Origin of the sequence: Pseudomonas syringae group sp. 243L2, assembly GCF_032587875.1 — a bacterium.
GTDB classification, from domain to species: domain Bacteria; phylum Pseudomonadota; class Gammaproteobacteria; order Pseudomonadales; family Pseudomonadaceae; genus Aquipseudomonas; species Aquipseudomonas amygdali.
Genome location: NZ_JAWHPL010000010.1, coordinates 344,678 through 401,965 on the forward strand (window position 1 = coordinate 344,678; position 57,288 = coordinate 401,965).

A 57,288-nucleotide genomic window follows, 5' to 3' on the forward strand; every position below is an offset into this window, starting at 1 on the left:
ACCGGCATAATCGCCGCGATCATACTTGGCGTGGACCTCGGCAAGCATGCGCGAGTAGGCCTCGCGGCGTTTTTCAAAAAGCGCAAAACTGTCGCGGTCTGCGTTATCGAAAATGGACTTTTTGTAGCCGTCCATCTGCGCCTGCAGGTTCTCGTCAAAAGCCTGAAACTGGTCTTTTTCCTGCTTGGTCATCGCACGCGCTTCGCCTTCGGCAATCAGCTCCAGCGTACGGATATAACTTTCCCCCCACGCGCTACGCACCAGAGTGCTGTAGTAGACGCCAGGCAGCGCATCGAGACGGACCTCTTCCTCACTGGACTCGATGGACAACAGCCGTGAATAAGATACAACGACCATCAGCAGCATGATTGCGATGATGACGGCGAAACTCGCCAGAATCCGTTGGCGCAAAGTCCAGTTCTTCACAGTCAGCCCTCAAGAGTTCAACGACGGCATCGGGCCGTGTTCAAGAAGCGGACCGACGAGCGGTCCAAGCGGCGTGAGTATAGCCCAGCCGTCAACGGGTACACGGGGAATGAAAAACCAAATCATCGCACCTGCTCATTAACCCGCTTTCCTGCCTTCTTGTCGGCACTTGTCACCACTACTTGAACACAACACGTCAGGAACCTGTGCAGCCGATAAATAGTTAGCACTTGCCGGCCTGACCTCAAACGTAAGCTTTGTCGCCTGCTCACTCACGACAAGGCACTTCAATGCTGGACCAAACTTCGCCGGGCAAGGCACCTGCCGCCCCGCATGTGCAACTTATAAAAGATAAATCACCCCGATGGCTGCTTGACGCAGAACCGTCAACCCATGCAACTCTGCGCAAAACCTCCGGACGCCCCTTGCAATGGCTGACGAGCGCGCGCACGTCCAGCCTGGAGCAAGTCGATAAACTTCAGCAGCTCTATGCCGAGCATCGCCAGAATGAACAAAAGGTTCGTCCGACGCTTGATCGCCTCTCGACACTGGAAGACTTCGCGACCCCTCTTCTGACGGCGGCGATCAAGGACCGCTTCGGTCTGGACGTCGACGTCGCCCGGACCTGGCTGTTTCACGCCAGCCGGGCCAGGGTCGACCAGTCGTTCCAGGCGGCATCCCGAGACCCCATCACTCAAGCCAACATTGCCTTGAGGGCCGCCTGTCAGAGCCTGCTCAAGGCTGCGCTGCAGAATTTCGAAAAGTGGGAAACCGCGCCTGGCGCGATGGATTCGGACTCGGGCATAGAGGCTCAGGTGTTTTCCGCCTTTGAAATCATCGGTCAACAGATCGCCGGCCAGTCCTTGCCGATATCTGCGACCGGGTTCGCAGCGATGTGCCGCGAGCTGGACCTGGGCGGTAAATACCAGACCCACCTGGAGTCCGTCTTCAATGCACCTTCGACACCGGAAGAAACGGCGGACGCTGCGGCATCCAGGCTGCGCAAGGACTTCCTGAAACTTCAGTCATCGTCCATCCGGCTTCAACTGCAGATTGCCTCCCTGCAGGAACTTGTCAGCCCGCCATTGCAGGGCGCGTTACTGGACATTCTCGACGGCAAGCAAAACGTCCGACTTGATAACAGGCCGGTCAACTGCAGCGTGCTGTGCCTGGGGGATGTCGAACTTGACGGCCCGTTCGTTATTGGCAAAGACCGCGACATGGCAACTCAGGCAGAAAAAATTGTCGTCTACATTCCAGACGATCCGGTTGCGCCATTGAAGGAATACGACTCGGTCGAGGCGTTTATAAACTCGTTGCGCGACCGGATGTTCATCGATGGATATCTGAATTTTTTCATGCGTTTCATACCGGCGCGCCATCGAAGCGCCTTGTTTGAAAAGCTGTCCGAGCGTCTGCACCCCAAAATCAAGAAAGGGGGGTTCTTCGAGCGCCAGTGGCTGGAACGTGAAGCGGACCGAAACGCCCGGCTGGACCTGAGAGAGACTCCTCTGCAAGGCCCCTTGCCGGAGGCCCTGTACGATCGCAAACGGGCAGCGTTGAAGGACAATGCGCTGTTTCATGGCGTGCCAACGGCGGCGCAGGACCAGAAAACTGTCGACGAGCGTGTGCAGTATTTTAAGGACAAAGCCTTCGACGTCTTGAACATCGCCGCTTTTGTCGTTCCGGTATTGGGCGAAGTGATGATGGCCGTCACAGCCATTCAGTTGGCCCATGAAGTCTATGAGGGCATAGAAAGCTGGGCCAAGGACGAAAAACAGCAGGCGCTCGCCTACCTGTTCGACGTGGTGGAGAATATTGCCCTGATGTCGGCCCTTGGCGCTGCGGCGACGGGCTCAGCAGGCATACCTGCGATACAGGTGCCCGAGTTCGTAAACGGCCTCAAACCCGTGGAATTACCGGGTGGAATGACTCGTCTCTGGAAACCGGACCTGACACCCTTTAGCCATGACATCGTGCTGCCAAAGGGTCTGCTACCCAACGCCACAGGCCTGTATACATGGCAAGGCAAGCAGTGGCTGCCACTTGAAGGACGCACCTATTCGGTGAGCCCTGCCCCGACCGGCGATGGTTATTTGATGGAGCACCCGAGCCGTCCGGACAGCTACCAGCCCGCCTTGCGCCACAACGGTGCTGGGGCCTGGTTGCATGAGCTTGATCGCCCGCTGGAGATGGAAGGCCTGACGCTGTTCCGACGGCTGGGATATTCCAGCGAAGCGTTCCCCGACAGCGCAGCCAGACGCATCATAAAAGTCAGCAACACACCTGAATCCGTGATGCGCCAGGCACTGGCCGAGCAGCGCCGCCCACCCGCATTGCTCGAAGACACAGCGCACCGCTTCAGGCTGGACCAGGAAATCGATCGTTTCATAGAGCAGATGGAAGCCAACGATGCAGACGCAGCAGCGCCTCTTCAACTTGAACTGCTGAGCCAAGACTCTGGCTGGCCGAACAATCGCGCGCTGGTGCTGGTGGATGCCCAAGGCAATACACTCCAGAAATTCGTCGCGGCGCAGCAGTCTGGCGCTGCTGCCCCCCTCGACATCCATATTCGTGCCGATCAGCCAGATGCCCTGCGCCAGGTCCTAGAAAAACTGAACAACATCGAAATCCGGACTCTGCTCAACGAAGAGTTCGGTGCGGGTCAGCCGGGCACCGCACCGCGGCTGATCGCTTTACGCGCGCAATTGGTGGCGCGTGCCCGGACAACCAGAGCCTGGTTGTTCGAATCACGTTACCGCGCCCTGAAAGTCGCTGATACCGACGGCGCGCAAACCCTCCAGCAGGCGTTTTCCGGCCTGCCGCCGCTGGTTGTCGAGGAATTGGCCAGCCACGCCTCGCCAGCCGAGCGGATACAACTCACTACAGAGCGCCGCGTACCCTTACGCATGGCCGAAGAAGCCAGTGCCTATTTGCAGCAAGTACGGCTGGCACGAGCCTATGAGGGCCTTTACCTGACCTCGGTATCCAGCGCAGATACCGATTGCCTTGCCCTGCACAGCCTTGAAGCCCTTGCGCAATGGCCTTCTCAGGTCAGGCTGGAGGTGCACAATCGCTTCTTTGGCGGCCAACTGCTCGACAGTATCGGGGCTCAGGAGGCTCCCGTTCGCAAGGTGCTGATCAAAGATGGCAATCGTTATGAGACCCGTGACGCTGACGATCAGCACCTGCACGGGCTGGACGATCTGTATTCATCCGTACTTCACGCCCTGCCCGATGCCGAGCGCAGCCAATTGGGTTTTGCCCATACCGGCCAGGGGCAGGCGCTGGAGGCTCTGATTCAGGAAACCCCTCTGCCTCGCCAGACTCTCGCGCCACTGCTGAAAATGCAGGCGCTCAAACCCGGCTCCAAGTCCCCCATGCGTCTGGCCGATGGCCGCCTTGGTTATCCCTTGAGCGGTAACGGCAGAACCGACTGGCATATGACCGATGAAAGTCTGCTGGACAAGATCCGTTTGCTGGAACTGGAAGACGCGTTCCCCGAAGACATTCTCAGCCGCCTGCGCCACACAGGCAGGGATAATCGGGCTATCGATGAACGACTCAACAGCCTGCTGGGCGAGCAAATGATGCTGCGGGAAAGTCTTGACGCCTGGACCTTTGAAGTCGTGGCAATGCCCCCCATGAGTCAGACGCATATCGATAGCCGGGCGCGTATTAGCGAGGCGATCTGGAACCACTGGCGCATCAATAACCTGCCTGAAATCGGGCGAACGCTTGAGCCACTGTATCTGCAGCAGGTATCCCTGACTGACTTCCCACGGCATCTGCCAGATTTTGTATACGCGCGGGTGAGCGGACTCTATCTGGAGAATATCTCGATCGAACCTCGAGTTCGCCCGGGCGCAGAGCTTTCAACACCGGTAGCCACGGATCTGCCCAGACAGTTGACCAACAGCTTCGAACTTGGACACTTTCTGCAACGCTTCCCCCACACGCGCTCACTCATTCTGGTCGGCGAACCCGGCACCGGTGCGGATCCGCAGATATCGGCCTTCCTCAACCTGCCCCAGCAAGTGTCCAGTGTGCTGCCGCAACTTACTGAACTGGGACTGATAAACCAGAGCATTTTTCTGGATCAGGCGCAGATGGACAACTTGCGCGATATGCCTGATCTCAGGTCGCTGAACCTCAGCGGCAACCGGCTGGTCAGCTTGCTGCCTATGGACCTTGGCTGGCTGCATCTTGACCGGTTGATACTGGAACGAGTCGGCATGCACCGCTGGCCTTCCTGGCTGACGGACATAATCCCGAACAATATTCGTGAGCTGTCGGTGGCTCATAACAACCTGACCGAACTGCCGGACTGGATCCTCGACAATCCCCTCAACCCCGAGCATCAGACCCTGATCGATTTGCGCGGCAACAGCCTGTCCAGGCATACGGTGATGCACGCACGCATCAACGAGGCTGTACCCGACTGTTCGTTTCGCTTCCTGATGGACACGCCGCTCGCTGTGCAAGCCGCTATAAACATGCAATTGCGCGAAGGTGCCGAATTATCTGCCGCGCTTGATCAGTGGACACATGCCTCAAATTCGCTGGCCATTACGAGTGAACGGACCATCGAAGCCCGCCGCGAGATCGGCAGGATACTGACCGATCACTGGCGAGCGTTCAGCCTGGGGCAAATCCACCGTCCACTGCGCCTGGAAAACCTTTCGCTGGCCGACTTTCCCCGCCAGCTGCCGGAGTTTTTCTATCGTCAGATACGCTATCTGCACCTGAGCAGAGTCACGGCCACGGGATCTGATCTGGACCAGCTGCTGCGCCGTATGACTGATCTGAGCTCACTGGTAATGAACGGGCATGTCGCACCGCTGCTGCAACTGCCTCCGGCGCTGCTTGAGCTTCCATCACTTCGTTCGCTATTGCTGATTGACCAGGGAATGGTGATCGAGCAAAAGCACATCGATTTCTTCAGCCGTATTCCGACGCTTGCAAGGCTGGAACTGGATGGCAACCGGATAGGTGTGATCAGCGATCTGTCTGCCCTTAACAATACCGCGCTCAACTGGCTATCACTCAATAACGTCGGATTAACCGAATGGCCGACCTGGGTGGATGACATGATTCCAGCACATCTGGGGACGCTCCTGCTGGAGGGCAATCTGATTACTGACTTGCCGGAGCATATTCTAGCCAATCCCGGCAGCGAATCTGCGCACACGGAAATAAGCTTGCTGAACAACCCGCTTTCCGAAGACAGCATGCGTCGAGCACATTTTTCAGAACGTTATGGACGCTCTTTCACCTTTGACATGGACCTGCCACCCGAACTCGCAGCGATGGACTGGACGGAGCAGCATGATTCGGACTCATCAATATCAGACTACGAGTCAGAAGACAGTCGGGCATCGACTCCAGAGCCAGTGACTGCCGAACCCTGGCTGGACGACAGCAACCCGCTCAGCGCCACGCGGCGTGCGCTCTGGGAGCAACTGGAGGCCAGCGACTACAACCGAAGGCTATTGGACCTGATCGGTTCGCTGCGCCACAGTGCCGACTATCGCAATATCGCCAACCGGGCAGCACTGCAGGAGCGCGTCTGGCGAGTACTCGGCGCGGTGAGTCAGGACCCTCAACTGGGAATGACCCTGAGTGCTATCGCCGAAGAACCACTCAGGCTGTTCCGTGACAACAACACTTGCCCGGACGGCATCCTGCTGGAGTTCAACCAGATGGAGGTGATGGTGTTCATTCGTCAGTCACTGCACGATGTTGTGCCGGAGCAGCGAGGTGCATTGCTGTACAGGCTGACAACCCGGCTTTATCGCCTGTCCGAACTGGATGCTGCTGCCCGAGAGCAGACCGGGGGCCGCGATGAAGCTGAAGTTCGTCTGGCGTATCGCATACACTGGGCAAGCGCGCTGGACCTGCCCGTACCACCAGAAGGCATGTTGTATCAGGCCCACGCCGCCATCAGGCCGGGTGAGTTCGAGGCAGCCCTGCTTCGCGTGCAGTCCGGAGAACAAGGCGAACCATTCCTGCGCTTCGCCGAGCAGCAGGATTACTGGATCAACTATCTGCGCGAAACCCATGCCGGACGGTTCGATGCACTCGAACATCTTTACAGGACTGACCTGACCCGACTCACCGACGAATTCGAACAGCGCAACATCAGCCTGGACAATCCGGAATACGAAAGACGCATTCGGGAATTTGAAGCCAGCTTCAAGGCACAGCAAACAGTGCTGATAAGGGAGCTGACCAACGCCGAGGGGCTGGAGCATCATTGATGGCATGGGCCGCCTGACGCACAGTGCGCCATGCGGCCCGGCAGCGGACGTGGCAGCTTACTCGGCGCCCCGCACCTGTGCTTCCAGTTCGGACTTGAGACCGGGCTCCAGTTTCAACTGGCGCGCCAGCTCATCGAGATAGGCGCGCTCCATGAAGTGCTCTTCATCCACCAGCATGACACTGGCGATATACATTTCTGCTGCCATTTCAGGCGTGGTCGCAGCGCGAGCCACTTCTACCGGGTCCAGCGGTTTGTTCAGCTCGGCCTGAAGCCATTGCTGAAGCGCCTGATCGCTGTTCAATTTGCTGAACTCGCCCTCGATCAGTTCTCGCTCACGCTCATCCACATGACCATCGGCTTTTGCAGCGGCGACCAATGCACGCAGGATAGCCTGGCTGTGCTGCTCGGCTTCAGCCTCGGGCAAACGATCAATGGTTTGCGGCTCACGCTGACCGACGAGGCCCTGACTGGACTGCCAGTTGTTATAGGCCTTATAGGCCAGTACGCCCAATGCCGCCAAGCCTCCGTAAGTCAGCACCTTACCGCCCATACCGCGCGAGCGTTTGCCGCGCAGAAGGCTCATGGCACCTGCAGCCAGCGCACCGCCACCGGCGCCGGACAGCAGGCCGCCAAGACCGCTCTGGGAGGTCCCTTGGCCTTTGCCGCCGCCGAGCAGGCTGCCCAGACCATTGATCAATGAGTCGCTGCCCGAAGACTGCTTGGCGGATTTGCCGTTAGCCTTGTCCTGCAACATGCTTTGTCCGGATTTGAGCAACTGATCGAGTAAGCCACGCGTATTCACAGAAAGCCTCCTACAAGGTTTGTCAGATGAGTCATTGACCAACAAGTTGACAGGAAGTCACTGACTCAAGATTACCGGTGTGCTTCCGAATGTTACGATTCCCGGCCAGCCCCATTCATCCAATCATTCCCGATATCAGCGAAACACGTGCAACGCGCGGCTCTGATAAAGGGTCAATATCAGGGCAGCCGGTACGAAAAGCAGTTAAAAAGACTGCTCGTCCAGATCGATCAACCTTAAGTACACCCCTATGAACGCAAGACGCATGCCGTCAGGAGCTTGCCTGAAGTGATATCGCCCACTGGTTTCCCGACAGCTAACGGCACGGCTGCCGGGATTATCCGATCAAAGGACTGGAGCCAGACACCACTCGGCCCCATCGAGCATTGGCCGGTATCGCTGAAAAACACCCTGAATCTGATTCTGAATTCGCCGGAATCGATGTATCTGCTCTGGGGACCGGAGCTGGTGTTTTTCCATAATGATGCTTATACCCCCATCCTCGGCCCGCGTAAGGATAACGCCATCGGCGCACTTATTCCGGACCTCTGGGCTGATGTGTGGGATCAGGTCGCGCCACTGGTCATTGATGCATACGCCGGCAAGCCCTGCCATTACAAGGACATGCCACTGAGCATGGCGCGCTATGGTGAGGTCGAGCAGACATGGTGGTCATTCTCCTTCTCGCCGGTGATCGACGAGCAAGGGATGATCGTTGGCATGTTTTGCATCACCAACGAAACCACCGAGCATGTTCTCAGTCAGCAAGCGTTGCAGGACAGTGAGCGCGAACGCCTGAAACTGATCGAGGATCTGGTAAATCTGGAACGGCGGCAGACCGCCAGGCTGGCACAGCGGACCCTGGAGCTGGATACATTCTGGGAGATTTCCCCGGATCCGCTGGCGATACTCGATTTCAACGGCATTTTCCTGCGGGTGAACCCGGCCTGGACAGTACTGCTGGGCCACACTGAACAAGAGCTGCTGGGCAGCTCGATCATGAGCCTGCTGCATCCCGATGATGTGCGTAATACCGAGGATGCCCTGAAACACACCATCAATCATGTTTTGCCGCTGTTCGAGAATCGCTACCGGCATGTGGACGGGACCTATCAATGGTTCGGCTGGACCGCTGCGCCAGGCAATGGAATCATTTTTGCGCTGGGCAAGCACCTGACCCACGAGAAAGATCGCATCGAAGCATTGCGTATTGCCGAAGAAGCACTGATTCAAGCGCAGAAAATGGAAGCGGTCGGGCAGTTGACCGGCGGTTTGGCACATGACTTCAACAACCTGCTGATGGGCGTGACCGGCAACATGGAGTTGCTCCTGTCGAGGATCAGACAGGAGCGCTTCACGGAGCTGGATCGCTATATCAATGCAGCACTGGAGGGCTCGAGACGCGCAGCCTCCCTGACGCACCGCCTGCTGGCATTCTCGCGCCGTCAGACACTGGCCCCCAAGGCGACGGATATCGACCTTCTGGTGGCGGGCATGGATGAACTGATCCGGCGTACCGTGGGCCCTGCCATCGATATGCAGGTCATTGCTTCACGAGGGCTGTGGTCGACCCTGGTGGACCCGCATCAGTTGGAAAACTCGCTGCTCAATTTATGTATCAACGCCAAGGACGCCATGCCCGACGGCGGGCAGCTGCTGATTCAGACCGGTAACCGTCATCTGAATGCAGCCGCAGCGGCGAGGTATCAGTTGCCCGCAGGTCGTTACGTGGAGTTATGCGTCAGCGATACAGGCACGGGCATGGACAAAGATGTCATGGCACGGGCCTTCGATCCGTTCTTCACCACCAAACCGTTAGGCATGGGGACGGGCTTGGGGCTGTCGATGATTTACGGCTTTGCACGGCAGTCCGGAGGCGGCGTCAACATCACCTCAAACGTTGGAGAGGGCTCGAGAGTCTGCATCCTGCTGCCGATGCATGAAGGTGAGCCTGAAGCGGTGGCACTTGAGGACAGCCCTTTACAAGTACCCGCACCTGGCATCAGCGATGAAACCATTCTGGTCGTTGATGACGAGCCCGCTGTGCGCCAGTTGATTGTCGAGTTGCTTGAAGACCTTGGCTATACCATTTTGCAGGCCGAGCGAGGTGCCGATGCTCTGACCATTCTGCAGTCCAAAGCGGCTATCGACCTGTTGATTACCGACGTCGGTCTGCCCGGCGGCATGAACGGTCGTCAGGTCGCAGACGCCGCCCGGGATGTTCGGCCCGACCTGAAAATACTGTTTGTGACCGGCTATGCTGAAAACGCGGCGCTGGCCCACGATACGCTTGAACCTGGCATGCATGTACTGCCCAAGCCTTTTGCCATTGCCGAACTGATCGGACGCGTCACCGAACTGCTGGAAGGCGAATAAAAATGAGCGCCCTGCGGCGCTCACTTATTGGCTGCTTCCTTTCGTAAACCGAACGGGCATCAATCCCGCAGATCAGACTCATGAATCGGCTGATCCCGGTGTGTGGCGCGTTGGTACTGTGCAGGCCAGGTCGCCAGACGCCCGCCCAGGTCTTCATCGGCACGCAGCGGCCAGTACGGATCACGCAGCAGCTCACGCGCAAGCAGAATGATATCGGCCTGCCCGGTACGCAGAATATGCTCTGCCTGGGCCGGATCAGTAATCATGCCTACCGTCCCTGTAGCGATTTCGGACTCTTTGCGAACCCGTTCGGCAAAACGCGTCTGGTAGCCGGGGCCAACCGGAATTTCTGCGTTGGCTGACGTGCCGCCCGACGACACATCGATCAGGTCTGTACCCAGCGCCTTCAGACGGCGCGCCAACTCTACCGTTTCATCGGCGTTCCAGCCGTCTTCCACCCAGTCGGTGGCGGACACGCGAACGAACAACGGCAGCTCTTCAGGCCACACTGCGCGCACCGCTTCGGTGACTTGCAGCGTCAGGCGAATGCGGTTCTCGAATGAACCACCGTATTGGTCAGTACGCTGGTTGCTCAATGGCGACAGGAACTGATGCAGCAGATAACCGTGGGCCGCGTGAATTTCTACCACCTTGAAGCCTGCGGTCAGGGCGCGCCGTGCGGAATCGACAAACGCCTTGATCAGTTCCTGAATCTGCGTTTCGCTCAGTTGCACAGGCGCCGTGTGCTGCGGATCAAAAGCAATTGCCGAAGGCCCGACCGGAGTCCAGCCGCCTTCATTGAGGGAAATGCTGCCGTGCTTGCCAAGCCACGGGCGCCAGGTGCTGGCCTTGCGACCGGCGTGCGCCAGCTGGATGCCAGCCACCGCACCCTGAGCATTGATAAAGCGGGTAATGCGTTGCAGCGGCTCGATCTGTTCATCATTCCACAGCCCCAGGTCTTCGGGGGTTATGCGGCCGTCCGGCGTCACAGCCATCGCTTCAGTGATGACCAGGCCGGCGCCGCCAACTGCTCGGCTTCCCAGATGAACCAGATGCCAGTCGTTGGCCAGGCCGTCGACACTGGAATACTGGCACATCGGCGAGACTGCGATACGGTTGCGAAGGGTCAATTGGCGCAGGGTGTAGGGTTCAAGCAGCAGGCTCATGGCAACCTCTCGTAATGAAAATTCAGGTGTCCAAGCTCCGTTCATTCAATGAACAGGTTTTGCAGACAGTCTGTTGTCGACAACCCGGTAGCGAGAGGGGTTCCTGCTGATTGTCAGCGTGGCGCGATGTGCACCACCATCAACTGCACGGTTTCGTTGCCACGAAACTCGTTGAGGTCCAGTTTGTAGGCCAGTTCGACCCAGCGAATGTTGGGGTTGGGCCAGATGTCGCGGTCGACGCCGAACGCAATGCCATCGAGCTTGACGCTGCCGCACTCGGTCTTGAGCACCATCTTCAAGTGACGCTCGCCCACCACCCGCTGTTCAACAAGCTGGAATACGCCGTGGAACAAGGGCTCGGGGAAGTGCTGTCCCCAGGGACCGGCGTTGCGCAGTGCGCGGGCCAGTTCCAGATGAAATTCCTCGACGGCCAGCGAACCGTCAGACAGCAGACGTCCGGTCAGGTCCTGCTCATCGAGTTGACGACGCACTTCCAGATCGAACGCTTCGGCAAACGCCGGGAAGTTCTCTTCAGGCAGCGAGAGACCTGCCGCCATGGCGTGGCCGCCGAACTTGCTGATCAGATGCGGATGACTGGCCGCCACAGCGTCCAGCGCATCGCGAATGTGAAACCCCGGCACCGAGCGAGCCGAGCCTTTGAGCACGCCCTCCCCGGCACTGGCGAACGCGATGGTAGGTCGGTGGTAGCGCTCCTTGAGGCGCGAGGCCAGGATACCGATGACACCCTGATGCCATTCGGCATCGAACAGGCACAGGCCGAACGGCATGGACTCCAGCGGCAGGTCCTTGAGCTGCGCGAGCGCTTCACGCTGCATGCCCTGCTCAATGGATTTGCGATCCTGGTTCAATTCGTCCAGTTGCACGGCCATTTCTCGCGCCAGTGTCGGGTCGTCGCAGAGCAGGCATTCAATGCCCAGGCTCATATCGTCCAGGCGCCCCGCCGCGTTCAAGCGTGGTCCGATAATAAACCCCAGATCAGTAGAGGTGATGCGCGAAGACTCACGCCGTGCAACCTCAAGAATCGCGCGCAGCCCGGGGCGGGCACGGCCAGCACGAATACGCATCAGGCCTTGGTGCACCAGAATGCGGTTGTTGGCGTCGAGCGGCACGACATCGGCCACGCTGCCCAGCGCGACCAGGTCCAGAAGCTCACCCAGGTTGGGCTGGGCACGCTGGTTGCTCTCGAACCAGCCGGTGTCACGCAAACGCGCACGCAAGGCCATCAACACATAGAAAATAACCCCGACACCGGCCAGCGATTTGCTGGGAAAGGTACAGCCTGGCTGGTTGGGGTTGACGATGGCGTCTGCCGCCGGAAGCTCGTGACCCGGCAAATGGTGGTCGGTGACCAGTACCTGCAAGCCTGCCGCCTTGGCAGCGGCCACACCCTCGACGCTCGAAATGCCGTTATCCACGGTGATCAATAGCTGAGGCTCGCGCTGCAACGCCACTTCGACGATTTCCGGCGTCAGGCCATAACCGTACTCAAAACGGTTGGGCACCAGATAATCGACGTGCGCCGCGCCCAGCAGGCGCAGCCCCAGAACACCCACGGTGCTGGCAGTCGCACCGTCGGCATCGAAATCACCGACAATCAGCATGCGCTGGCCTTCGCGCAGCGCCGTTACCAGCAGATCTACCGCAGCATCGATTCCCTTGAGTTGCTGATAAGGGATCAACCGCGCCAGGCTTTTGTCCAGCTCGGCCTCGCAGGCCACGCCCCTTGCAGCATAAAGACGAGTGAGCAAGGGCGGCAGGTCGCCGAGAAACGGCAAGGTATCGGGCAATAGACGGGGTTCGATGCGCATGCGGGTCAGCTGATTCTCTTTGCAGTGTCGATGGATGTTTTTTCGATCGGAACCGGCGGCTGTCAGCCGCGTTCGCCCGCAAGCCATTGCAACTGGACTTCATGCTGGCCACGGTCGTCGGTGACGAATACCGTTCCTTCACTGATCATCACATCCCACTTGATGACCCGCGGCATATCCTTGGCCAGCACTTCCAGCACGTCCTGCGGGACGGCGGCAATATTGACGTTTTTCAGGTTCTTGATCGCCGGGATGACCTTGCCTTCCCAAACGCGCAAGCTGCCGTAGGCAAGCAGGCTGGTGCGTTCGGTGCGACGCGAGCACCAGGTCAGGCGGTCGGCATCCGGCTGTCCGACTTCAATCCAGTGCAGAACCCGATCATCCAGGCTTTTTTCCCACAGTGCGGGTTCGTCCACATCAGACAGGCCGCGACCGAACGACAATTGTTCGTTGTACCAGAAGGCATAGGCCAGCAGGCGCACGGTCATGCGTTCTTCAGTTTCCGAAGGATGGCGGGCAATGGTCTGTTTGACGCTCTCATACACTCCGCGATCGAGGTCGGTGAGGTTGAGTTCGAATTTGTAGGTCGTGGACGGCTGGGCCATGAACGGGCTTCTAGAGTCTGGAGGTAAGACGGCAAGTCTAACCGATGCCGGGCCTGTGAACGAACTTGCTCGCGCAGGGGATGCAATTGCTCCTGCTTGCGGGCTATAAAAAATCGATAGCCTGAAACAAAATTCTGATACAGATTGGCTTTATAGACGATCTGCTCCGAGTACCTGGATCCCGGCAAGGGACTGCCGAAGCACCTGAATGTGACGCCACAGGCGCAGCGCCACTCAAAGAGCTGCCACTCTACTCCAGTTTGCTGAATCTTTTTCGAGGATGAAACCAGCGAATGTCCCTTCCTGCCTCGTACTGCACAACGGCTCGATTGATGCTCGCCCTGTCGCTGGCTGCCCTGTCATGCGCCAGCCAGGCAAGGGAGACATTGACCTGGTTGATGCGCGACATACCACCTTCGACGATTTTTTCCGGGGTCATGCGCGGGCAAGGTGCCATTGATCAGCTCATGCCTTTGTTAACTGCGCGAATGCCCGAATACGATCACATGCTGATGCGCGTCAATCGTGCCAGGGGCCTGCAGATGCTTAACGACGCCACGTCTCTGAGTTGTGATCCCACCATGCTGTGGACTGAGGAGCGAGCCAGAACCCTGCTCTTCTCCATACCGATCGGCGCCATATTCAGCAGCGGCCTGATTGTACGCAAGGAAGACATGTCGACGTTCGAGCCGTATGTCGAGGACGGAAAAATCGACTTCGCGGCGCTTATGGCCAGCCGGGCGATCAAATTGGGCATAGTCGCCGAACGCAGCTATGGCGAACTGATCGACCATACGCTGCAAGGCGTCGACGAAGATGCGCTGGTGCTCCATTACGGTAACGATGCCACCGGCAGCCTTCTGCAAATGGAACGCCTGGGGCGCCTGCAAGCCTTTATCAGTTTCTGGCCGGAAGCACGCTATCAGGCCATGCAACAAGGTATCAGACCGGATGAACTGGCCTTCTTGCCGATCAGGGGCAACCCCGCCTACCAATTCGTCTATATCAGTTGCAGCAACTCACCTGAAGGCAAAAAAGCCCTCGCACAGATCAACCGCGAGATGCGTACGTTGCGCGAAAGCAGCCTGATGGGCTTTTACGCGCAGTGGCTGGACCCCGAGCAACGGGCAAGCTACCTGGAAGACGTCAAAGCGCTGTTCGAGAAGAACTGAGCACCTAAAAGAAACCCCGGGCAGAGGGGGACCTGCCCGGGGTAAACATGACCATGATGGTCAGTACGCCAACCTTCGATCACCGGAGCACAATGATCAAACCTGACGTAATGGATAGGAGTGCAACGAGCGCGTCAGGTTCCGACCTTGTTGACGCAAGCCAGACGACTGTTTAGCAACTGTTAAGCAAAAGACGGAGTGCGGATAAACGTTCGGCTGATTGCAGCATTACGCATCGCGGCAATGACGCAGGGTTCGATTCGACCTTCGGCGACCATCAAATCCCGGCGCAGGCCGTCTACCACGTCGGTGAGCTGACGTTTGTCGCTCAGTTGATCAGCGCCGAATGTACGCTCGATCACACAGACGCCCGCTTTATCCTTAAGCGTCACCAGACGTTCGCCCCGAGTACCCGCCGGGCCAATACTGGCCTGATAAGGAGCCAGCGCTTCGCTTAGCAGTAAGCTGATATTTTCCATCCGGATCACCACTCAACAGTTTGAATGCAAAGGTGCTAACCAATGACCGTCGGCGACAGCAGAAAGTTCTTTCTATCGCCTGATCACAGCACCGGTCTGTCATTTCGAGCATGCCTGTTGAATGTGACAAGGAAAAAACCGGAGGCCAATGGCGACAGGAAGTGGGCTTGTAGGAAAACTCAACATAATTACGCTACGCCTCCTACAAGGTGCCTATGCTATTGATCACTGCGTTAAACAACCCTGTCGTCTGTAATACCAGTCAGCCTTTTTGATGGAGCCACACCTTGAGCGATTCCACTGATCGCCCGTTGCGCGTCATCGTGGCTGATGACCACCCTATTTTTCTCATCGGCCTGCGTGTCGTACTGGAACAGGACAATCTGGCTACCGTTGTCGCCGAAGCCTGTAATCCGGATGAACTGCTACAGGTACTCGCGCGCCATCCCTGCGATGTGCTGGTGACTGATTTCATGATGCCGGTCGAACTGCAGAACGATGGCTTGCGTCTTTTGCAGCGCATACACCGGGATTTTCCGGCATTGCCGGTGATCGTTGTAACGACACTGAGCAATGCCGGACTTTTCCAGTCCATGCTGGGCCTTAACGTGCGCGGCCTGTTGAGCAAGGCCAGCCTTACCGGAGAACTGCCTGCGGCCATCAGGGGCGTTCAGCGCGGTGAGTTTTTTGTCGCTGATTCCGTGCGCAGGGTGCTGAGGGAAGCCCGTCAGTACGGCCCTGACGCGCTGTTGCCGGCAGAAAAATTGTCGCCAAGAGAGCTGGAGGTGCTACGCCTGCTCTCGGCCGGTCATACCGTCGGCCAGATCGCTGCGCAGCTCAATCGCAGCAAACAGACTGTCAGCGCACAGAAAGTCGCGGCCATGCGCAAGCTCGGTCTGGCCAACGACGCGGCACTGTTCATTTATTTGCAGGAAAGCGGCATGTCCTGAGGCCGGCCGTCTGTCAGCATGGCCTGCAGATGAGACTCGCGCTCGGCGGCCCAGCGCACCAACTCTGATGAAGGCATCGGACGCGCAATGAAATAACCCTGAATGGCCGGGTTGCCCAATGCCAGCAGGCTGTGAAAGTCGTCAATCGTTTCGACCCCCTCCACCACTACCGACATGGACAGCCGCTGTGCCATGAGCATGGCTCCAGCCACCACTGCAGACTTGCGCGCATCGTCGGCCATGCCACGTACAAACTCGGTCGGTATCTTCAACTCGCTGAAGGGCAACTGCAGGAGCCTGTCGATGTTCGAAGCGCCCATCCCAAAGTCATCAATAGACAATTTGCAGCCCTGCATGCATAACCTCAACAGGCCCTCCATCTGCCAGGTTTCCGGGCGGGCGGCATCCTGTTCGAGAATCTCCAGGGTCAGCGCAGTTGCCGGCACGCTGTGACGGGTGAGCGCCTGCATGATCTGCCCGGCGAAATCCGCCTGTTGCAGCACTTGCGGGTCGATATTGACCGCAACCGAGAGTACTTCGCCCTGCTCGCGCATGAACTGTGCAGAGAACTGCAGGGCCTGATCCAGCATACGCCAGGTCAACGCAACGGTCAGTTCCTCAGCTTCGATGGCGTCCATGAATCGTCCGGGAGCCAGCAAGCCATGTGTGGGGTGCTGCCAGCGGACCAGCGCCTCGACACCCAGCAACTTGCCCTGCAGATTCACCTTGGGTTGAAAATAGGCAATCCACTGTTCGGCAACAGACGCAACGTCTATGGGCATATTGTCTTTCGGATCAAACAACTCCACGGCAGACAGTGCCCCGAACGCACGCTTTACCGGTGACTGTGGTGCACTCCCGGCACGGCCTGGCCCGTACGCCTCAAGCATGTCATGGAGTACAGCGGCCGAAGCAGGTTTTTGCACATACCCCAACACTTCCAAACCTTGGCTGAGCGCCAGCTGCGCAACACCTTCCAGCACGCAGGCAGCTGAACTGCTGACGATGATCAGCGCCCTCGCCAACCCGTTTTCGGCCATAAAGCGGATCAGCTCAAGGCCGTCGGGGCCGTCCATCTGCAAGTCACAGATAGCAATGTCGACAGGACCACGGCTTTGCAGGGAAAGCCTGGCAACCTCAACGCTCTCGGCAGCCAGCACATCGAACACCTGATTGGCGTTGAGCATCTGGTGCAGAGCCATCAGCTGGAAAGGATGGTCTTCGAGAATCAGAACCTTGAGTGAGTGCACGGTCACGCCTACGGGAGTCAGAGCCAGCGGCTCAGGGGAACACTTACTGTAGCTCCTCCCGCACGCATGCCCCATAGGACATGTCCTAAACCCGGTAGCGATTAACGTTTTTTTTCAGCACGCATCAATCGCAAGCCGGTGCAATGTCGGGCACTGCCACCAATTGCAACTCGATATCAGCGCGCAGGCCGGTCATCGCAGCCTCCAGCGCCAGCCAGCGCTCAGGCACACTGGCCACACACTCAAGCCGCACACTTTCATCGAGCGCCGCGCACGCCTTGGCCAACGGCACTGCGTCAACCAGACTCGCCGCGCCCTTGAGCCGATGCAGGCAAGCGCTCAAGGCGTTCCAGTCATTTGCCAGCACCGCAGGCTCCAGCAAGGCGTGTTCATGCCTGAGGTTCTTCCACAACTCGCCCAACAACCGTTGCATCTGTTCCGGGTTGGCCCGGGTCATGTTTTGCAGCGTGCTGATGTCGAACGTCGGCTCACGTACCCGATCCGCCAGCTCCTGGGCCAGACGCGCCAGGGAAAGCGGTTTGATCAGCAGACCGTCCATCCCCGCCTGCTCACACCGTGCAGCCTCGTCACTCATTGCGTTAGCGGTACAGCCAATGACCGGGCAGCGCCGGCGCTGCTCTTTCTCTTCGATCTGTCGAATGGCTTCGGTCAATGCATAACCGCTGATACCCGGCATGTTGCAGTCGGTGATGACCGCATCGAACGGCTCTTCGCACCACCTCGACAGCGCAGTCTTGCCATCTTCGACAGCCACCACCTGATGGCCAAGAAACTCCAGCTGGCGGGTCAACACCAGCCGGTTGGCCGACATGTCATCGACCACCAGCAAGCGAAGGCTGCGCGTATCCACAGGTGCATCCGGGACATCGCTGGAGGGCGAAACCGGCTCGCTCACCCTGACCAGCGGCAAATCGATGTTGACCAGCGTACCCTCGCCCGGCGAGCTGTGCAGGCTGATATCGCCCTTCATCAACTGCACCAGTTGCCGGGTGATACTCAGTCCCAGCCCACTCCCGCCGTAATGGGCGGCAGTGTCATCGCTGGCCTGAATGAAGGGCTGGAATATCTGCTGTTGACGCTCTGGCTCGATACCTTCGCCACTGTCCTGGATAGCGATGCGTACGCGAGATGAGTCATCCAGCGCCGCCACCCTCAAGACGACCGACCCTTGCCGGGTGAATTTCAGGGCGTTGCCCAGGACGTTGTGCAGCACCTGACGCAGCCTCAGCGGGTCAAGCCAGTAATCGCCCTGAGCCTGTTCGGAGAATTCCAGCCGCAGTTCCAGGTCCTTTTCCCGGGCCTGCGCTGAAAAAAGCTCGATTACGCCCTCGAAAAGAGCCTGCAAGGATGTGACTGTCAATGATAACTGCATGCCGCCCGCTTCGATTCTGGCCAGATCAAGACTTTCGCCAATCAATGCCACCAGCTCCGTAGCCGAGCGATGGGCGACCTGCAAGCCTTGCGACGGTGTATGCCCCTTGCGTAAAGCGTGTACGCATTCCAGCTCCAGCAAACCGATGATTGCACCCATTGGGGTACGAATTTCATGACTCATGCTGGCCAGAAAGACACTCTTCGCCTCGTTGGCCTGAGCGGCCAGACGCATTGCTTCCTGGAGCTGCTGCTCAAGCTGCTTGCGCTCGGTGATATCGACCCAGCCGCCCAGCAACCCCTGCAGCTGTCCGTCGGCGGCGAAGAAAGGGACCGTCCATTGCCAGACGTCCATGCGTTTTCCGGACAGTTCGATGGTGCGGTCGGAAAAGACTGGCTGGTGATTTTCCAGCAAATTGAGGTAGTCGGTATGCATCTGCTCAGCCAATGCACGCGGTATCAGATTGACATCCGTAAGGCGTCGACCATTCATCTGCTCGAAACTGATGCCAAGGCTCTGCTCGTAGCTACGGTTGCAGGAAATCAGTCGTCCCTTGAGATCGCGAACATAAATCGGATTGGGGATACCATCGAACAAGGCGTGTTTGAAGGCCAGTTGGTCATTGAGCTGCCTTTCAGCCTTGAGGCGCTGGCGAATCTGCACCTTGAGGCGACTGCTCCAGACCAGTGACACCAGCCCGGTCAGTAAGGCCAGGGCCAGTACCCAGAATACCCACTGCGGTATCCGCCCCCAGAGCGAAGGCTGAGGCAGTGCCGAGCCCAGCCACTTCAAGCGGATAGAGCGCAACTCGGCCACCGGGAACTCTTCCAGCGCCTTATTCAGAATGCCCAGCAGTTCGGGCTGGGTCTTGATCACCGAAAACCTGTCGGGTGACCATTGGCCATCGACACTGCGGGCGACCTTCAGTTGCCCGGCCGGGAACAGGTAGGCACCTACTTCATTCTGAATGGTCGCGTCGGCAACACCGCTTTCCACCAGGGCGCGGGCCTGGTCGTAGGTGTCCACCAGACGCAGCTGGATCAAGGGGTGCTCGCGCCTGATCAGGTCCTCGAGCGCATGCCGGGCAGGCAGTGCCAGCACTTTACCGGCCAGACTGTCGAGCGATACTCGGGATGAGCGCTCGGAGCGCACCACGAACATCCAGCTGTTGCCTCCGAACGAATAGGTAAAGTCCAGAAACCGCCGACGCTCGGCATTTTCTGCAAGCGAGGTGTTCATCTCGGCAAGACCGGCACGCAGCACTTCAATGCTCTGCTGCGTGGAAGGCACTTCCTGATGGACAAACTGCAACCCGGTCATGCGTGAGATACGGGACAGCACATCTGCGTTCAGCCCCACCCATTGGCCATTCTTGTCTTTGTAGATGTACGGCGGATGCTGTGTGGTGGCGATGGTCACGCTCGGGTGCTTGAGCAGCCAGCGCCGCTCGGCACCGGTAAGGCGAATGCGTTGTCCCTCCACGTCAGCGCCCAGCCCCATCGTCCAGCGGCCGAGCACTTCACGACCGATCGACGGTTCAATACTGTCCAGCGCACGATTTATGAAGGTCAGCAAGCGCTGCTCATCGTCACGCACTGCAAAAGAAAACCCTACCGGAGGCAACCGGCTTTCGAACTTGATCTGCAATCCGAGATAAGGACGCAGGGCGGTGTAGGCCCGGACAATGACTTCGTTGCCGATAAAAGCGTCGACCTCGCCTTGGCTCAAGGCCTCCAGAGCACTGTAGAGGTTAGGCGCGATAATCAGCTCGCTGTCAGGATAAACGCGGTGAGCGACGTCCGAGTCGGCATAGCCATCAAGCAGCACAACCTTCTTGCCGGCCAGGCTTGGCGGCGGGCTCAGATCGTTGCCACGACCGACGACAACAGATCGGTCAGGCATGTATTCGGTTGAGAACGACAGCCCTTTCACGCCCCGCTCAAAGCCATTGGCGCTGGTCAGCAGGTCTATCTTGCCGTCGTGCAATGCCTCGATGGCCTCGTCACGCCTGGCAAACCCGGTCACCTGCACCGGAATGTTCAACTGGTCGCTGACCAACCCCAGATAGTCGGCACTGATGCCCTGATAACGGTTGCGGTCACTGGTGATATCAATCGGCTCGTAGTCGGCAATCGCAATGCCGACCCGAAGTACCTTGCGCTGATCTAGCCATGCACGATCCTGATCTGTGAGGGCCAGATCCGCTGAAGCCACGAAAGGGGCTGTCAGGGTAAACGGCAAGCTTTGCGCCGCATCGGCTGGCCCGACAAAAACCAGCGCCAACAACATGCATGCCATGCGCCATGCGCGGCCTCTCAATGTGCTGTCTGCCTCCCTGACTACGCTTTGCATGCTTGCCTGCTTCACTACAAATGACCCAACTCTATGGTTCGAAAACCAGCGAAGTTTGGCACGTAGAAACAGAAAGGCCCGCCAAGTGGCGGGCCTAAAGTTGTTACACGACGCTTCTGTCAGAGTGGTTTGCCGCGATTGCCATGCTGGCTGACAAATGCCTGTATGGCTTTCAGGTCATTTGGCAGCACAGTGCAGCGCTCGTCACGCTCGAACAAATCAGACAAATGTGCAGGTAGCTCAAGCGCTTTTCCTACACCGGCCTTCTCCACTGCCTCCGGAAACTTGACCGGATGCGCCGTACCCAGAATCACCATCGGCGTGTCCAGGCTGCGACGGCATTCGCGAGCAGCCTTCACCCCGATAGCGGTATGCGGATCAAGCAGTTCGCCGGTGCTGGCAAACACTTCAGCAATGGTCGTGCAGGTGTCCTCGTCGCTGACTGCCAGCGAATCGAACAGTTTGCGGGTTTCGGTCCAGCGCTCTTCTTCGACACTGAAACCGCCGCCCTGCCTGAACGTGCTCATCAACTCGGCAATGGCAGAACCGTTGCGACCGTGCATATCGAACAACAGGCGTTCGAAGTTCGACGACACCATGATGTCCATGGAAGGCGACAACGTAGCGTGCAGGGTTTCCTTGACGTACTGATTGCCGCTCATGAAACGGTGCAGAATATCGTTGCGGTTGGTGGCGACGATCAGTTGATTGACCGGCAGCCCCATGTTGCGTGCCAGGTAACCGGCAAAGATATCGCCGAAGTTGCCGGTCGGAACCGAGAACGATACCGAGCGCGCGGGACCGCCCAACTGCAGCGATGCATGGAAGTAGTAGACGATCTGGGCCATGATTCGCGCCCAGTTGATCGAGTTGACGGCGACCAGACGCGTGCCCTTCAGGAAGCCCTGATCGGCGAAGCTGGCCTTGACCATTTCCTGGCAGTCGTCGAAGTTGCCTTCTACTGCAATGTTGTGGATGTTGTCGCCAAAGATGGTGGTCATCTGCCGGCGCTGGACATCAGATACCCGATTGTTCGGGTGCAGAATGAAAATGTCGACGTTGTCACAGCGACGGCAGCCTTCGATGGCTGCAGAGCCGGTGTCACCCGAGGTAGCGCCGATGATCACCACACGCTCGCCACGCTTGGCCAGCACGTAGTCCAGCAAGCGGCCGAGCAATTGCAGCGCAAAGTCCTTGAACGCCAGGGTAGGACCGTGGAACAGCTCAAGTATCCACTCGTTGCCATTCAACTGACGCAACGGTGCTACCGCACTGTGGGCGAAGACACCGTAGGTCTCTTCAAGAATTTTCTTGAAATCGGCATCCGGGATGCTGCCAGCTACAAAGGGGCGCATCACCCGGAAGGCAAGTTCGTGATACGGCAAACCGGCCCAGGAAGCGATCTCTTCCTGAGTGAAGCGTGGCAGGTTTTCCGGCACATACAGACCGCCGTCGCTGGCCAGACCAGTCAACAGCACATCTTCGAAGTTCAGGGCCGGCGCCTGGCCGCGAGTACTGATATAGCGCATGGGATCAAACCTTTGGTTTGAGCTGAAAGCCTCAAGCTTCAAGCTCAAAACGACTGGCGTCTGACTTTGAGCTTGCAGCTGACGGCTCGCAGCTGATGTTAATTAAGATGTTCTACGCGAATACGAACCACCGGGCCAACCACGTCCTGAAGAGCTTCCAGGGCCTGAATGGCGTCATTGATGCGCTGCTCCACAACACGGTGTGTCAACAGGATCATCGGCACCAGACCATCGTGCTCCTCGACTTCCTTTTGCATGATCGACTCTATATTGATGCCGCGCTCGGACAGGATGCTCGCCACCTGGGCCAGCACGCCTGGGTGATCCTTTGCCTGGATGCGCAGGTAGTAGGCACTTTCACAGGCTTCGATCGGCAGAATCGGGTGCGCGGACAGCGAATCGGGCTGAAAGGCCAGATGCGGCACACGGTTTTCCGGATCGGATGTCATCGCCCGCACCACGTCCACCAGATCGGCCACCACGGAGGACGCCGTAGGCTCCATACCGGCACCGGCACCGTAGAACAGCGTCGAGCCGGACGCATCGCCATTGACCATCACCGCATTCATCACGCCGTTGACGTTGGCAATCAGGCGATCGGCCGGGATCAGCGTCGGGTGTACGCGTAGCTCGATGCCCTGGGCCGTGCTGCGTGCAACGCCCAGGTGCTTGATGCGATAGCCCAGCGCTTCAGCGTAGTTCACGTCGGCGGTGGTCAGTTTGGTGATGCCTTCGGTGTAGGCCTTGTCGAACTGCAACGGGATGCCGAAGGCAATGGAGGCCAGAATGGTCAGCTTGTGCGCTGCATCGATACCCTCAACGTCGAAGGTCGGATCGGCCTCGGCATAACCCAGCGCCTGGGCTTCGGCCAGAACATCCGGGAAGGTACGGCCCTTCTCGCGCATTTCGGTGAGGATGAAGTTTCCAGTGCCGTTGATAATGCCGGCCACCCAATTGATACGGTTTGCCGACAGCCCTTCGCGAATGGCTTTGATGACCGGGATGCCGCCAGCGACAGCTGCTTCAAAAGCAACGATTACGCCCTTTTCACGCGCTTTGGCGAAAATTTCGTTGCCGTGAACCGCGATCAGCGCCTTGTTGGCAGTCACTACGTGCTTGCCATGCTCGATGGCCTTGAGCACCAGATCACGGGCGATGCTGTAGCCACCGATCAATTCAACGACGATGTCGATTTCAGGGTTGGTCGCAACGGCAAACACATCACTGGTAGTAGGCGTACCGGCAATCTGGCAGTTGGGGTTTGGTGTACGAACCGCAATTTGCGCAACTTCGATTCCTCGCCCGGCACGGCGGGCGATCTCCTCGGCGTTACGCTGAAGTACATTGAAAGTACCGCCACCGACAGTACCCAGCCCACATATGCCTACTTTGACCGGTTTCACTGATGAACTCCCCGAAAAACAGCTGATGCTTGATCAGCCGTAAAATCCGCCGCATGTTGCCATGCGGCTACAAATGTGAAGAGGCGCCAAAAACACGGCCTCGTGTAGCGCATGCTCATATGAAGCATGCTGATGTGACAAAGCGTTATTTGGCGCCCATTGCCAGTTTGGCAACCTGAGCAGCAGGCTGATAGCCCGGAATCACCTGACCGTCGGCGAGGACAATCGCCGGGGTGCCGTTGACGCCGATCGACTGACCCAGCTCATATTGCTTGCTCACCGGATTGTCGCACTTGGCGGCCTTGATGTCCTTGCCGTCTACCATGCGGTCCATGGCGCTTTTGCGGTCCTTGGAACACCACACGGCCTGCAACTGCTCGTCACCCGGAGAACCCAGGCCTTGGCGCGGGAATGCCATGTAACGGACTTCAACGCCCATTTTGTTCAACTGCCCGACTTCTTCGTGCAGTTTGTGGCAATACGGGCAGGTAGTGTCGGTGAATACCGTGATGTGCGATTTGGTCTCGCCCACCGCCGGGTAGATCACCATTTCAGAAAGCGGAATGGCGTTGATGGTCTTGGCAATGGCCAGTCGCTCGGTCTTCTCGGTCAGGTTGACCGGCTTGCCGTTCTGCACCTGAAACAGGTAGCCCTGAACCACGAACTGGCCGTCGGCGCTGGCGTAAAGCACGCGACCGCCCTTGAGCTTCACTTCATAAAGGCCATTGAGCGGGCTCGGCGAGATGCTCTCGACCGGCAACTGCAATTCCAGCGAATCGAGGGTCTTGCGGATGGCCTGATCAGGGGCAGCATCAGCCAGGGCAGACATACTGAATGTGCCGGCCAGCAGTAAAGCGGCGGCAGCGAAAATCTGGGGCAAACGCATGGAAACTCCTATGACGACGGGCAGACTGGCGGCGGTCGAAAAAAGGGGCGCCAGCCTTGATATGCGAAACCGGCAAAGCCTACCACATAAGGCTCGCGGGGCCGACTCGGAGCGACGTAAGAAGCTTCGCAAAATACGTCGTGAGTCAACCGCGTGGATGATGCTTGGCATGCATTTCCTGCAACCGCGCCCGTGCCACATGGGTATAAATCTGGGTCGTCGAAAGATCGCTGTGTCCCAGCAACATCTGCACCACCCGCAAGTCAGCACCGTGATTAAGCAGATGGGTGGCGAAGGCATGGCGCAGGGTGTGCGGTGACAGGGATTTGCCGATGCCCGCAACCGTTGCCTGATGCTTGATGCGGTGCCAGAAGGTCTGCCGGGTCATCTGGTCGCCTCGGGTGCTGGGGAACAGTACGTCGCTGGGTTTCCCGCCCAGTAGCTCGTCGCGGGCACCGCGCAGGTAGCGCTCGACCCAGACGATGGCCTCTTCGCCCATAGGCACCAGCCGTTCCTTGCTGCCTTTGCCCATCACCCGCAGTACGCCCTGGCGCAGGTTGACCTGTTCCAGTGTCAGGCTGATCAGTTCGGTCACCCGCAGGCCGCAGGCATATAGCACTTCCAGCATGGCACGGTCACGCTCGCCGATAGCCTCACTCAGGTCGGGTGCTGCCAGCAGCGCTTCGACGTCGGCTTCGGAGAGTGACTTGGGCAATGGCTTGCCCAACTGAGGCATGTCGATCTGCAGGGTGGGATCGACGGAAATCAGCTTTTCGCGCAGCAGGTAGCGGTAGAAGCCACGTGCGCCGGACAGGAAACGCGCCGTGGAGCGCGGTTTGTAGGCATTTTCAACGCGCCACGCAAGATGATCGAGGATGACCTCGCGTCCGGCACTGGGCAGATCAACGTTGCGCTCCTGCAGCCAGCCATTGAACAACGCCAGGTCGCTGCGGTAGGAATCGCGAGTGTTATCGGACAGCCCCTTTTCAAGCCAGAGCGCATCCAGAAACCGGTCAATCAGCGGGTGGTCGATGGCAGCCATTTCAACTCAGTATGTGTGCGTGTACGCCAAAAACGAATTTTCAAACATCAGATAGCAAAAAGGCAGCCCGAAGGCTGCCTTTTTATGCATCGAAAAACTGTATCAGGACAGTTTTTCCTTGATGCGCGCTGCTTTACCGGACAGGTCACGCAGGTAGTACAGTTTGGCCTTGCGAACGTCACCGCGACGTTTCACAGCCATGCTGTCGATTTGCGGGCTGTAAGTCTGGAAAGTACGCTCAACGCCAACACCGTTGGAGATTTTACGAACAGTGAAAGCACTGTTCACGCCACGGTTACGCTTGGCGATTACAACGCCTTCGAATGCTTGCAGACGAGCGCGGTCGCCTTCCTTCACTTTAACCTGAACGACGATGGTGTCGCCTGGTGCAAAGGTAGGGATCTCTTTGGTCATCTGCTCTGCTTCGAGGGCAAGAATGATTTTGTTAGTCATGCTGGTGCTCCTAAGGTAATCCGTATGGATCGACCATCGATACGTTAACTATCGTCCCGCTCGCGGATGTATTCCGCCAGCAGCTTCTTCTCTTCTCCAGAAAGCGAGCGGCTTTCCAGAAGATCAGCGCGTCGTTCATAGGTCCGCCCAAGGGACTGCTGTAAACGCCAACGCCGGATGTGCGCGTGATTGCCACTTAGCAACACGTCGGGAACACGCTGATCCGCATACACCTCAGGTCGGGTGTAGTGCGGGCAATCCAGCAGACCGTCCGTGAAGGAATCTTCCTCCGCGGAGTCCACATGCCCTAAAGCTCCAGGCAGCAGCCGCGTAACCGCGTCAATCAGGACCATAGCCGGCAGCTCGCCACCGGAAAGAACATAGTCACCAATCGACCACTCTTCATCGACATGAGCATCAATAAAACGCTCGTCAATGCCTTCATAACGACCGGCGATGAGGATAATCGCTTCCTCCTGCGCCAGTTCGCGTACCGCAGACTGATTCAGCTGACGGCCTTGTGGCGACAGGTAAATAACCTTAGCCGCATCCCCTGCCGCTTGCCTGGCCTGAACCAGAGCATCTTCGAGGGGCTTGATCTTCATCACCATGCCAGGACCACCGCCAAATGGGCGATCATCCACAGTGTGATGGCGATCAGTGGTGTAATCCCGCGGATTCCAACAAGTCAGCTGCAACAGCCCTTGTTTCACCGCACGGCTGGTAATGCCGTATTCGCTGATGGCGGAAAACATCTCGGGAAACAGACTGATGACTTCTATGCGCAGGCTGGCCATGGCATTCAGAAGTCCGCGTCCCAATCCACCTTCATCTCGCCAGCAGCCATATCGATTGCCAACACACATTGCTCCGTATAGGGCAACAGGCGTTCACGATCATCCAGGCTACCCGCGCAGGGCTTTACAACCATTACATCGTTCGAACCGGTTTCGAGCAGGTGATCGATTTTCCCGAGCAGTTGCCCGAGTTGGTCGATGACCTTGAGGCCTTCAAGCTGGTACCAGTAGTACTCGCCATCGTCCAGATCAGGGAACAGGTTACGCGGCACGCAGATTTCGTAACCGGAGAGAAGACGAGCTTCTTCACGATCATCGAGACCTTTGAGCTTTGCTACCAGAAACTTGCTTTGCAAGCGTCCGCTGACCAGCTCCACCTGTTTCTCAACGCTGCCTTCGCGCCGAAGCGTCCAGGTTTTGTAGTCCAACAGGTTTCCAATCGGATCAGTAAAGGAAAAGACCTTCACTTCGCCGCGAACGCCATGAACCGAGTAAATCTTGCCAATGACGATCAGATCGTCGGCAGATGCAGGCGTCGCGTTCATAAGACTCAGGCCGCGGCCTTGGTCTTGTTGTGCTCTTTGAGCAGCTGGGCAACGCGCTCGGAAGTTTGTGCACCAACGCTCAACCAGTAGTTGACGCGTTCTTCGTTAACGGACAGACGGATTTCCTGACCACGGGCAACCGGGTTGAAGAAACCAACCTGTTCCTTGTGGGAACCGTCACGAGCGTTGCGGCTGTCGGTTACGGTCAAGTGGTAAAACGGGCGCTTTTTGGAGCCGCCAAGGGCAAGACGGATGGTTAGCATTGAACATCGTTCCTGTAGTCGGTGCTGCAAATCTAAGATGCACAGCGGGCATAGGTGCCCGAAAGGCCGCATATTCTAAGGAATATCCCGACTTTTGCAAATGTCTTTTTCCGGCGCCTATCGGCATGCCTTCCAGATTTGCGAGGGAGCTGTCGGTATGACAGCAGGTAAAAGCCCGCATAACGCGGGCTGACCGGGGGTCGCCCCCCGTGTGGGACGCGTGCAAAGAAGCTTGCACGCGACGCAATTACATTTTTGGCATGCCGCCGCCGGGGAGCATTCCGCCCATGCCGCGCATCATTTTTGCCATTCCGCCCTTGGCGGAGAACTTCTTCATCATCTTCTGCATCTGTTTATGCTGCTTGATCAGACGCCCGATGTCCTGCACCTGGGTACCCGAGCCCATTGCAATACGGCGCTTGCGCGAGCCGCTGATCAGGTCCGGGTCACGGCGTTCGCCAGGCGTCATCGAGTTGATGATGGCTTCCATCTGCTTGAACTGCTTCTCGGCCGCGCCCTGGGCATTGCCCATCTGCGCAAGATTGACGCCGCCGATACTTGGCAGCTTGTCCATGAGACCGCCAAGGCCACCCATGTTTTTCATTTGTTGCAGTTGATCGCGGAAGTCTTCGAGATCGAAGCCTTTGCCTTTCTTGAGCTTTTTCGCCAGTTTGTCGGCTTTATCCTTGTCGAGGGTCTGTTCAGCCTGCTCGATAAGGCTGAGCACATCGCCCATGCCAAGGATTCGCGACGCGATACGATCTGGGTGGAACGGCTCCAGCGCCTCGCTCTTCTCACCCATACCGATGAACTTGATCGGCTTGCCGGTAATTGCACGCACCGACAGGGCCGCACCACCGCGAGCATCACCGTCGACCTTGGTGAGGATCACACCGGTCAGCGGCAGTGCATCACCGAAGGCCTTGGCGGTGTTGGCCGCATCCTGACCGGTCATGGCATCGACCACGAACAGCGTTTCAGCTGGCTTGGTCGCAGCATGCAGCGCCTGAATCTCGCCCATCATCTCGACGTCGACGTGCAGACGACCGGCGGTATCGACGATGACCACGTCAATGAACTTGAGCTTGGCTTCTTTAATGGCCGCCAGGGCGATGTCGACCGGCTTCTGGCTGATATCGGAGGCGAAGAACGTCACACCGATGTCGTTGGCCAGGGTTTCAAGCTGCTTGATGGCGGCAGGACGGTAGACGTCGACCGACACAACCATCACGGTCTTCTTCTTGCGCTCTTTAAGGAAGCGCGCCAGCTTGCCAGCGGTGGTGGTTTTACCCGCACCCTGCAGGCCCGCCATGAGGATGACCGCAGGCGGCGTGACATTGAGCACCAGATCTTCGTTGGCAGCGCCCATCAGGCTTTCGAGTTCGGCCTGGACGATCTTCACGAACGCCTGGCCTGGCGTCAGGCTGCGCGACACCTCGGTGCCGACGGCGCGTTCCTTGACGTTGTTGACGAAGTCTTTGACCACCGGCAAGGCGACGTCGGCTTCAAGCAACGCCATACGCACTTCGCGCAAGGTATCTTTGATGTTGTCCTCGTTCAGCTTGGCCTTGCCAGTAACATGGCGCAGCGTCTGCGAGAGGCGGTCAGTCAGGTTTTCAAACATGCGCGATCCTTTCAGGCTCTCGTCGAACCCCGGTTGATGCGGCCCGGCCCGTAATGCAGAAATGGCGCTCGGCGAGCCTGCGGCTTGAGCAGGTCGCGGATTATAGCGAAGACTCCGCCGCACGGACACCACGCAGTCTGCTTCTGTGGTCTTTCGTGATTTGCCGGTTATATGCCAAACTCAACGTCTTTTCAGGCCCGTCCATCAGGATCTATGTCCCCTTTGCCACCCAGCCTGCTTCCCAGCCTCGCCGCCGCCGCTCTGTACGCCGCTGCGACCGTCTATCAGAGCCTGCGCCTGAGCCAGGCCGTCAAGCCCGACAAGCGGCTGCTTTGCCTGCTCGGTACGCTGGCGGTGATCGCACACGCCATCGGTCTGTTTTCCCAACTGACGCATTCCGTCGGTCTGGGTCTGGACTTTTTCAACTCGGCCAGCCTGATCGCCGCGTCAGTGATCGTTGTGACCTTGATCGCCACGTCACGCATTCCGGTGGAAAACCTGCTGGTGCTGCTGTTCCCATTGGGAATGGTGACCGTGCTGCTCGCTCAGTTCGCCCCCAGCGGCACCGTACAGCCGATCATGGAAGAACCCGGCATCCTGAGCCATATACTGCTGTCGCTACTGGCTTACGGAATGTTCACCATTGCCGTATTCCAGGCGTTGCTGTTGCTGTTGCAGGACTACCGACTCAAGCACAAGCACCCTTCCGGACTGATCAAGAACTTCCCGCCGCTGCAAACCATGGAAAGCCTTTTGTTCGGCTTCCTCTGGGCTGGCTGGACGCTGCTTTCGCTGTCGCTGATTTCCGGCTGGCTGTTCGTTGAAAACCTGTTTGCCCAGCATCTGGTGCACAAGACCCTGCTGGCTTGCCTGGCCTGGGTCGTATTCAGCGTACTGCTGTGGGGGCGCAACCGCCTTGGATGGCGAGGTCACAAAGCCATTCGCTGGACCCTGGGCGGCTTCTGCCTGCTGATGCTCGCCTACTTCGGCAGCAAGCTGGTACGCGAATTCATCCTGCACATCTGACGGGCCCTGATCATGGATAATCTGCCCCTTGGCCCACTGCTTGGCGTCCTCGCCCTCCTTATGCTCTGGGCTGGTCTGCTGACGTCAGTCGAAGCCGCGCACCACCAACTCAAGGCAATGCGCGCCGCCAGCCGTTCGGACAAGGCCGCGCCGCTTCCCGAGCTGGCGTTCAACCTGAACAGCCTGATCCTGGGCAATACGCTGATAAGGGTACTGATCACCGTAATCGCAACACTGATTGCTGCCAATTACTGGTTCTACAACGGCCCGACCGTGGCATGGCTGGGTACCGTGAGCGTCATGCTGGTGTTCGCCGAATACATACCGCGCCGCCTGGCGAACCGTCACCCTGTCTCGACACTGCTACTGGGCAATGGCGTATTGCGCATTCCAATGAAGATCGTCTGGCCGTTGGCCTACGTGTTCAACGTGCTCGCCAAGACGCTGCTGCGCCCGTTTTTGTCACGCCACGTGCAGCAACAGGAGCAGAACTTTGAAGACGATGTGCAGAAAACCAACCGCCACGATATTGTTCACGAGCATTATCCGCGCGCCAGCGTGCTGTCGGGCATCCGCGCACTGGACAGCATAACGGTCAATGACATCCTGATACCGCGCAACGAGGTGGATGGCGTCAACCTTGATGATCCGATGGAGCTGATCATCGAGCGCCTGATCATTTCACGTCACACGCGCCTGCCGGTCTATCACAACGACATAAATCAGGTTCAGGGCGTCATCAATACACGCGACATCAGCCACCTGCTGCCCAAAGGCACACTGACCAAAGAGCAGTTGCTGGCAGTCTGCTACGAGCCTTATTTCGTTCCGGAAAGCACTCCGTTGCAGTTGCAGTTGCTGAATTTCCACAAACAGCAGCGCCGCCTCGGCGTGGTGGTTGATGAGTACGGGGAAGTGCTGGGTATCGTCACCCTTGAAGACATTCTTGAAGAAATCGTCGGCGAATTCGAAAGCGAGCAGCGGCTGGACAATCCCCACGTCAAGCAACAGGAAGACGGACGCCTTGAGGTAGAAGGTGCTGCATCCATTCGCGAACTCAATAAAAGCCTTGGCTGGCACCTGCCTTCGGATGGTCCGAAAACCGTTAACGGGTTGGTTACAGAAGCATTGGAAACCATTCCAGAGGCTCCGGTCTGCCTGAAAATAGGGCCTTACCGGCTGGAAATCCTCGAGACCGAAGACAATCGCGTCAAGCGCGTGGCCATGTGGCAGAACACCCTCGTTCGCACCTTCAAATAGATTTCTGCCTTCAAATAGATCCCGGCGACACCCTTGTCTCTCGACCCATTCGGGTTACTCTGCTCGACGCTTTACCCACAATCACAATAATGAATGCTAGCCGGAGCACGGTCCTTGCCGCCCGGCGAGTCGACAGCCAGGGAATCCGCATGACCAGCACCCCGCTCTCTCGCGAAAATAATACCGAGTCCGTAAAACCGGTGAATTCGGCAACCCGCGTCGCCACAGCCAGTTTTATCGGCACAGCTATCGAGTTCTACGACTTTTACGTTTACGCCACTGCCGCCGCGCTGGTGATAGGTCCGGTGTTTTTCCCGCAGACCTCAGGTACGGCGCAGATGCTGTCGTCATTTCTGACCTTCGGTATCGCCTTTCTCGCGCGCCCGCTCGGGTCGGCGCTGTTCGGTCATTTTGGCGACCGGATCGGGCGTAAATCGACCCTGGTGGCGTCGCTGCTGCTGATGGGTATCTGCACCACGCTGATCGGCGTATTGCCCGGTTACGCGACTATCGGCGCGTGGGCACCGATTCTGCTATGTGTACTGCGCTTCGGTCAGGGGCTTGGCCTGGGCGGGGAATGGGGTGGCGCTGCGCTTCTGGCGACCGAGAACGCCCCGAAAGGCAAACGCGCCTGGTTCGGCATGTTTCCACAGTTGGGACCTTCAATCGGTTTTCTGGCCGCCAATGGCCTGTTTCTGGCACTGGCCATGACCCTGAGCGACGAGCAGTTTCGCGCGTGGGGCTGGCGAATCCCGTTTCTGCTCAGCGCCGTGCTGGTCATGGTCGGGCTGTATGTGCGCCTGAAGCTGGAAGAAACTCCCGTCTTCGCCAAGGCTATGGCCCGTCACCAACGCGTCAGCCTGCCGATCGTGGAAACCTTCAGCCAGCACTGGAGGCCAATGCTGCTTGGTGCAGCGTCGATGGTCGTCTGTTATGCGCTGTTTTATATCTCGACGGTGTTTTCATTGAGTTACGGCGTGGCCACGTTGGGCTATACCCGTGAAACGTTTCTGGGGCTGTTGTGCTTTGCGGTGCTGTTCATGGCGGCTGCCACGCCATTGGCTGCACTGGCAAGCGACCGCTTCGGGCGCAAGCCGGTACTGATTGTTGGCGGTGTGCTGGCGATTCTGTCAGGTTTCACCATGGAACCACTGTTAACCCACGGCAGCACTTGGGCTGTGGCGTTGTTTCTATGCATCGAGCTGTTTCTGATGGGCATTACGTTTGCCCCCATGGGCGCGCTGCTGCCAGAGCTGTTCCCGACACAGGTTCGCTACACAGGCGCATCGGCGGCGTACAACCTGGGCGGAATCGTCGGCGCCTCGGTTGCCCCCTTCTTCGCCCAGAAACTGGTGGCGATGGGCGGCTTGAGCTGGGTGGGCGGGTATGTATCTGCAGCTGCGCTGATCAGCGTGCTGGCGGTGTTGAGCCTGAAGGAAACTCGGGATAGGGATCTATAAGCCTCAAGCTGCAAGCAAGAGCACCACACTCCTGCTTGTAGCTTGCAGCTGCGCCCTTACAACTTTACGTCTACCGCTTGCGACGCTCGGGTCGCTTTGGCCCGCGCGGCTTCGATGGACTCGTCGCGAGCCAGGGCGACGCCCATGCGGCGTTGACCGTTGACTTCCGGTTTGCCGAACAGACGCAACGCGGTGTCAGGCTCGGCCAGCGCCGCGCCGAGGTTGGCGAAAGCGGTCTGAGTGGACTGGCCTTCGACCAGAATCACTGCGGAAGCAGATGGCCCGAACTGGCGGATCAACGGAATCGGCAGGCCGAGAATTGCGCGAGCGTGCAGGGCAAATTGCGACAAGTCCTGAGAAATCAGAGTGACCAGACCGGTGTCGTGCGGGCGCGGCGAGACTTCGCTGAACCACACTTGATCGCCCTTGATGAACAGCTCGACACCAAACATGCCACGACCACCCAATGCCTCGGTCACTGCCCTTGCAACACGCTCTGACTCCGCCAACGCTACCGGGCTCATGGCCTGCGGCTGCCAGGATTCCTGATAGTCGCCCTTCTCCTGGCGATGGCCAACCGGCGCGCAGAACGTGGTGCCACCGATGTGACGCACGGTCAGCAGGGTGATTTCGTAATCAAAGTCGATGAAACCCTCGACGATGACGCGGCCCTTGCCAGCGCGACCGCCTTCCTGCGCGTAATCCCAGGCTTTCTGCACGTCATCAGCGCTCTTGAGCAGGCTCTGCCCTTTGCCCGACGAACTCATGACCGGCTTGACCACGCAAGGGAAACCGAGGTCTTCGACAGCCTTGCTGTACGCCTCGAAGGTGTCGGCAAAGTGATAAGGCGAGGTCGGCAGTTTCAGCTCTTCGGCCGCCAGACGACGAATGCCTTCGCGGTTCATGGTCAGTTGCGCGGCGCGCGCGGTCGGAATCACGGTAAAGCCTTCGGCCTCAAGCTCAACCAGGGTTGCGGTGGCGATGGCTTCGATTTCCGGAACGATGAAATCCGGCTTCTCGGCCTCGATGACTGCACGCAACGCAGCACCGTCGAGCATGTTGATCACATGGCTGCGATGAGCAACCTGCATCGCGGGCGCGTTCTCATAACGGTCAACAGCGATCACTTCAACGCCAAGGCGCTGCAGCTCGATCACGACTTCCTTGCCCAGTTCGCCGCTGCCGCAGAACAGTACGCGAGTCGCGGTGAGCGACAGTGGAGTTCCGATTTGAGTCATCTCAGGTCCTCGTGAAGCAGATATCGAGGGCTGCCTGCCTTATGCAAGCAACCGCTGTGGAGAAAGGCGCGCAATTTACCACGAAGCCCCGGTAAATGGGCGCTCAGCCCGGACAAGCGTTGTTGCGCGCTCGCCAGGCCATGATCATCCAGACCAGGGTCACGCCGGCGAACTTCGATGCCAGCGCAGTGAGCACGACCGGTGCAGTCAGCGCGTCGATCATGCCGAAGAAGATAAAGGTATCCAGCGGGATGCTGAGTGCCGAGCTGATCCATAACCGGTCACGCAACGGGCGTCTGGTGATGCTGAACACCAGCCAGTCAATGCACTCGGAGACCGCGAACGCAGTGGCGCTGGCCAGGGCAATGGTCGGGTCGCTGGTGACATACGAAAGCACCAGCGCCACCAGCATGGCGATGATCGCGCCATGACCAAAGCGAATTTGCACCATATCGCGCAACACAAACACCAGCCCGCCCCAGGCAGACCAGATGATGTCCAGATGCGGCGCACTGGAGAAGGCGAAGTTGATCAGCACGACACTGCCGATGTAAGCGATCAGGAAAAGCATGGAGGGTTTGGGCCTGTGCAAGCGAGCGGCAATGATAGCAAACGCGGGCAAGGACCGTGCCCGGGCATAGGCGAAAGCGCTATTTCTGACGAAGATAATGCATCGACTGCACCGGCCTCTTCGCGAACAAGTTCGCTCCCACAACGCCCACGGATAACCTGTGGGAGCGAACTTGTTCGCGAAGGCTATATTCCAAACGCAGCAAATTCTTCTACTGCACCGGCCTCTTTACGAGCAAGTTCGCTCCTGTAAGGCCATGGGAACGTCAGCGTGCCCCGCCCACCGTCCACATCAACCCGCTGGCCCTGGCGCGCTCGTCGCACAGCCCCAGCACGACACGGCGCTCGTCGTTGCTCATCCGGCTCCACCGGGTGATCTCGTTCACGGTTCGCTGGCAACCGGTGCATATGTCCTGCTCATCGAGCGCACAAATGCTCACGCAGGGAGAACGGACCGGCTTTTCAATCGGGGTATCGGTGCTCATCACTCTTCCTGCACAACCAGGTCACGGGCGTAACGCTGGGCATTGTGTACGTAATGGGCGGCGCTGGCTTCCAGCATTTTCTTCTGCACGTCGGTGAGTTCGCGCACCACTTTGCCCGGAGACCCCATGACCAGCGACCCGTCGGGAATAACCTTGTTTTCTCCGATCAGCGAATTGGCGCCGATGATGCAGTATTTACCAATTTTCGCCCCGTTGAGGATGACCGCGTTGATGCCGATCAGGCTGTAATCGTCAACGCTGCAGCCATGCAACATCGCGTTATGCCCAATGGTCACACTCTTGCCGATGCTCAGGGGCGAGCCCATGTCGGTGTGCATTACTGTGCCATCCTGCACGTTACTGTTTTCGCCGATATGGATCAGCTCGTTGTCGCCACGCAACACCACGTTGAACCATACACTTGCTCCGGCTTCCAGCCTGACATTACCGATCAGCACCGCATTAGGAGCAACCCAGCTCTGCGGGTCGGTCTGAACACGGGATTCCCCCAGGCGATATTTCATGCAGCTTCCTCAGGCGGGTCGTACTCATGGGTACGGATTGTTATGAACAGCACTTCCTGTCGACAGCACTTCTGCAGCAAGCCACTCAGGTTCAGGTGGTCGAGCGTTCGGGCGGATGATGCAGACTGATTTTGGTGTCGTACAGCACATTGACCAGCTCGACGATCATGATCGCGGTAAGCCCCCAGATCTTGTAACCGCCGTAACGGTAACTGGGCACGTACCAACTGCGGCCTTCGTAATCGATGCGGTGCGTATGTTCACGGGTGTCCTGACGGAAGAACTCCAGCGGTACGCTGAACACCGCCGCGATCTCGCCGTCATTGGGCTGGTATTCGACAAAGTCAGGTATGACACCGACATACGGCGTGACTTTGATGCCATGTTTGGAGATGAGCGGGCTTAACGGGCCGACTACTTCGACCAGCCCGGGAGGCAGTCCGATTTCTTCCTCGGCCTCGCGCAGGGCAGTAAAAATCAGGTCCGGGTCGCCTGGATCGCGTCGTCCCCCCGGAAAAGCCACTTCGCCACCATGTGTCGACAGACCACTGGCACGCAAGGTCAAAATCAGCTCGGGTTGCTCACTGCGGGTGACAGGCACCAGAACAGCCGCCTCGGGGAATCGTCGATCCGAGTCGAGGGTTTCGGGCGTATGACTGACTACACGGCGAAGTAGCTCATCCAGCATGGGAAATCTCGATCTGTTGCCTGTCTGGCATCATGCACCAAAGCGAGGTTGCGCCCAACCCCTCGCAAGGCAACTCCTGTCACACAGAGGGTTGCCGAGCCGCAGCACGACAGGCCAAGATAGCGACTGCGTTCACTATCGACTGACCCCATGAAATTTTGCAGCCAGTGCGGCAACCCCGTTATCCAGCGTATTCCCGAAGGCGACAGCCGATTGCGGTATGTCTGCGAGCATTGTCACACCATTCATTACCAGAATCCGAACATCGTGGCGGGCTGTCTGGTGACGCTGGGCGACAAGGTCCTGCTGTGCCGCAGGGCCATAGAACCGCGCCTGGGCTTCTGGACACTGCCGGCAGGTTTTATGGAAAACGGCGAAACCATCGAACAGGCCGCGCGGCGCGAAACCATCGAGGAAGCCTGCGCCACTCTGACCGAGCTGCATCTGTACACGTTGATCGACGTTCCGCATATCAATCAGGTGCATGTGTTCTATCGGGCAGAAATGGCGACTGAGGCGTTTGCGGCAGGAATCGAGAGTCTTGAAGTGCAGTTATTCGACGAAGCCGACATTCCGTGGTCGGACCTGGCTTTCATGACAGTCGGACGTACCCTAGAATACTTCTTCGCGGATCGGCGTCGGCAGGTCTACCCGGTTCATACCAGCGCCCTTCCCCCGTCACGTCCGTTGCTGGACACCTGAAAGTCAGGGTCGCACACAATATCGGCGCTTTTTATAGAAAGAAGCACCTTCAGGGAAATCGTAATGCGCTGGTTGTTCGCCTTCTTTTGCATGTCATTCGTACCGCTTTCGCAGGCTGCGTTTACCCAGACCATCGTGCCCAAGGGCAGCGAACAGAAAATCATCAACAATAAAGTCATCAATACCGAGAGTATTGCCAGCAAGCCGATCGACAAGGTGCTGGTGCTCAAATCGGTTCGCCAGTTGCAACTGATCAGCGGTGGCGAGGCGCTGAAGACCTATCGAATTTCTCTGGGCAAGAACCCCAAGGGCACCAAATTGCAGGAAGGCGACCAACGCACGCCAGAAGGTTTCTACTGGCTCGACTGGCGCAAGCCCAGCAATAACTACAACCTGTCGATGCACATTTCCTACCCGAACATTTCGGACTCGGCACGGGCACGTCGCGAAGGCGTGAAACCGGGCAGCATGATCATGATTCACGGCACGCCGGTGGATGAAGAGTACCCGGAATGGTACTTCCACACGCTGGACTGGACCAACGGATGCATCGCGCTGAAGAACAACGACATGCGGGAGATATGGGATCTGGTGAAAGACGGGACGATGATCGAGATTCGGCCTTGATCATTGCAGCGAGCAGTCAGGATCAGACGCAGAACGTCCAGAACGGCATGCCGACGCGGAGCGTCGCACGATAGCTGTCAATCGTTTACATCGTGGGGGCATCCGGGCGACGCGCCTAGCTTGCTCGCGAAGAGGCCAGTACAGCCCCTCAGAACTCTTCCAGCCGCCATACTTCGTAAGCAGGCGTTTCGTAGGGATGGCTCTGCTTAAGCGCCAACACTGCTTGCTGAATCAGATCATCAGCCACGACCAGCTCGACCTTCCATTCCTCCACCGATTCGACCACTCCGCTCTGCCCGACAAATGGCTGACTGCCATTCAGCGGGCGGAACTGGCCCTGGCCGAGCACTTGCCATGAACAGTGATCGTAAGCGCCGATTCGCCCTGCACCAGCAGCGAATACGGCGTTCTTGACCTCGTCCACATGGCTCGGCGGAACAAAGAAGGCGAGCTTGTACACGCGCCTTAGTTAACCCAGGCCCGCGCGTTGCGGAACATGCGCATCCAGGCAGCGTCCTCGTTCCAGTCCTCGGGACGCCATGAGTTCTGCACCGCGCGGAACACGCGTTCCGGGTGCGGCATCATGATCGTCACGCGACCGTCCAGGGTGGTCATGCCGCCGATACCGCGCGGCGAGCCGTTCGGGTTGGCCGGGTAGGTTTCAGTGACCTTGCCGTGGTTATCGACGAAGCGCAGTGCCACAGTACCGGACACATCCGCTTCAAGCAGCGCGTCGTCATTGCGGAACTCTGCGTGACCTTCACCGTGAGCGATGGCGATTGGCATGCGCGAACCGGCCATGCCTTGCAGGAAGATCGATGCCGACTCCTGAACCTGAACCATTGCCACGCGCGCTTCGAACTGCTCGGAGCGGTTACGCACGAAATGGGGCCAGAACTCGCTGCCCGGAATAAGCTCGTGCAGGTTGGACAGCATCTGGCAACCGTTACACACACCCAGCGTGAAGCTGTCGGCACGCTCGAAGAAGCCCTGGAACGCATCGCGGGCGCGGCTATTGAACAGTGCCGACTTGGCCCAGCCTTCACCGGCACCCAGCACGTCGCCATAGGAGAAGCCGCCACAGGCAACCATGCCCTTGAAGTCGTTCAAGTCGACACGACCGGCAAGGATGTCGCTCATGTGCACGTCAATCGCATTGAAGCCTGCGCGATCAAAGGCTGCCGCCATCTCGACCTGACCGTTGACACCCTGCTCGCGCAGCACGGCAACCTGAGGGCGGATGCCCGTCTTGATGTACGGCGCAGCGATGTCTTCGTTAACGTCGAAGCCCAGTTTGACGGTCAGGCCCGGATTGTCTTCTTCCAGCAGCGCATCGAATTCCTGATCCGCGCATTCGGCGTTGTCACGCAGGCGCTGGATCTGATAGCTGGTCTCGGCCCACTGACGTTGAAGCAGACGACGCTGGCCACTGAATACCGGCTCGCCATGGAAGCTGATCGATACTTCATCGTTGTTGATCGGCTGACCGATCACCGCAACGCAATCTTCCAGACCGGCAGCGCTGAATTGCGCCAGCACCAGCGGAGTCGCGTCCTGACGCACCTGGATGACCGCGCCGAGCTCTTCGTTGAAGAGGATCGCGCTTAGCTCGGAAACGTTGTCGGCCACACCGTCGAGGTGCAGGTTCAGGCCGCAGTGACCGGCAAAGGCCATTTCCAGCGTGCTGACCAGCAGACCACCGTCGGAACGGTCGTGATAGGAAAGGATATGACCGTCTGAATTGAGGCCCTGAATCACGGCGAAGAAGGCTTTGAGGTCTTCAGCGTCATCGACGTCTGGTGCCACACGACCCAGTTTGCCGTGGGTCTGGGCGAGAATAGAAGCGCCCATGCGGTTCTGGCCACGGCCCAGATCGATCAGGATCAGGTCAGTGATGCCTTTATCCATGCGCAATTCAGGCGTCAGGGTCTGACGAATGTCGACCACTGGCGCAAAGCCGGTCACGATCAACGACAGCGGCGAAGTCACGCTCTTCTCAGTGCCTTCATCGCTCCAGCGGGTTTTCATGGACATCGAGTCCTTGCCCACCGGAATGGTAATACCCAGCTCCGGACACAGCTCCATGCCCACCGCTTTCACGGTGTCATAAAGACGCGCGTCTTCTCCGGGATGACCGGCAGCCGACATCCAGTTGGCCGACAGTTTGATGTCAGACAGCTTTTCAATACGTGAGGCCGCAATGTTGGTCAGCGTTTCGCCGATCGCCATGCGGCCCGAAGCCGGAGCATCCAGAAGAGCCAGCGGCGTGCGCTCGCCCATCGCCATGGCTTCGCCCGTATTGACGTCGAAGCTGGTCGCGGTCACGGCGCAGTCAGCCACAGGCACCTGCCACGGGCCGACCATCTGATCGCGAGCGACCAGACCGGTAATGCTGCGGTCACCAATGGTGATCAGGAAGCTTTTGCTGGCAACTGCCGGGTGACGCAGTACGCGTTGCACGCTTTCTTCGATATCCAGCGTGCTCGGGTCGAAATCATCGCCGATCTCGGCTTCGCGCTCGACCGAACGGTGCATGCGCGGCGCCTTGCCCAGCAACACTTCCAGCGGCATGTCCACCGGGCTGTTGCCGAAATGGCTGTCGGTAACGGTCAGCTGCGGCTCGGCAGTGGCCTCGCCGACAACCGCAAACGGGCAGCGCTCGCGCTCGCAGATGGCCTTGAAACGGTCGAAATCTTCGACGCCGACGGCCAGCACGTAACGCTCCTGGGATTCGTTGCTCCAGATTTCCAGCGGGGCCATGCCCGGCTCGTCGTTGGGCACGTTACGCAGTTCGAAACGCCCACCACGATCGCCATCGTTGACCAGTTCGGGGAAGGCGTTGGACAGACCACCGGCACCGACGTCATGGATGAAGCTGATCGGGTTACGGTCGCCCAGCTGCCAGCAGCGGTCGATCACTTCCTGACAGCGACGCTCCATCTCAGGGTTTTCACGCTGAACCGAAGCGAAATCCAGGTCGGCAGAACTTGTACCGGTCGCCATCGAGGACGCCGCGCCGCCACCCAGGCCGATCAGCATTGCCGGGCCACCCAGCACGATCAGTTTGGAACCCACAGTGATCTCGCCCTTCTGGACGTGATCTTCGCGGATGTTGCCCATACCGCCAGCCAGCATGATCGGCTTGTGATAACCACGAACCTCATCGCCGTGCGGCGTGGTAATGGACTGCTCAAAGGTACGGAAGTAGCCGGTCAGCGCCGGACGGCCGAACTCGTTGTTGAACGCCGCGCCACCCAGCGGGCCTTCGATCATGATGTCCAGCGCGGTGACGATGCGCTCGGGCTTGCCGTATGGCACTTCCCAAGGTTGCACGAAACCGGGAATCTGCAGGTTGGACACGGTGAAACCGGTCAGACCTGCCTTGGGCTTGGCACCGCGACCGGTTGCACCTTCGTCGCGAATCTCGCCGCCGGAACCGGTCGCTGCGCCAGGAAACGGCGCAATGGCAGTCGGGTGGTTGTGAGTTTCGACCTTCATCAGAATATGCACCGGCTCCTGCACCGCGCCGTACTGGCGGGTTTCGGGGTCCGGGAAGAAGCGGCCGGCAACGTTGCCGACGATCACCGAAGCGTTGTCCTTGTAGGCGGACAGCACGCCTTCGCTGTGCATCTGATAGGTGTTCTTGATCATGCCGAACAGGCTTTTTTCCTGGCTCTGGCCGTCGATATCCCAACTGGCGTTGAAAATCTTGTGACGGCAGTGCTCGGAGTTTGCCTGGGCAAACATCATCAGCTCGATGTCGTGCGGGTTGCGCCCGAGACCGTTAAAGCTGGTGATCAGGTAATCGATTTCATCTTCAGCGAGGGCCAGGCCCAGCTCGACGTTGGCTTTTTCCAGCGCCGCGCGGCCGCCACCCAGAATGTCCACCGCGGTCAGCGGTTTGGGCTGGGCGTGGCTGAACAGGCTAGCGGCCTGCTCGTGATCGCCCAACACCAGTTGCGTCATGCGGTCGTGCAGGCTGTCGGCGATTGCCTGAGCCTGGGCCTCACTGAACTGACCTTCTACATAGAAGGCAATCCCGCGCTCGATGCGCTGGATTTTCGTCAGGCCGCAATTGCAGGCGATGTCGCTGGCCTTGCTCGACCAGGGTGAAATGGTGCCAAAACGCGGCAACACCAGAAACAGACGGCCGCTCGGCTCTTGAACCGGCACGCTGGGGCCGTATTTCAGGAGACGGTCGAGAACCTGCTGTTCTTCGCTGGTAAGAACGTCGTTGACGTCCGCGAAGTGGGCGAATTCGGCGTACAAGCCACTGACAGCTGAAACTTTTTGTTTCAGTTGTTCTAGTAATTTGCTGTGGCGGAAGGCAGAAAGGGCAGGAGCACCGCGCAGGATCAACATCTTCGGGACAGCCTCGAGAAGGGGGTGTGCTTTGAGGCCGCACATTCTAGCCTAAAGCGGGCCTTTGATCACCCAAAACGGCGGCATCGGGTGCGCCCGAATGTCGCTCCAGGCAAAAAAAGTCTGAAAATGCCTGTAAAACCCCCTCGCCTATCAGACGCAGGCGTCACTGTCGAGATATGGCGCCCGGTGCGCTTTGCGTATACTGCACCGATGTTCTTCAGACCAGATTTCCGCCCACGTTGCGCCAAGTGGCTCATCGCAACCGGACTCTTCCTGATGCTCGGCGCCTGTGTGGAGAAACCCACCACACTGGAGCGAGTCAAGGAGGACGGCGTGCTGCGGGTGATCACCCGTAACAGCCCGGCGACTTATTTTCAGGATCGCAACGGCGAAACCGGCTTCGAATACGAGCTGGTCAAGCGTTTCGCCGATGATCTGGGCGTCGAACTGAAGATCGAAACGGCCGACAATCTGGACGATCTGTTCGACCAGATGAACAAACCGGGCGGTCCGGTCCTGGGTGCTGCGGGTCTGATCGAGACGCCAAAGCGCAAGCAACAGGCGCGTTTCTCGCACTCTTATCTGGAAGTGACCCCTCAGGTTGTCTACCGCAACGGCCAGTCGCGTCCCACCGACCCGGGCGACCTGGTGGGTAAACGTATCGTGGTCCTGAAAGGTAGCGCGCATGCCGAGCAGCTTGCGGCACTCAAGGCGCAGAATCCCGGCCTTGAATATGAAGAGTCGGACGCGGTCGAGGTCGTCGATCTCCTGCGTATGGTCGATGAAGGCCAGATTGACCTGACGCTGGTCGACTCCAACGAGCTGGCGATGAACCAGGTGTACTTTCCCAACGTGCGTGTAGCCTTCGACCTGGGCGAAGCCCGCGAACAACGCTGGGTGGTTGCACCGGGCGAAGACAACAGCCTGCTCAACGAAATCAACGCGTACCTCGACAAGGTCGAGAAGAATGGCACGCTGCAACGTCTGAAGGACCGTTACTACGGCCACGTCGATGTACTTGGCTACGTTGGCGCCTATACCTTTGCCCAGCATTTGCAGGAACGCCTGCCTAAATACGAGAAACACTTTCAGACATCGGCCAAGAAAGAACAGGTCGACTGGAGATTGCTGGCCGCCATCGGCTATCAGGAATCAATGTGGCAACCGGCCGTTACCTCGAAAACCGGTGTGCGCGGCCTGATGATGCTGACCCAGAACACCGCTCAGGCGATGGGCGTGACCAACAGGCTCGACGCGCGACAAAGCATTCAGGGCGGTGCAAAGTATTTTGCCTACGTAAAGGATCAGCTGGACGACTCGATTAAAGAGCCAGATCGCACTTGGCTAGCTCTCGCGTCCTACAACATTGGCAGCGGTCACCTCGAAGATGCGCGCAAATTGGCCCAGAACGAGGGGCTGAATCCTGATAAATGGCTGGACGTGAAAAAAATGCTGCCGCGTCTGGCGCAGAAGAAGTGGTACAGCAAAACGCGTTACGGCTACGCCCGAGGCGGCGAGCCGGTGCATTTCGTTGCCAACATTCGTCGTTATTACGACATTCTGACCTGGGTCACGCAGCCTCAGCTCGAGGGCAGCCAGGTCGCCGATGGCAACCTGCATGTTCCCGGAGTCGACAAGACCCAACCACCTGCGCCGCCTGCACCTGCTTCAGGCAGTAGCCCCGACAAGCCTGCGCTCTAGACGCCGCCCTGGTTTTTATCTGCATCCTTGGCAGCCCGGCGCATTCTGAAAAACTCGCTCAGCATTGCCGCGCACTCCTCGCTCAATACCCCGCCTTCAAACAGCACGCGGTGATTGAGAAAGCCCTGACTGAAGAATTGCCCCTGGCTTTGAACGATGCCTGCCTTGGGCTCAAGCGCGCCGTAAACCACGCGCGCCACCCGCGAATGCACGATCAACCCGGCGCACATGCTGCATGGTTCCAGCGTCACGTAAAGCGTACTGCCTGGCAGCCGATAATTGTCCAGCGCCCTGGCGGCATCACGAATAGCGACCATTTCGGCATGCGCACTGGGGTCGCTTGCGCTGATCGGGCAATTGTAACCACGACCAATGATCTCGCCGTTCTGCACCACGACTGCACCGACGGGCACTTCGCCCAGCAATGCGCCTTGCGCGGCGAGCGCCAGTGCCTCGCGCATGAAGTCCTGATCCTTGCTGCGGTCGATGATTTGCGGCTGACGCATCACGACACCTCGATGGCGGCCATGAGACCAGTTTCCATGTGATCGATCACATGGCAGTGGAACATCCACACACCGGGGTTATCCGCCACCAGCGCGACCCGCGCCCGCTCGTTGCGGCCCAGCAAGAACGTGTCGGTAAAGTACGGGATGATCTTGCGCCGATTGGACGCGATCACCTTGAAACTCATGCCGTGCAAGTGAATCGGGTGTTGATACTGAGTCATGTTCTTCAATTCAAAGATGTAGCTCTTGCCCAACTTCAATTTGGCGATAGGCCGGTCGGCGCAAGTCTTGTCGGTAATGTCCCACGCTTCGCCGTTGATCTGCCACAAGCTGGGCGGCTTGCCGTTGTCGGTGTTGACCGACATTGAGCCCACCCATTCGAAGTTGAAATTGATCTTCTCGGCGTTATCCATATCCGGCTCGGCCACCGGATTGGCCGGCAGCTCAGGTGGCCATTGGCCGGGCGCGTCGTTATTGGCGACCGACCGAAACGTCCCCAGACGCACCGGGCCGTTACGCAATGAAATTTCCTCACCCGCAGGCGGTGCCTTGATTGCCAGACAGATGCGCATGCCCGGCCCCAGCCAGTACTCGTCGCCAAACGGCCGCGGCGTGACCGGGTTGCCATCCAGTGCATAAATCTGCACCTCGGCGTCCGGCAGGTTGAGGCGATAGGTGACGGTATTATCGAGGTTGAGCAAGCGCACGCGGGTAATCTGCCCAGCAGGCAATTCAATGACCGCCTGCGGAATACCATTCAATGTCGAAAGCCGACCCGCCGTACCTTCACGCGCCGCCTCACGCAGCACGCTGAACTCGGTAAACGCGCCAACTTCATCCACATGCCAGCTTTTCAGGCTGACCGTGCGCTCATGGGCGAAACCGGTGGGCTCGCGCTCTTCAACGATCAGCGGCCCGACCAACCCGCGCCCCAGCTCTTCGCTGCTGCTGACGTGCGGGTGATACCAGTAGCTGCCAGCATCCGGCACACGGAATTTATAATCGAAATACTCACCCGGTTTGACCGGCAACTGTGACACGTACGGCACGCCGTCCATCTCCAGCGGCAAGCGGATGCCATGCCAGTGAATGGTCGTCTCGACCGGCAGCTGGTTGATGAAGCGCAAGCGCAACCACTCGCCCTGCCGCACCCGCAATTCGGTACCCGGCGCAGAACCGCCAAACGCCCAGGCAGGTGTCTTGTGGCCAGAGACCAGTTCTATATCCAGCGGTGCAGCGATCAGCACGAAGTCCGAACCCGCTTGCGACTCACGACGCCCCATCCAGTAACGCGAAGCACCACCCGCGCCAAGGCCGACTACAGCAAGACCGGCGATGCCTGTGAGGATCTGACGACGGGTAAAGGACATGAACGGCGGGACCTCGAAAACGACGACTGAGCGCATCTGCGAGCAAATGCGAGGGGCGAATACGATACACCTGCATTTGCGTAAAGATAAGGGTGGATACCACGAACTGAAGTTGAGGCGTAAAAAAGCCGGGCAAGGCAGTGACGCCCGCTCCGGCTTTTTGCATCAATTAACCGCGCTACGACTGACTAACCCGCTCCAGCCATTCGATATATGCCGGCTCTGCATCAGGCGGTACATTGGCGCGGTGACCCTGCAACTCTGCCTGCATGCCAAACCCTTTCCATATCAGCGGTGCGAGGCGCGATGCCGGGCTGTTCGCCCGTTCCAGTTCGCTCAGCACTTGCAGGCTTCGTTGCTTGTGCTCGGCCACTGTATCCGACTTGTAATCGAAAGCCTTTCCCAACCCGGAGAGGTACATCAGTTTTGCGGTTTCTATCTCAGGCCACTGGAGCGCCATATTCAGGGGCCATTCGAGCATCGCGCGTTCGCCCCACATCGACGACTTGGGTAAATGGTCGTTCGCAAGCAACGTCAGCATGAATGATTGGCCCAACTGGGTCAGATACACCGGCAAGACCTCAGCGGTGGGCTGCCGGTAAAACACATCCAGTGGTTGCTCACGCGTGAGTCCGATACCGGCCAGCAAGCGCTGTTGAAGATCAAGTACCAGCGCGCCAAGTTCCGCTTTGCCTGCACTACCGTTTTCAACGGTTTGCCGGGTGCGGCTCGTGCAGTTCCACAGGCTCAGTGAAATCCGCCACTGGGCTTGATCGCCCTCACCCGAACACCCCACCTCGCCCGTGACGAAATACTTCGTCGTTGGCGGGACGATATCGAACAATGTGTTGCCGTCGACTTCAACCCCCGATACAACCGGCCCCGCACCCTCCGCGACCTGGACATAACAATTGGCTGCATAGTCATTCCAGTAGTGAACCGACTCAGCCATGTAAAGAGGGATGGCACGCGTATAGCGCCCGATATCATCCTCGCGCTGCGATTCGGCAGGTTCTGCTTTCTCCATGATTTTGGACAAGGCGAAGAAACCAATTTCTGGCGCACCTTCCGGTTTTTGCGCGAAGAGCCAGTCAGCATTGCGCAAACCGTAGTGCCAGACCGGCTTGGTAAGCGCCACGGTATTGATCGTCACGCTGGCAGGATCAATCGGAACACCTTTGTCTTCCTGCCTGCGCACGTCCTCGAAAGCGTGCGCAAACTGGTCAAGGTGACTTTTGATTGGCGCAAAGCCGAGGGCATACAAGCGCGTAAGCAAGGCCTCGCCTTCATCCACCCTGCCCAGCTCCTGATAGGCACGCAGCAAGTTGAGACCTGCCGTCGAATCATGTTTGTGCTCATCGTAAGCAGGCCCGACAAGCTCGACGATCAGCGGGATGTGGCCATTGTTGCCCAGATCCCCCGAGATCATCTGCAGCGCGCTTCGGTCGAACTGGCCACCTGCCAACACTTCTTCATACAGCACGCGCGCCTGCGCGACGTTGCGCTGTTGCAGGTAATGCCGCGCCATCCACAACTGCGCACGCCAACTGCCCGGCAACGCCGCTACTGTGTGAAGAGCAGCGAGATAGGCCGCCTCGCCGCCCCGCTCCTGCTGGATGCTCAGCCACCACATCACACCATTCTCTTGATTCGGATCGGCTTCAACCGCCTGCCATAGCGTTGCCTCTGCAACTGATTGCTCACCACGCTCGGCAAACACCTTGGCCAGATTGGTCAGAATGATTCCCGACACACCGACTTTCGCCATCCCGGCCCGCAGGGTGGCTTCAGCAGCATCAAGCTGAGCGTTGTGCATCAGCACGATGCCGTTCACCACATGACTGCGCTCGGGATTAGCGTCGATCTCGACCAGTCGTTCGGCTGCTGGCATGAGGTCAGTCGCAAATCCATCGTTCAGGCCCGAAACAATGAGGTTGTAGAGCTCGTCAGCATCACCCCAGTGCTGCTTCAGATTGGGCAGGAACACCTTCTCGCGCCACTCGGCCCGAGTGATCTTTATCTCGCGTCCGTAACTGTCGTAGGCAGTGATCAACTCGCCGTCGTGGGCTTCTGGCGACGTCGTATCAGCAGGCGCGTTATCTGTTGAAGCTTGAGGTTTCTTGCCGCTGAGAGCGGACAGAATGCGTTTGAACATGAGTGGAGTCGCCGCGGTTTGGGGTTAATGGGTACTGGCAGATCCAGGGCGAGGCTTGCCAGTGAATTCAACGCTGTACTGGAAGAGGCGATCAAGTCTGGTTTGGCCTGGAGCCACCGGAATCTGGTTTAACAATAGCTTGTCTCGATACCGCTCAATTTGATGAACGGGCCCTCATGCTGAACGTTAGAGCCACCTTCAACCCGGCGAAACTCTACGACTTTCATCCCGCGCAGGTGGCGTCCATTGATCCAGAAACGCCGCAACCTTCTCTTCAATACGGCTCTCGATGGTCCGCAAACGAAGCAAAGGAATACCGCATTTATTCAGAATGCTGTTTTTCACAGCGTCTCGTTCAATCTGTAACGGATCGTCATGGTAACCACCGTCGACTTCAATCACGCCCAAGGGGGTCTTACCCACCTTGAAATAGAGCACGAAATCGCATCGCGCAGCGTTTCTCATAAACTCCAGCTCTCTCTCCGTGAAGCTTGCGCGGGCCACCGCTGCCAGTTGCATCAGCCGGATCTCACGGTGGAACATGATCCCTCGGCGGGGTTCCTGAGCCAGTGCCTCACGAAGTATCTGCGCCACAATCTGCTCGGACTTGAATAACGAGTCATCGGGATTGAGCCTTTTATTGAGACGCTCAAGTGATCGGTCGTACTCTTTATAGAGCAGATCGAATGCCGAGATAACAGGCGCTCGATGGACCTGCCCGTCATCCGCGTAATATTCCATGTAGCGGATCAGCGCAGCGATATGGCCATTACTGGTTTTGAAAACGTTATCACCCGTGACCAGCGTGAACCTGCTTTTGGCTCTGGAAACCGCGACGTTGACCATACGTGCATCGTCGACGAAACTCAGGCGCTCCGGGCTTTTGTACTTGTCCAGCACGGTAGAAAAGACAATTTCGTCACACTCCCTGCCCTGAAATTTATGCACGGTGGCTCTGACAAAATCAGCTGGCAGGCAGGAACCTGAAAGCATCGCTTGATTCTTGAAGGGGGCAATGAACCCTCTGCCATCTTCGCCCTCCCAGAGGCTTTCCCCGTCGGCCTCAAGCACTGCCAATAAAGAGTCGAGTTCTCTGAGATTGGAATTGTTGCGCGTGTGGTTTCCCTTGGCAGTCACCAGCAGCGTCAACGGTTTTTCGCCATTGTCCATTGTCATCGGTACTAGCTGATTATCGTAAAACTGCTGATTGCAGAACTGAATAATCCGGGGATGACACCGATAGTGCTCTTTGAGCAACGTCATCGGTATCGAGTTGCCGAACACACTGACGCATGAGTCCAAAAGGCTGTACTTCTCACAGTCATACCAGGGCGCGGGCGCTTCCAGCCCGAGTTTTTCCGGGATGTGTGCAAGTTGCTTCCTGTCCCCCACGATGATCAGATTTTTCGCACAACTGAGTGCCAGTACACCTGGGACGATGTCCTGTTGCGAGGCCTCGTCAATAATCACGTAATCGAGAACAGCCTTGCCGCCAAGGGAGTTGACGATTGAATGCGTACTGCTGCCAATGACCGGGTAGCGCTTCAGGAACGCATCAAGCCGCTTTCTGTAAGTAGTGTCGAAGGTATCGTCATCAGAGATATGACGATGCAGGTGGTGTTTCAGGTGAAGCATGGAAGAAGTGGTCAACTCCTCCAGCAGCGCCTTGAAGTTACCGAGTCGCAACGCTTCTTCATGGGCAGCCAACTCCGTCTTTTTATCTTGCAAGACCTTGTCGTAATAATGGAGCTGCAGGCTGTAGAAGGCAGACATGCGCTTGTCCCAATTATCGAAGGGTCGGGTGCGCAAAATTCTGAAATTGAACAAGAGCTCGATACGGTCCTTGATTCTGATGCGCTCGCTCGCAAGCTGCTCGAGGTAAGCCATCAAGTCCGTCGTCTTTTGTGGCGACAGTTTATATCTGTCCAGAGAAGGACCGGCCACAACGTTATCCCGCTGCCACTCAGTAAGGTAGCGACGCTCTATCTCCAGTTCGCTAATCTCGATCTGCAACTGCGCCACCGCGTTACGAGCGCCCAGGTAGCCTTTGAGCTGTTGCAGCACAGCCTGGATATGCTCAATGGCAGGCGCTGGTGAAGGATCTGCGGAAGGTCGAGAAGGACGGTTGGCAAAAAACTCCTTCTGATTGTCGTTTTTACCCAGCCTCGCGACCAGATAATCCAGGCCACACTTGCCTAGCTTTTCATAAACATTCTCGACCGCGGAATTGTTGTTGGACACCACCGCCACTGTTTTTCCCTGCAAAAGAATGTTGGCAATGATGTTCAGAATAGTCTGCGTCTTGCCCGTGCCGGGAGGACCTTCAATCACGCTTACCTGTGAAAGGAACGCTTGCTCCACCGCCCTGAGCTGACTTTCGTTGAGGCCGAAAGGAAAGATGAAATTACCCGACGACTCCAGCTTTCCATGCTGCCCTTTGCAGTAAGCATGCAGCGCCGTGGCCGGAGACAACGAAAGGCCCCCCATTTGGCGGTCAATATTTTCGGCCATGCCCTTTTTATCACCGGCAGCGGCAGCGGCAGCGCTGACCTTGGCTGTGGCCACTGAGCGAAAATAAGTGAATGCAGGCTCATCAGTGATTGAGGTCGGGGAAAAGAACTCAACACTGTCCATGTTAAAAATGTATTTTTTCGATTTTCCCGGGTATTGAACGAGGGCGTGTTTATCACCGTATATCTCCACCCTATCGACGGGATTGAATTCCGAGCTTCCTTTTCTCAGAAGAAGCATGTCCTTCAATTCCAGGGTAGGCACGACCCTGCAATCACCCAGCGGGCGGGAATAAGTTTTTTGAGAGGGGTAGTAGCACGTCAGGGTGAACTCGCCCTTGCCATCTGGCTTTATATCCCAGCCACTGATCTGCCGGGTTTTGTCCTCGCCACACACATAGATGGAAACCATAAATCCCTTAAACAGGCGTGATGACCGCCTGTACGCATCCGTGCCGTAAGAACCCGAATTTATTGATTCGGGTAGCCAGTGACATTCTGGCATTGCTAAACGGACCAATGCCAGCGCGACGTGTGGCGAGGGGCCGTTGATAGGTCACGCCACATGAACAAAGTGCTTGGCGATGCGCAAAGCTGCGAGAATTTACCGGGCCCAAAAAGCCAAAAGCCCGCAATTAAGCGGGCTCCAGGGCGTTTTTTGCTAGCGGATGCCGGACAGTGCCGGACGCGGAATCACTCCACTCGATTGTTAACGATAGATAAAAACCCATCAATATCATTAGCTTATGGCACGAAAGGCTCTCAATGCCATGAAATGTGCCATACCCTGTTATGTAGACGATAGTTTGCGCTCTGCATCGGCAAGACTCCACCCCTCATCCTGCCCGAACGCCTTGGTCATCTGTCGCAATAGGATGGCCAGCTCAGTCGAGTCGCCGTTACGGCGCACTTCAGTCAGCAACTCGGCCGCATAGGCCGGATTGGCGTGGAACTGCTCGACCATTGCCTCGTCGTGTGGTCGGTCTTTCATCTGCGGCCATCCTCTTTATTGAGGGTACGGTACAGGGTGACGCGACACACGCCCAGGAGCGCCGCGACTTCGGTTGTCGTTTGCTCCCCTCCGCCAGCAGCCGTCGCGACGTTGCTGGTAGAAGGGTTGGATTCAGCAACAGTAGGAAAAATAAAATTTTGTTATAGCACTTGGAGCTACATACGCCTGTCAATGCGTGCTGCTGGTAGACTGGATGCTATTTTCTCAACGAGCTGAACGTTCTTGCGATACCCAGCTCAGTCAAAATTGGATGCTTTAAAAAGGGATTTCCAATGCGTTGGTTACACTGCTCAGACTTTCATATCGGCAAAGATCGGACTGCACAAGAACGGTTGCTTGCAAGGATCATTGATCACGTAAAAGCAAAAGTTGATACAGGGTTCGTTCCAGATTTCGTTTTCATTACCGGCGACATAACCAATCGCGGGCTGAAAAATGAATATAGAGACTTCCGTAATGGATTCCTTAATCCTCTGCGAGAGGCTCTTGGCGGTGCTAGTTGGTCGGGCCGCATTCTTGCCGTGCCTGGAAATCACGACGTTGATCGCACTAAGAACGATAATTTTGACCGTCTAACACCTCTAAGTGGCAGTAGCCAGTTCTTCGAAGCAAACCGACTAGGCAAAACCAAACGGGATATTTTATCGCCCCGGTTTAAGGCTTATAGGCAGGGTGCTGTTGCTGATTTATCAGGCGATTGGATCACTACCCCCCACGGAGCATTTGCCGAAACTGCCTCGATTAATGGGGTACAGGTTGGAATCGTTGGGATAAACACAGCATGGCTGTCGATGGACGATCGCGACCAGCTGAAGTTGACACCTGGCGTTGAGTTGGTGGAAGCAGCCTTGGAGCGAGTAAAAGACTGTCCTATACGCTTCGTACTTGGGCATCATCCGCTTGCATGGTTGCATGAGGAACACGCGCGTAGGTTGCGAGCATTATTTGGGCACCACCGCGTAATTTATCTGCACGGACATCTGCATAAAGCCGAAGGCAGTCAGGAGGATGGCGCAGGCGAAAGTTTCCTAGTGTTACAGTCCGGATCAGCGTTCCAAGCAAGGGATGGCGAACCGTGGCGCAACGGTTTGTTATGGGGAGAGATCGACATCCGTGCGGAGAAAGTTAAGCTCGCTCCCTATTTCTGGAATCCTGACAATTATGACTGGCCGGTTGAAACCGGAAGGTTTCCCGAAAAGCGGCGTCTAGATAATACAGATTGGTGGGCATACCCATTGCCAAGGCTGCAACCTGTCATCGCGAATACTAGCCAATGGAGCACGCCGAATGGATGGGAGCTCCTGACCGTTAAATCGATAGATTCCAAACGTCGCGATATTACTATTGAAGAAGCCGAGCGCTTTTTCAATGGCGGCGAACCGGATTGGGGCTTTGCTCTTTGCCCGCAGATACCTCACAGAGCCGTTGTTACAAGCTTGGTTAATCAGATCGTTTCCTATCGTAACCCAGAGCGCCCATTGCTCATGCTACTTACCGGCCCGGGTGGTGAAGGCAAGTCCTTGGCTCTACGTCAAACATTAGCAGCCACACTGGAATTAAATAAAGATATTAATATCCTCTGGCATGTTGATGAATTGAGCCCACTACCTATCGATAATTTAACTCGACTCCCCAAAGGACCTTGGATAATCGCGACAGATAATGCCGACCTAGTAGCTAGGTCTCTGTTTGAGGTCGTGAAAAAATCGCATCTGGAAAAGCGCACCGATATCATATTTCTATTGTGCTCCCGAGATACCGACTGGCGTGCTACTAAATCTGAATCAATTGAGTGGTCGAGACATGCGGATCACCGCAAGACCTCAATGAGCGGTCTTACGGAAGATGACGCTCTATTGATTTCAACAGCATGGAGTTCATTCGAAGGTTCAGGGAAATCATCTAAAACAGCAGATCAAATTAGGGAGAGCGGCCGAGTTCTGTTCGACGCGACTCAGCATGAGGCAGAGGTTACTGAAGGTTCGCTCCTAGGAGGAATTCTCGCAGTACGACTCGGAACCGGATTGCGGCCACATGTGGCTCGTCTAATTGATCGTCTAGGAGGATATCAACTACCATCGGGCCGTACTCTCTTAGATGCTTTTGTCTACATTGCCGCGATGCACGCAGAGGGCCTAGGCTTCATGTCAAGGCCAGTATTGGCTAAAGTGTTGGGCTGCGATTCGCGTCAACTTGGTCAACAGGTCATAGTCCCTTTGGCGCGGGAAGCTGCTGTGAGCGGCGGTTCCATTCTGCTGACACGTCATCGACGCATAGCCGAAGCGGCAATCGCAATCATGAAAAATGAGTTTGGAGAGGATATTGCGTGCCGGTTCGAGGATTTAGCACGCGCAGCCAAAGCAGCCAGACCAACCGAATTTATCCTCGAATACTCCAAATGGGAGTATAATTTGCCTAACCATTTCCTCGAAAAATCTCCAGAAACTGCGGTGCGCGTAGCGCGCGCGCTGGTCGAGGTTGATGTCAAGTCAGCGGAGCTAGCGATCAACCTTGCAAGTATTTACCGCGGATGTGGTGCCGCTGCTTCGGGTGCCGAAGTTCTTTCTCGGTTCGAAGATAAGGTCGGAAACAAGCGGGGATTTTGGTTTGAGTGGGCAACATGCTCGGGCGCTTCGGGAGACCAGTCAACTGCCGCAGTGCTCTCTGGGTGGTCAATTGCAGATCAAGCTGCGACGACACCACCAGACATCAAGCGAGCAAAGTTGAGTCTGAGTGGGATAGGCTTTTCCTTCAGCGCGCTGTACGAACAATTCAACAACCGTTGCTTCCTTGCCGGACTCAACGCAATTGTTCATTTAGGCATGCAATTGCCTTTGGATGCCGCTACAAAAAGTTATTTTACAACCCATAAAGCTCGCGTAGAACTCGAGAAAATTAAAAACATTAATAACGATGAAGCCTTAGAGCACCTTCAAGGCGCGCTGATTTCCGCATGGGAGGTTTGCAACCAGCAAGCACTAAACACAAAAGTAACTTCCCCTTACGCATTAACCTTCGGAGGACTTGCTAAGTTAATCAATCGCTAAACTCTGACCAAAACAATAATTCATACAGGTGAAATGCTCGCGAGTAATGCCCACATTAATTTCTTAGGCCAGAGCACTATAGATTAATTAAGCTCCTAAAAGCACTTCCACTTATAGACCAAACTCTCGTCATCAGCATCTAAAACTGATGACGAGGGCTAGACTCCCTTCAACCGCGCCACTGCTTTCAATCCTTCCGGTATTTGTGCACAACGATAACAAGCTGAGGACTATATGTGGAATATTTAGTCACACATGCCAAAATGGTGAAGGCCGAAGTCACAGACGGCGTACTGGTCAAACTGGAGAAACCCTCGAATAATGCACCAAAAGGAAATACCGAAACCGACCTCACGAGGCCGTTTTCATTTCCTCGCATACACAACCCTGCTCATAATCGTTCTAACCTCTCCTTGTAGTTCGCAAAATTCCACCATGATGGCATCAACGTCTACTGCTCGTGCTCCTTGCCCATGCTTCTCGGCGAGCCACAATTTCAACAACCCCGCGACCCGCCCAAGGTCGCCATTGACCTTATCAAGTCACCTACGGCGGCCAAGTCTACAACCGACCTTATTGGCGTGTTCATGCCAACCGCAAGCAGATACGCGGACAGGGAAAGTCCTGTCTGATCTGCTCGTTCCTGAATGGCGGCGCGCTCGTCAACAGACACCCAAACCTTGATCGGTGGAAGCTCCCGCCGTGGCCGTGGCTTTTGCTCTGTTCCCATGCTTTTTCCTTTCTGCTTTTGAGTCGCGGCAGCGACGGTAAGCCTCGCAGAGCAAGACTGTCCGTTTAGCCGAAGGCGAATAAGGCAAGTGGTGGAGGCCCTAGCTGCGGAGCAGCGTAGGCCTACAACACACATCTTGCCGTCCAGCCGAGTGCAATTCAAGGCTACTTCACACTTTAGCTACGCAACCTTCTAAACAATTTCCTTTAATTTATCTGATTATCCTAAAGTTGCCTTGAGCTGCATTAACCTCCTCCAGAGTTGCCTTAAATTTCCTTAAATTGCGCTCAAGTGCTTTCGATTTCCTTCAATTGCATTGATTTTATTATCTGAGGGCCCCATAGCGCACGCGTTGCCCTGCGAAAGGAAAATCCCATATGATCATCATTCAGGCACCGCTAGAATTTTATGTACCGCGTCAAAATCAGAGCATTAGACCGACACCAAAAGGAGAGTCCAATTGGCAAGAAAGACCCTTTCAGAACGTAGGAGCGATGCGCTTTCCGAATTGGAAACAGCTAAGGCTCGTCTTGCAAAACTCGACAACGAGACTGCTGACAGAATCGGAAGAATTGCAATAAAATCAGGATTGGTTAATCTTGAACTTACGGATGATCAAGTCCGAGAGGAATTTGACAGAATCGTCGAAAAGATAAGCAAGGGAATTGACCATGAAGACAGCTCATCGCATCAACGAATTGGCTAATCAACTCAACGAGCTGCAAGCTTGTCTAGGCCGGCCCAGCAGGCGCACTAGAGAAAAGATTGTGGCAGCTCAACGTCTTGCGGCCGAGCTGGCTTTTCTAGTTGAAGAATGGCAGCTCGAAACACTGCGTATTCCTGAAGCAGAGCGTGGCACGTATCGCACACCAAACCCCTACTGCGCACTACACTGACGGCTCGGTTATCACCAAAAAGCCCACTTCGGTGGGCTTTTTTTCTTAAATTTCACATTAAGTCAGACGGCCACATGATCGCCCCCGCCCGACTGAAATCCTCAATAAAATCAATATTCTCCGCCCGAAAACCGTTTTGATTTCGGGACACTTCTGGGACTCAATCCATTGATTTGTATGCGGATAGAAACTTATCCGCATATTCATAAGCTGACCATATAGGTGAATAATTGAGCGTCGGATGATGGCAAAACGAGGAATTCAAGATGAAACCAGAACCGGGGAAATTATCGGCGTACACCGCCAGAGATCTTAGGCGAAGCGTGAGGCTTATCGTAGCGAGCTTATGCATTGGTTCGAGTCTCTACATAGCACCAAGTCCGGCTTATGCCATCTACTGCTCAAACTGCTCAACGTTTTACCAACAAATGTTCGAGTACGCCGAACAGGTAAACACAGCTTTGAACACTGCTGAGCAACTCCAAACCCAAATCCAGCAGTACCAAAATATGCTCACTCAGGGCTCTGGCTTACCCAATTCTATGTTTGGTAGCATCGCCGCCGACCTGAGAAGCGTGGTGAACACCTATAAGCGTTCACAAGCACTCGGCCGTTATATTCAGAACATGGACGCGCAGTTCAACACAGCCTATCCCGGTTTCGAAGACTATCTAGCTCAAGCGGCTATCTCTGGAGAGGTGCAGACGCGGGATCGTTATGAAAGGTGGTCTGAACAAGGTCGCGACAACCTTAGGGAAGGTCTGAAGTAGCCGGATGTTTTCCGGCTACCGAGTCCTCAGCACTTTCAA

General features: G+C 57.2%; 41 protein-coding genes and 3 pseudogenes (1 of these 44 running past the window's edge). 14 read left to right on the plus strand and 30 right to left on the minus strand.

What is annotated here, in order from left to right:
- On the minus strand, positions 1–426 hold the beginning of the coding sequence (locus RYB66_RS05550; RefSeq protein WP_004657990.1) for a methyl-accepting chemotaxis protein. 1,197 nt of this gene lie to the left of the window's left edge; 426 of the gene's 1,623 nt are visible here — the first part of the coding sequence; its start codon is at positions 424–426; its stop codon lies off the left edge, out of view.
- A gap of 290 nt (positions 427–716) precedes the next feature.
- Between RYB66_RS05550 and RYB66_RS05555 the strand changes: the two genes are divergently transcribed.
- Positions 717–6,686 (plus strand): NEL-type E3 ubiquitin ligase domain-containing protein, encoded by a 5,970-nt coding sequence (locus RYB66_RS05555; protein ID WP_316893959.1) that lies wholly within the window; start codon positions 717–719, stop codon positions 6,684–6,686.
- A 57-nt stretch (positions 6,687–6,743) separates the two neighbouring features.
- Here RYB66_RS05555 and RYB66_RS05560 read toward each other — a convergent pair whose 3' ends face one another.
- Positions 6,744–7,490 (minus strand): tellurite resistance TerB family protein, encoded by a 747-nt coding sequence (locus RYB66_RS05560; RefSeq protein WP_005760151.1) that lies wholly within the window; start codon positions 7,488–7,490, stop codon positions 6,744–6,746.
- A gap of 288 nt (positions 7,491–7,778) precedes the next feature.
- Between RYB66_RS05560 and RYB66_RS05565 the strand changes: the two genes are divergently transcribed.
- A complete protein-coding gene (locus tag RYB66_RS05565) occupies positions 7,779–9,866 on the plus strand; it encodes a PAS domain-containing sensor histidine kinase (protein WP_316893962.1) in 2,088 nt (695 codons plus the stop codon).
- 59 nt (positions 9,867–9,925) lie between these two features.
- Here RYB66_RS05565 and RYB66_RS05570 read toward each other — a convergent pair whose 3' ends face one another.
- The 3 genes from RYB66_RS05570 to RYB66_RS05580 form a co-directional block, all read right to left on the minus strand.
- Positions 9,926–11,032 carry an NADH:flavin oxidoreductase/NADH oxidase gene (locus tag RYB66_RS05570; protein ID WP_004656368.1) on the minus strand — a complete coding sequence of 369 codons (1,107 nt, stop codon included), beginning with the start codon at positions 11,030–11,032 and terminating at the stop codon, positions 9,926–9,928.
- Between the two features lie 113 nt (positions 11,033–11,145).
- Positions 11,146–12,861, minus strand: a complete 1,716-nt coding sequence (gene recJ / locus RYB66_RS05575) for a single-stranded-DNA-specific exonuclease RecJ (protein WP_057412933.1) — start codon at positions 12,859–12,861, stop codon at positions 11,146–11,148.
- A gap of 62 nt (positions 12,862–12,923) precedes the next feature.
- Positions 12,924–13,466 (minus strand): YaeQ family protein, encoded by a 543-nt coding sequence (locus tag RYB66_RS05580; protein WP_002554774.1) that lies wholly within the window; start codon positions 13,464–13,466, stop codon positions 12,924–12,926.
- A 332-nt stretch (positions 13,467–13,798) separates the two neighbouring features.
- Between RYB66_RS05580 and RYB66_RS05585 the strand changes: the two genes are divergently transcribed.
- Entirely contained in the window at positions 13,799–14,638 is an 840-nt protein-coding gene (locus RYB66_RS05585; RefSeq protein ID WP_316886550.1) for a TIGR02285 family protein, read from the plus strand.
- A gap of 182 nt (positions 14,639–14,820) precedes the next feature.
- Here the strand turns inward: RYB66_RS05585 and RYB66_RS05590 are convergent, their stop codons facing one another.
- Positions 14,821–15,117, minus strand: coding sequence for a DUF3509 domain-containing protein (locus RYB66_RS05590; RefSeq protein ID WP_316893963.1), 297 nt, complete (start codon positions 15,115–15,117; stop codon positions 14,821–14,823).
- A gap of 287 nt (positions 15,118–15,404) precedes the next feature.
- Between RYB66_RS05590 and RYB66_RS05595 the strand changes: the two genes are divergently transcribed.
- On the plus strand, positions 15,405–16,067 hold the full coding sequence (locus RYB66_RS05595; RefSeq protein ID WP_316893965.1) for a response regulator transcription factor: 663 nt from the start codon (positions 15,405–15,407) through the stop codon (positions 16,065–16,067).
- On the opposite strand, the gene RYB66_RS05600 is transcribed toward RYB66_RS05595, so the two are convergent.
- The 11 genes from RYB66_RS05600 to ffh all read right to left on the minus strand — a co-directional run bounded on the left by RYB66_RS05600 (position 16,040) and on the right by ffh (position 29,604).
- Complete coding sequence (locus tag RYB66_RS05600; RefSeq protein ID WP_316894022.1) at positions 16,040–17,269, minus strand: EAL domain-containing response regulator; 1,230 nt, start codon at positions 17,267–17,269, stop codon at positions 16,040–16,042. The genes RYB66_RS05595 and RYB66_RS05600 overlap by 28 nt on opposite strands.
- A gap of 172 nt (positions 17,270–17,441) precedes the next feature.
- Complete coding sequence (locus RYB66_RS05605; protein WP_316894027.1) at positions 17,442–20,999, minus strand: ATP-binding protein; 3,558 nt, start codon at positions 20,997–20,999, stop codon at positions 17,442–17,444.
- A gap of 182 nt (positions 21,000–21,181) precedes the next feature.
- Positions 21,182–22,591, minus strand: coding sequence for a threonine synthase (thrC, locus tag RYB66_RS05610; RefSeq protein WP_010201549.1), 1,410 nt, complete (start codon positions 22,589–22,591; stop codon positions 21,182–21,184).
- A gap of 98 nt (positions 22,592–22,689) precedes the next feature.
- Positions 22,690–23,994 carry a homoserine dehydrogenase gene (locus RYB66_RS05615; RefSeq protein ID WP_005743381.1) on the minus strand — a complete coding sequence of 435 codons (1,305 nt, stop codon included), beginning with the start codon at positions 23,992–23,994 and terminating at the stop codon, positions 22,690–22,692.
- Positions 23,995–24,139: 145 nt separating this feature from the next.
- Positions 24,140–24,880 carry a bifunctional protein-disulfide isomerase/oxidoreductase DsbC gene (gene dsbC, locus RYB66_RS05620; protein ID WP_002552526.1) on the minus strand — a complete coding sequence of 247 codons (741 nt, stop codon included), beginning with the start codon at positions 24,878–24,880 and terminating at the stop codon, positions 24,140–24,142.
- A 145-nt stretch (positions 24,881–25,025) separates the two neighbouring features.
- Positions 25,026–25,922 carry a site-specific tyrosine recombinase XerD gene (gene xerD, locus RYB66_RS05625; RefSeq protein WP_005778358.1) on the minus strand — a complete coding sequence of 299 codons (897 nt, stop codon included), beginning with the start codon at positions 25,920–25,922 and terminating at the stop codon, positions 25,026–25,028.
- Between the two features lie 102 nt (positions 25,923–26,024).
- Positions 26,025–26,375 (minus strand): 50S ribosomal protein L19, encoded by a 351-nt coding sequence (rplS, locus tag RYB66_RS05630; protein ID WP_002552524.1) that lies wholly within the window; start codon positions 26,373–26,375, stop codon positions 26,025–26,027.
- Positions 26,376–26,419: 44 nt separating this feature from the next.
- Entirely contained in the window at positions 26,420–27,172 is a 753-nt protein-coding gene (trmD, locus tag RYB66_RS05635) for a tRNA (guanosine(37)-N1)-methyltransferase TrmD (RefSeq protein ID WP_002552523.1), read from the minus strand.
- Positions 27,173–27,177: 5 nt separating this feature from the next.
- Positions 27,178–27,717, minus strand: a complete 540-nt coding sequence (gene rimM, locus RYB66_RS05640; RefSeq protein WP_002552522.1) for a ribosome maturation factor RimM — start codon at positions 27,715–27,717, stop codon at positions 27,178–27,180.
- Between the two features lie 5 nt (positions 27,718–27,722).
- Entirely contained in the window at positions 27,723–27,980 is a 258-nt protein-coding gene (rpsP, locus tag RYB66_RS05645; RefSeq protein ID WP_002552521.1) for a 30S ribosomal protein S16, read from the minus strand.
- A gap of 247 nt (positions 27,981–28,227) precedes the next feature.
- A complete protein-coding gene (ffh, locus tag RYB66_RS05650; RefSeq protein WP_002552520.1) occupies positions 28,228–29,604 on the minus strand; it encodes a signal recognition particle protein in 1,377 nt (458 codons plus the stop codon).
- Between the two features lie 213 nt (positions 29,605–29,817).
- Between ffh and RYB66_RS05655 the strand changes: the two genes are divergently transcribed.
- The 3 genes from RYB66_RS05655 to RYB66_RS05665 all read left to right on the plus strand — a co-directional run bounded on the left by RYB66_RS05655 (position 29,818) and on the right by RYB66_RS05665 (position 33,350).
- A complete protein-coding gene (locus RYB66_RS05655) occupies positions 29,818–30,630 on the plus strand; it encodes an inner membrane protein YpjD (RefSeq protein ID WP_005743379.1) in 813 nt (270 codons plus the stop codon).
- Positions 30,631–30,642: 12 nt separating this feature from the next.
- The gene (locus RYB66_RS05660; RefSeq protein WP_005732466.1) at positions 30,643–31,890 is read left to right on the plus strand and encodes a CNNM domain-containing protein; all 1,248 of its coding nucleotides are present in this window, start codon (positions 30,643–30,645) and stop codon (positions 31,888–31,890) included.
- Positions 31,891–32,039: 149 nt separating this feature from the next.
- On the plus strand, positions 32,040–33,350 hold the full coding sequence (locus RYB66_RS05665; RefSeq protein ID WP_005778351.1) for an MFS transporter: 1,311 nt from the start codon (positions 32,040–32,042) through the stop codon (positions 33,348–33,350).
- Between the two features lie 56 nt (positions 33,351–33,406).
- Here the strand turns inward: RYB66_RS05665 and purT are convergent, their stop codons facing one another.
- The 5 genes from purT to RYB66_RS05690 form a co-directional block, all read right to left on the minus strand.
- Positions 33,407–34,588: a formate-dependent phosphoribosylglycinamide formyltransferase gene (gene purT / locus RYB66_RS05670; RefSeq protein WP_005778349.1), complete on the minus strand. Its 1,182-nt coding sequence runs from the start codon at positions 34,586–34,588 to the stop codon at positions 33,407–33,409.
- Between the two features lie 103 nt (positions 34,589–34,691).
- Positions 34,692–35,159: a preQ0 transporter gene (locus RYB66_RS05675; protein ID WP_004666056.1), complete on the minus strand. Its 468-nt coding sequence runs from the start codon at positions 35,157–35,159 to the stop codon at positions 34,692–34,694.
- 265 nt (positions 35,160–35,424) lie between these two features.
- The gene (locus RYB66_RS05680) at positions 35,425–35,643 is read right to left on the minus strand and encodes a DUF1289 domain-containing protein (protein ID WP_004656331.1); all 219 of its coding nucleotides are present in this window, start codon (positions 35,641–35,643) and stop codon (positions 35,425–35,427) included.
- A complete protein-coding gene (locus RYB66_RS05685) occupies positions 35,643–36,167 on the minus strand; it encodes a gamma carbonic anhydrase family protein (RefSeq protein WP_004656329.1) in 525 nt (174 codons plus the stop codon). Before RYB66_RS05685 ends, RYB66_RS05680 begins: the two co-directional genes overlap by 1 nt.
- 91 nt (positions 36,168–36,258) lie before the next feature.
- Positions 36,259–36,855, minus strand: coding sequence for a CoA pyrophosphatase (locus RYB66_RS05690; protein ID WP_005732461.1), 597 nt, complete (start codon positions 36,853–36,855; stop codon positions 36,259–36,261).
- Between the two features lie 150 nt (positions 36,856–37,005).
- Here RYB66_RS05690 and RYB66_RS05695 point away from each other — a divergent pair, with 150 nt between their 5' ends.
- Positions 37,006–37,557, plus strand: a complete 552-nt coding sequence (locus RYB66_RS05695; RefSeq protein ID WP_002552512.1) for an NUDIX hydrolase — start codon at positions 37,006–37,008, stop codon at positions 37,555–37,557.
- Between the two features lie 204 nt (positions 37,558–37,761).
- Positions 37,762–38,184: pseudogene (locus tag RYB66_RS05700) on the plus strand (L,D-transpeptidase family protein); the annotation flags it as partial.
- Positions 38,185–38,332: 148 nt separating this feature from the next.
- On the opposite strand, the gene RYB66_RS05705 reads toward RYB66_RS05700, so the two are convergent.
- A complete protein-coding gene (locus RYB66_RS05705) occupies positions 38,333–38,644 on the minus strand; it encodes a YqfO family protein (RefSeq protein WP_005778343.1) in 312 nt (103 codons plus the stop codon).
- A gap of 5 nt (positions 38,645–38,649) precedes the next feature.
- The gene (gene purL / locus RYB66_RS05710) at positions 38,650–42,546 is read right to left on the minus strand and encodes a phosphoribosylformylglycinamidine synthase (protein ID WP_316893968.1); all 3,897 of its coding nucleotides are present in this window, start codon (positions 42,544–42,546) and stop codon (positions 38,650–38,652) included.
- A 213-nt stretch (positions 42,547–42,759) separates the two neighbouring features.
- Here purL and mltF point away from each other — a divergent pair, with 213 nt between their 5' ends.
- On the plus strand, positions 42,760–44,250 hold the full coding sequence (mltF, locus tag RYB66_RS05715) for a membrane-bound lytic murein transglycosylase MltF (RefSeq protein WP_002552508.1): 1,491 nt from the start codon (positions 42,760–42,762) through the stop codon (positions 44,248–44,250).
- Here the strand turns inward: mltF and tadA are convergent.
- The 5 genes from tadA to RYB66_RS05740 form a co-directional block, all read right to left on the minus strand.
- Positions 44,247–44,756 carry a tRNA adenosine(34) deaminase TadA gene (gene tadA, locus RYB66_RS05720; protein ID WP_316893970.1) on the minus strand — a complete coding sequence of 170 codons (510 nt, stop codon included), beginning with the start codon at positions 44,754–44,756 and terminating at the stop codon, positions 44,247–44,249. The genes mltF and tadA overlap by 4 nt on opposite strands.
- A complete protein-coding gene (locus tag RYB66_RS05725) occupies positions 44,756–46,129 on the minus strand; it encodes a multicopper oxidase family protein (RefSeq protein ID WP_316893972.1) in 1,374 nt (457 codons plus the stop codon). The genes tadA and RYB66_RS05725 overlap by 1 nt, the downstream gene beginning before the upstream one ends.
- 178 nt (positions 46,130–46,307) lie before the next feature.
- Positions 46,308–48,284 carry a tetratricopeptide repeat protein gene (locus RYB66_RS05730; RefSeq protein WP_316893974.1) on the minus strand — a complete coding sequence of 659 codons (1,977 nt, stop codon included), beginning with the start codon at positions 48,282–48,284 and terminating at the stop codon, positions 46,308–46,310.
- 198 nt (positions 48,285–48,482) lie between these two features.
- Entirely contained in the window at positions 48,483–51,206 is a 2,724-nt protein-coding gene (locus RYB66_RS05735) for an AAA domain-containing protein (RefSeq protein WP_316893977.1), read from the minus strand.
- 378 nt (positions 51,207–51,584) lie between these two features.
- The gene (locus RYB66_RS05740) at positions 51,585–51,785 is read right to left on the minus strand and encodes a transcriptional regulator (RefSeq protein ID WP_316893979.1); all 201 of its coding nucleotides are present in this window, start codon (positions 51,783–51,785) and stop codon (positions 51,585–51,587) included.
- A 293-nt stretch (positions 51,786–52,078) separates the two neighbouring features.
- On the opposite strand from RYB66_RS05740, the gene RYB66_RS05745 reads away from it, so the two are divergent.
- A complete protein-coding gene (locus RYB66_RS05745; protein ID WP_316893982.1) occupies positions 52,079–54,853 on the plus strand; it encodes a metallophosphoesterase in 2,775 nt (924 codons plus the stop codon).
- Positions 54,854–55,218: 365 nt separating this feature from the next.
- On the opposite strand, the pseudogene RYB66_RS05750 reads toward RYB66_RS05745, so the two are convergent.
- Positions 55,219–55,583 (minus strand): annotated as a pseudogene (locus RYB66_RS05750) (plasmid mobilization protein).
- Positions 55,584–56,043: 460 nt separating this feature from the next.
- Here RYB66_RS05750 and RYB66_RS05755 point away from each other — a divergent pair.
- The 3 genes and pseudogenes from RYB66_RS05755 to trbJ form a co-directional block, all read left to right on the plus strand.
- Positions 56,044–56,289 (plus strand): TraC family protein, encoded by a 246-nt coding sequence (locus RYB66_RS05755; RefSeq protein WP_316893985.1) that lies wholly within the window; start codon positions 56,044–56,046, stop codon positions 56,287–56,289.
- Positions 56,255–56,479: a hypothetical protein gene (locus RYB66_RS05760; RefSeq protein WP_316893991.1), complete on the plus strand. Its 225-nt coding sequence runs from the start codon at positions 56,255–56,257 to the stop codon at positions 56,477–56,479. The genes RYB66_RS05755 and RYB66_RS05760 overlap by 35 nt, the downstream gene beginning before the upstream one ends.
- A gap of 266 nt (positions 56,480–56,745) precedes the next feature.
- Positions 56,746–57,246, plus strand: a pseudogene (gene trbJ, locus RYB66_RS05765) (P-type conjugative transfer protein TrbJ); the annotation flags it as partial.
- Between the last annotated feature and the right edge of the window lie 42 nt (positions 57,247–57,288).

Excerpts from the sequence above, each read along its gene's own strand:
- RYB66_RS05585 (WP_316886550.1), top strand. The coding sequence starts at position 13,799 with ATGCTCGCCCTGTCGCTGGCTGCCCTGTCATGCGCCAGCCAGGCAAGG.
- RYB66_RS05730 (WP_316893974.1), bottom strand. The coding sequence starts at position 48,284 with ATGTTCAAACGCATTCTGTCCGCTCTCAGCGGCAAGAAACCTCAAGCT.
- ffh (WP_002552520.1), bottom strand. The coding sequence starts at position 29,604 with ATGTTTGAAAACCTGACTGACCGCCTCTCGCAGACGCTGCGCCATGTT.
- xerD (WP_005778358.1), bottom strand. The coding sequence starts at position 25,922 with ATGGCTGCCATCGACCACCCGCTGATTGACCGGTTTCTGGATGCGCTC.
- RYB66_RS05675 (WP_004666056.1), bottom strand. The coding sequence starts at position 35,159 with ATGCTTTTCCTGATCGCTTACATCGGCAGTGTCGTGCTGATCAACTTC.
- RYB66_RS05555 (WP_316893959.1), top strand. The coding sequence starts at position 717 with ATGCTGGACCAAACTTCGCCGGGCAAGGCACCTGCCGCCCCGCATGTG.
- RYB66_RS05680 (WP_004656331.1), bottom strand. The coding sequence starts at position 35,643 with ATGAGCACCGATACCCCGATTGAAAAGCCGGTCCGTTCTCCCTGCGTG.
- purL (WP_316893968.1), bottom strand. The coding sequence starts at position 42,546 with ATGTTGATCCTGCGCGGTGCTCCTGCCCTTTCTGCCTTCCGCCACAGC.
- rpsP (WP_002552521.1), bottom strand. The coding sequence starts at position 27,980 with ATGCTAACCATCCGTCTTGCCCTTGGCGGCTCCAAAAAGCGCCCGTTT.
- RYB66_RS05690 (WP_005732461.1), bottom strand. The coding sequence starts at position 36,855 with ATGCTGGATGAGCTACTTCGCCGTGTAGTCAGTCATACGCCCGAAACC.
- RYB66_RS05725 (WP_316893972.1), bottom strand. The coding sequence starts at position 46,129 with ATGTCCTTTACCCGTCGTCAGATCCTCACAGGCATCGCCGGTCTTGCT.
- RYB66_RS05605 (WP_316894027.1), bottom strand. The coding sequence starts at position 20,999 with ATGTTGTTGGCGCTGGTTTTTGTCGGGCCAGCCGATGCGGCGCAAAGC.
- tadA (WP_316893970.1), bottom strand. The coding sequence starts at position 44,756 with ATGCGTCAGCCGCAAATCATCGACCGCAGCAAGGATCAGGACTTCATG.
- thrC (WP_010201549.1), bottom strand. The coding sequence starts at position 22,591 with ATGCGCTATATCAGTACTCGCGGCCAGGCGCCGGCCCTGAACTTCGAA.
- RYB66_RS05600 (WP_316894022.1), bottom strand. The coding sequence starts at position 17,269 with ATGGCTCTGCACCAGATGCTCAACGCCAATCAGGTGTTCGATGTGCTG.
- recJ (WP_057412933.1), bottom strand. The coding sequence starts at position 12,861 with ATGCGCATCGAACCCCGTCTATTGCCCGATACCTTGCCGTTTCTCGGC.
- dsbC (WP_002552526.1), bottom strand. The coding sequence starts at position 24,880 with ATGCGTTTGCCCCAGATTTTCGCTGCCGCCGCTTTACTGCTGGCCGGC.
- RYB66_RS05735 (WP_316893977.1), bottom strand. The coding sequence starts at position 51,206 with ATGGTTTCCATCTATGTGTGTGGCGAGGACAAAACCCGGCAGATCAGT.
- RYB66_RS05695 (WP_002552512.1), top strand. The coding sequence starts at position 37,006 with ATGAAATTTTGCAGCCAGTGCGGCAACCCCGTTATCCAGCGTATTCCC.
- RYB66_RS05580 (WP_002554774.1), bottom strand. The coding sequence starts at position 13,466 with ATGGCCCAGCCGTCCACGACCTACAAATTCGAACTCAACCTCACCGAC.
- RYB66_RS05740 (WP_316893979.1), bottom strand. The coding sequence starts at position 51,785 with ATGAAAGACCGACCACACGACGAGGCAATGGTCGAGCAGTTCCACGCC.
- rimM (WP_002552522.1), bottom strand. The coding sequence starts at position 27,717 with ATGAACGCGACGCCTGCATCTGCCGACGATCTGATCGTCATTGGCAAG.
- RYB66_RS05760 (WP_316893991.1), top strand. The coding sequence starts at position 56,255 with ATGAAGACAGCTCATCGCATCAACGAATTGGCTAATCAACTCAACGAG.
- RYB66_RS05745 (WP_316893982.1), top strand. The coding sequence starts at position 52,079 with ATGCGTTGGTTACACTGCTCAGACTTTCATATCGGCAAAGATCGGACT.
- trmD (WP_002552523.1), bottom strand. The coding sequence starts at position 27,172 with ATGGCCAGCCTGCGCATAGAAGTCATCAGTCTGTTTCCCGAGATGTTT.
- RYB66_RS05570 (WP_004656368.1), bottom strand. The coding sequence starts at position 11,032 with ATGAGCCTGCTGCTTGAACCCTACACCCTGCGCCAATTGACCCTTCGC.
- RYB66_RS05655 (WP_005743379.1), top strand. The coding sequence starts at position 29,818 with ATGTCCCCTTTGCCACCCAGCCTGCTTCCCAGCCTCGCCGCCGCCGCT.
- mltF (WP_002552508.1), top strand. The coding sequence starts at position 42,760 with ATGTTCTTCAGACCAGATTTCCGCCCACGTTGCGCCAAGTGGCTCATC.
- rplS (WP_002552524.1), bottom strand. The coding sequence starts at position 26,375 with ATGACTAACAAAATCATTCTTGCCCTCGAAGCAGAGCAGATGACCAAA.
- RYB66_RS05590 (WP_316893963.1), bottom strand. The coding sequence starts at position 15,117 with ATGGAAAATATCAGCTTACTGCTAAGCGAAGCGCTGGCTCCTTATCAG.
- RYB66_RS05685 (WP_004656329.1), bottom strand. The coding sequence starts at position 36,167 with ATGAAATATCGCCTGGGGGAATCCCGTGTTCAGACCGACCCGCAGAGC.
- RYB66_RS05660 (WP_005732466.1), top strand. The coding sequence starts at position 30,643 with ATGGATAATCTGCCCCTTGGCCCACTGCTTGGCGTCCTCGCCCTCCTT.
- purT (WP_005778349.1), bottom strand. The coding sequence starts at position 34,588 with ATGACTCAAATCGGAACTCCACTGTCGCTCACCGCGACTCGCGTACTG.
- RYB66_RS05665 (WP_005778351.1), top strand. The coding sequence starts at position 32,040 with ATGACCAGCACCCCGCTCTCTCGCGAAAATAATACCGAGTCCGTAAAA.